The 54,611-nt window shown below is 70.1% G+C and carries 56 protein-coding genes and 1 pseudogene (1 of these 57 running past the window's edge); 27 read left to right on the top strand and 30 right to left on the bottom strand.

Going from position 1 to position 54,611, the window contains the following annotated elements:
- Positions 1-160 precede the first annotated feature (160 nt).
- The 3 genes from PKF00_RS41060 to PKF00_RS41070 form a co-directional block, all read right to left on the bottom strand.
- The gene (locus tag PKF00_RS41060) at positions 161-565 is read right to left on the bottom strand and encodes a hypothetical protein (RefSeq protein ID WP_271223183.1); all 405 of its coding nucleotides are present in this window, start codon (positions 563-565) and stop codon (positions 161-163) included.
- Between the two features lie 398 nt (positions 566-963).
- Entirely contained in the window at positions 964-1,122 is a 159-nt protein-coding gene (locus PKF00_RS41065) for a hypothetical protein (protein ID WP_271223184.1), read from the bottom strand.
- Between the two features lie 392 nt (positions 1,123-1,514).
- On the bottom strand, positions 1,515-1,661 hold the full coding sequence (locus tag PKF00_RS41070; RefSeq protein WP_271223185.1) for a hypothetical protein: 147 nt from the start codon (positions 1,659-1,661) through the stop codon (positions 1,515-1,517).
- A 46-nt stretch (positions 1,662-1,707) separates the two neighbouring features.
- Between PKF00_RS41070 and PKF00_RS41075 the strand changes: the two genes are divergently transcribed.
- Together PKF00_RS41075 and PKF00_RS41080 are read left to right on the top strand one after the other, a co-directional pair.
- Positions 1,708-2,877, top strand: coding sequence for a DUF418 domain-containing protein (locus PKF00_RS41075; RefSeq protein ID WP_271223186.1), 1,170 nt, complete (start codon positions 1,708-1,710; stop codon positions 2,875-2,877).
- Positions 2,878-3,102: 225 nt separating this feature from the next.
- Positions 3,103-3,876 carry a TIGR03084 family metal-binding protein gene (locus PKF00_RS41080; RefSeq protein WP_271223187.1) on the top strand — a complete coding sequence of 258 codons (774 nt, stop codon included), beginning with the start codon at positions 3,103-3,105 and terminating at the stop codon, positions 3,874-3,876.
- A 100-nt stretch (positions 3,877-3,976) separates the two neighbouring features.
- Here the strand turns inward: PKF00_RS41080 and PKF00_RS41085 are convergent, their stop codons facing one another.
- Positions 3,977-4,951, bottom strand: a complete 975-nt coding sequence (locus tag PKF00_RS41085; protein WP_271223188.1) for a helix-turn-helix transcriptional regulator — start codon at positions 4,949-4,951, stop codon at positions 3,977-3,979.
- A gap of 136 nt (positions 4,952-5,087) precedes the next feature.
- Between PKF00_RS41085 and PKF00_RS41090 the strand changes: the two genes are divergently transcribed.
- Entirely contained in the window at positions 5,088-5,483 is a 396-nt protein-coding gene (locus PKF00_RS41090) for a RidA family protein (protein ID WP_271223250.1), read from the top strand.
- 317 nt (positions 5,484-5,800) lie between these two features.
- On the opposite strand, the gene PKF00_RS41095 is transcribed toward PKF00_RS41090, so the two are convergent.
- Both PKF00_RS41095 and PKF00_RS41100 read right to left on the bottom strand, forming a co-directional pair.
- A complete protein-coding gene (locus tag PKF00_RS41095; RefSeq protein WP_271223189.1) occupies positions 5,801-6,916 on the bottom strand; it encodes a sensor histidine kinase in 1,116 nt (371 codons plus the stop codon).
- A complete protein-coding gene (locus PKF00_RS41100; RefSeq protein WP_271223190.1) occupies positions 6,913-7,575 on the bottom strand; it encodes a response regulator transcription factor in 663 nt (220 codons plus the stop codon). The genes PKF00_RS41095 and PKF00_RS41100 overlap by 4 nt, the downstream gene beginning before the upstream one ends.
- 139 nt (positions 7,576-7,714) lie before the next feature.
- On the opposite strand from PKF00_RS41100, the gene PKF00_RS41105 reads away from it, so the two are divergent.
- The gene (locus PKF00_RS41105; protein WP_271223191.1) at positions 7,715-9,262 is read left to right on the top strand and encodes a DUF1349 domain-containing protein; all 1,548 of its coding nucleotides are present in this window, start codon (positions 7,715-7,717) and stop codon (positions 9,260-9,262) included.
- A gap of 120 nt (positions 9,263-9,382) precedes the next feature.
- Here the strand turns inward: PKF00_RS41105 and PKF00_RS41110 are convergent, their stop codons facing one another.
- Positions 9,383-10,108: a dienelactone hydrolase family protein gene (locus PKF00_RS41110; protein ID WP_271223192.1), complete on the bottom strand. Its 726-nt coding sequence runs from the start codon at positions 10,106-10,108 to the stop codon at positions 9,383-9,385.
- Positions 10,109-10,382: 274 nt separating this feature from the next.
- On the opposite strand from PKF00_RS41110, the gene PKF00_RS41115 reads away from it, so the two are divergent.
- From PKF00_RS41115 to PKF00_RS41125, 3 genes and pseudogenes are all read left to right on the top strand, one after another.
- Positions 10,383-11,105 carry a poly-gamma-glutamate hydrolase family protein gene (locus PKF00_RS41115; protein WP_271223193.1) on the top strand — a complete coding sequence of 241 codons (723 nt, stop codon included), beginning with the start codon at positions 10,383-10,385 and terminating at the stop codon, positions 11,103-11,105.
- Positions 11,106-11,389: 284 nt separating this feature from the next.
- Positions 11,390-11,524: pseudogene (locus PKF00_RS41120) on the top strand (VOC family protein); the annotation flags it as partial.
- 66 nt (positions 11,525-11,590) lie between these two features.
- Positions 11,591-12,361: a hypothetical protein gene (locus tag PKF00_RS41125; protein ID WP_271223194.1), complete on the top strand. Its 771-nt coding sequence runs from the start codon at positions 11,591-11,593 to the stop codon at positions 12,359-12,361.
- A 309-nt stretch (positions 12,362-12,670) separates the two neighbouring features.
- Here PKF00_RS41125 and PKF00_RS41130 read toward each other — a convergent pair whose 3' ends face one another.
- On the bottom strand, positions 12,671-13,573 hold the full coding sequence (locus PKF00_RS41130; protein WP_271223195.1) for a hypothetical protein: 903 nt from the start codon (positions 13,571-13,573) through the stop codon (positions 12,671-12,673).
- A 188-nt stretch (positions 13,574-13,761) separates the two neighbouring features.
- Positions 13,762-13,980, bottom strand: coding sequence for a hypothetical protein (locus PKF00_RS41135; RefSeq protein ID WP_271223196.1), 219 nt, complete (start codon positions 13,978-13,980; stop codon positions 13,762-13,764).
- A gap of 42 nt (positions 13,981-14,022) precedes the next feature.
- On the opposite strand from PKF00_RS41135, the gene PKF00_RS44795 reads away from it, so the two are divergent.
- Positions 14,023-14,280: an SgcJ/EcaC family oxidoreductase gene (locus PKF00_RS44795; protein WP_369011199.1), complete on the top strand. Its 258-nt coding sequence runs from the start codon at positions 14,023-14,025 to the stop codon at positions 14,278-14,280.
- 216 nt (positions 14,281-14,496) lie between these two features.
- Here PKF00_RS44795 and PKF00_RS41140 read toward each other — a convergent pair whose 3' ends face one another.
- Positions 14,497-15,504: an amidohydrolase family protein gene (locus PKF00_RS41140; protein ID WP_271223197.1), complete on the bottom strand. Its 1,008-nt coding sequence runs from the start codon at positions 15,502-15,504 to the stop codon at positions 14,497-14,499.
- Between the two features lie 88 nt (positions 15,505-15,592).
- Here PKF00_RS41140 and PKF00_RS41145 point away from each other — a divergent pair, with 88 nt between their 5' ends.
- The 3 genes from PKF00_RS41145 to PKF00_RS41155 all read left to right on the top strand — a co-directional run bounded on the left by PKF00_RS41145 (position 15,593) and on the right by PKF00_RS41155 (position 17,899).
- Positions 15,593-16,333 carry a TetR/AcrR family transcriptional regulator gene (locus tag PKF00_RS41145; RefSeq protein WP_271223198.1) on the top strand — a complete coding sequence of 247 codons (741 nt, stop codon included), beginning with the start codon at positions 15,593-15,595 and terminating at the stop codon, positions 16,331-16,333.
- 59 nt (positions 16,334-16,392) lie between these two features.
- Positions 16,393-16,719 carry a DUF4158 domain-containing protein gene (locus PKF00_RS41150; RefSeq protein WP_271223199.1) on the top strand — a complete coding sequence of 109 codons (327 nt, stop codon included), beginning with the start codon at positions 16,393-16,395 and terminating at the stop codon, positions 16,717-16,719.
- 283 nt (positions 16,720-17,002) lie between these two features.
- On the top strand, positions 17,003-17,899 hold the full coding sequence (locus PKF00_RS41155; RefSeq protein WP_271223200.1) for an aminoglycoside phosphotransferase family protein: 897 nt from the start codon (positions 17,003-17,005) through the stop codon (positions 17,897-17,899).
- A 218-nt stretch (positions 17,900-18,117) separates the two neighbouring features.
- Here PKF00_RS41155 and PKF00_RS41160 read toward each other — a convergent pair whose 3' ends face one another.
- Positions 18,118-18,420: an SET domain-containing protein-lysine N-methyltransferase gene (locus PKF00_RS41160; protein WP_271223201.1), complete on the bottom strand. Its 303-nt coding sequence runs from the start codon at positions 18,418-18,420 to the stop codon at positions 18,118-18,120.
- Positions 18,421-18,680: 260 nt separating this feature from the next.
- Positions 18,681-19,271, bottom strand: coding sequence for a TetR/AcrR family transcriptional regulator (locus tag PKF00_RS41165; RefSeq protein WP_271223202.1), 591 nt, complete (start codon positions 19,269-19,271; stop codon positions 18,681-18,683).
- 78 nt (positions 19,272-19,349) lie between these two features.
- Between PKF00_RS41165 and PKF00_RS41170 the strand changes: the two genes are divergently transcribed.
- The 4 genes from PKF00_RS41170 (at position 19,350) to PKF00_RS41185 (ending at position 23,429) form a co-directional block, all read left to right on the top strand.
- On the top strand, positions 19,350-20,357 hold the full coding sequence (locus PKF00_RS41170; protein ID WP_271223203.1) for a saccharopine dehydrogenase family protein: 1,008 nt from the start codon (positions 19,350-19,352) through the stop codon (positions 20,355-20,357).
- 332 nt (positions 20,358-20,689) lie between these two features.
- On the top strand, positions 20,690-22,216 hold the full coding sequence (locus tag PKF00_RS41175; RefSeq protein ID WP_271223204.1) for an MFS transporter: 1,527 nt from the start codon (positions 20,690-20,692) through the stop codon (positions 22,214-22,216).
- A 42-nt stretch (positions 22,217-22,258) separates the two neighbouring features.
- On the top strand, positions 22,259-22,828 hold the full coding sequence (locus PKF00_RS41180) for a TetR/AcrR family transcriptional regulator (protein WP_271223205.1): 570 nt from the start codon (positions 22,259-22,261) through the stop codon (positions 22,826-22,828).
- Positions 22,829-22,928: 100 nt separating this feature from the next.
- Entirely contained in the window at positions 22,929-23,429 is a 501-nt protein-coding gene (locus tag PKF00_RS41185) for a cytochrome P450 family protein (protein WP_271223206.1), read from the top strand.
- Here PKF00_RS41185 and PKF00_RS41190 read toward each other — a convergent pair.
- The 3 genes from PKF00_RS41190 to PKF00_RS41200 form a co-directional block, all read right to left on the bottom strand.
- Positions 23,393-24,580, bottom strand: a complete 1,188-nt coding sequence (locus PKF00_RS41190; protein ID WP_271223207.1) for an MFS transporter — start codon at positions 24,578-24,580, stop codon at positions 23,393-23,395. The genes PKF00_RS41185 and PKF00_RS41190 overlap by 37 nt on opposite strands.
- Positions 24,558-25,697 carry a zinc-dependent alcohol dehydrogenase gene (locus PKF00_RS41195; protein WP_271223208.1) on the bottom strand — a complete coding sequence of 380 codons (1,140 nt, stop codon included), beginning with the start codon at positions 25,695-25,697 and terminating at the stop codon, positions 24,558-24,560. Before PKF00_RS41195 ends, PKF00_RS41190 begins: the two co-directional genes overlap by 23 nt.
- A 181-nt stretch (positions 25,698-25,878) precedes the next feature.
- Positions 25,879-26,676, bottom strand: a complete 798-nt coding sequence (locus tag PKF00_RS41200) for an NAD(P)H-binding protein (RefSeq protein ID WP_271223209.1) — start codon at positions 26,674-26,676, stop codon at positions 25,879-25,881.
- A 77-nt stretch (positions 26,677-26,753) separates the two neighbouring features.
- Here PKF00_RS41200 and PKF00_RS41205 point away from each other — a divergent pair, with 77 nt between their 5' ends.
- Positions 26,754-27,284, top strand: a complete 531-nt coding sequence (locus PKF00_RS41205) for a TetR/AcrR family transcriptional regulator (protein ID WP_271223210.1) — start codon at positions 26,754-26,756, stop codon at positions 27,282-27,284.
- Positions 27,285-27,395: 111 nt separating this feature from the next.
- Here PKF00_RS41205 and PKF00_RS41210 read toward each other — a convergent pair whose 3' ends face one another.
- Complete coding sequence (locus tag PKF00_RS41210; RefSeq protein WP_271223211.1) at positions 27,396-28,469, bottom strand: beta-propeller fold lactonase family protein; 1,074 nt, start codon at positions 28,467-28,469, stop codon at positions 27,396-27,398.
- Between the two features lie 173 nt (positions 28,470-28,642).
- Positions 28,643-29,548 (bottom strand): hypothetical protein, encoded by a 906-nt coding sequence (locus PKF00_RS41215; protein ID WP_271223212.1) that lies wholly within the window; start codon positions 29,546-29,548, stop codon positions 28,643-28,645.
- Positions 29,549-30,052: 504 nt separating this feature from the next.
- On the opposite strand from PKF00_RS41215, the gene PKF00_RS41220 reads away from it, so the two are divergent.
- Both PKF00_RS41220 and chrA read left to right on the top strand, forming a co-directional pair.
- On the top strand, positions 30,053-30,757 hold the full coding sequence (locus PKF00_RS41220) for an arsenate reductase/protein-tyrosine-phosphatase family protein (RefSeq protein WP_271223213.1): 705 nt from the start codon (positions 30,053-30,055) through the stop codon (positions 30,755-30,757).
- A 52-nt stretch (positions 30,758-30,809) separates the two neighbouring features.
- Positions 30,810-32,015, top strand: coding sequence for a chromate efflux transporter (chrA, locus tag PKF00_RS41225; RefSeq protein WP_271223214.1), 1,206 nt, complete (start codon positions 30,810-30,812; stop codon positions 32,013-32,015).
- Positions 32,016-32,182: 167 nt separating this feature from the next.
- Here chrA and PKF00_RS41230 read toward each other — a convergent pair whose 3' ends face one another.
- From PKF00_RS41230 to PKF00_RS41245, 4 genes are all read right to left on the bottom strand, one after another.
- Entirely contained in the window at positions 32,183-32,875 is a 693-nt protein-coding gene (locus PKF00_RS41230) for a DUF305 domain-containing protein (RefSeq protein ID WP_271223215.1), read from the bottom strand.
- Positions 32,876-33,018: 143 nt separating this feature from the next.
- Positions 33,019-33,885: a universal stress protein gene (locus tag PKF00_RS41235; protein ID WP_271223216.1), complete on the bottom strand. Its 867-nt coding sequence runs from the start codon at positions 33,883-33,885 to the stop codon at positions 33,019-33,021.
- Positions 33,886-34,090: 205 nt separating this feature from the next.
- Positions 34,091-35,080: an Acg family FMN-binding oxidoreductase gene (locus PKF00_RS41240; protein WP_271223217.1), complete on the bottom strand. Its 990-nt coding sequence runs from the start codon at positions 35,078-35,080 to the stop codon at positions 34,091-34,093.
- A gap of 206 nt (positions 35,081-35,286) precedes the next feature.
- A complete protein-coding gene (locus PKF00_RS41245) occupies positions 35,287-36,135 on the bottom strand; it encodes a universal stress protein (protein ID WP_271223218.1) in 849 nt (282 codons plus the stop codon).
- 225 nt (positions 36,136-36,360) lie between these two features.
- Between PKF00_RS41245 and PKF00_RS41250 the strand changes: the two genes are divergently transcribed.
- Positions 36,361-36,630, top strand: a complete 270-nt coding sequence (locus PKF00_RS41250; RefSeq protein WP_271223219.1) for a GNAT family N-acetyltransferase — start codon at positions 36,361-36,363, stop codon at positions 36,628-36,630.
- Between the two features lie 29 nt (positions 36,631-36,659).
- Here PKF00_RS41250 and PKF00_RS41255 read toward each other — a convergent pair whose 3' ends face one another.
- Positions 36,660-37,088 carry a GNAT family N-acetyltransferase gene (locus tag PKF00_RS41255; RefSeq protein WP_271223220.1) on the bottom strand — a complete coding sequence of 143 codons (429 nt, stop codon included), beginning with the start codon at positions 37,086-37,088 and terminating at the stop codon, positions 36,660-36,662.
- A 454-nt stretch (positions 37,089-37,542) separates the two neighbouring features.
- On the opposite strand from PKF00_RS41255, the gene PKF00_RS41260 reads away from it, so the two are divergent.
- From PKF00_RS41260 to PKF00_RS41270, 3 genes are read left to right on the top strand one after another with little or no spacing between them, the layout of a single operon-like run.
- The gene (locus PKF00_RS41260; protein WP_271223221.1) at positions 37,543-38,649 is read left to right on the top strand and encodes a TetR/AcrR family transcriptional regulator; all 1,107 of its coding nucleotides are present in this window, start codon (positions 37,543-37,545) and stop codon (positions 38,647-38,649) included.
- Positions 38,646-39,263: a transcriptional regulator gene (locus tag PKF00_RS41265; protein ID WP_271223222.1), complete on the top strand. Its 618-nt coding sequence runs from the start codon at positions 38,646-38,648 to the stop codon at positions 39,261-39,263. Before PKF00_RS41260 ends, PKF00_RS41265 begins: the two co-directional genes overlap by 4 nt.
- Entirely contained in the window at positions 39,257-40,897 is a 1,641-nt protein-coding gene (locus PKF00_RS41270; protein WP_271223223.1) for a pyruvate, phosphate dikinase, read from the top strand. The genes PKF00_RS41265 and PKF00_RS41270 overlap by 7 nt, the downstream gene beginning before the upstream one ends.
- A 109-nt stretch (positions 40,898-41,006) precedes the next feature.
- Here the strand turns inward: PKF00_RS41270 and PKF00_RS41275 are convergent, their stop codons facing one another.
- Positions 41,007-41,594, bottom strand: coding sequence for a histidine phosphatase family protein (locus PKF00_RS41275; RefSeq protein WP_271223224.1), 588 nt, complete (start codon positions 41,592-41,594; stop codon positions 41,007-41,009).
- 191 nt (positions 41,595-41,785) lie between these two features.
- Here PKF00_RS41275 and PKF00_RS41280 point away from each other — a divergent pair, with 191 nt between their 5' ends.
- Entirely contained in the window at positions 41,786-42,790 is a 1,005-nt protein-coding gene (locus tag PKF00_RS41280) for a hypothetical protein (protein ID WP_271223225.1), read from the top strand.
- 55 nt (positions 42,791-42,845) lie between these two features.
- Here the strand turns inward: PKF00_RS41280 and PKF00_RS41285 are convergent, their stop codons facing one another.
- Positions 42,846-43,502 (bottom strand): maleylpyruvate isomerase N-terminal domain-containing protein, encoded by a 657-nt coding sequence (locus PKF00_RS41285; protein ID WP_271223226.1) that lies wholly within the window; start codon positions 43,500-43,502, stop codon positions 42,846-42,848.
- 225 nt (positions 43,503-43,727) lie between these two features.
- Here PKF00_RS41285 and PKF00_RS41290 point away from each other — a divergent pair, with 225 nt between their 5' ends.
- Together PKF00_RS41290 and PKF00_RS41295 are read left to right on the top strand one after the other, a co-directional pair.
- Entirely contained in the window at positions 43,728-44,375 is a 648-nt protein-coding gene (locus tag PKF00_RS41290) for a class I SAM-dependent methyltransferase (RefSeq protein WP_271223227.1), read from the top strand.
- A 684-nt stretch (positions 44,376-45,059) separates the two neighbouring features.
- Positions 45,060-46,154: an alpha/beta hydrolase family protein gene (locus tag PKF00_RS41295; protein WP_271223228.1), complete on the top strand. Its 1,095-nt coding sequence runs from the start codon at positions 45,060-45,062 to the stop codon at positions 46,152-46,154.
- 134 nt (positions 46,155-46,288) lie between these two features.
- Here PKF00_RS41295 and PKF00_RS41300 read toward each other — a convergent pair whose 3' ends face one another.
- Together PKF00_RS41300 and PKF00_RS41305 are read right to left on the bottom strand one after the other, a co-directional pair.
- Entirely contained in the window at positions 46,289-47,020 is a 732-nt protein-coding gene (locus tag PKF00_RS41300) for an SRPBCC family protein (RefSeq protein WP_271223229.1), read from the bottom strand.
- A gap of 89 nt (positions 47,021-47,109) precedes the next feature.
- Positions 47,110-47,457 carry a hypothetical protein gene (locus tag PKF00_RS41305; RefSeq protein WP_271223230.1) on the bottom strand — a complete coding sequence of 116 codons (348 nt, stop codon included), beginning with the start codon at positions 47,455-47,457 and terminating at the stop codon, positions 47,110-47,112.
- A 187-nt stretch (positions 47,458-47,644) separates the two neighbouring features.
- Here PKF00_RS41305 and PKF00_RS41310 point away from each other — a divergent pair, with 187 nt between their 5' ends.
- Complete coding sequence (locus tag PKF00_RS41310; protein WP_271223231.1) at positions 47,645-48,292, top strand: TetR/AcrR family transcriptional regulator; 648 nt, start codon at positions 47,645-47,647, stop codon at positions 48,290-48,292.
- Positions 48,293-48,380: 88 nt separating this feature from the next.
- Here the strand turns inward: PKF00_RS41310 and PKF00_RS41315 are convergent, their stop codons facing one another.
- The 4 genes from PKF00_RS41315 to PKF00_RS41330 form a co-directional block, all read right to left on the bottom strand.
- Positions 48,381-49,784, bottom strand: coding sequence for a sensor histidine kinase (locus PKF00_RS41315; protein ID WP_271223232.1), 1,404 nt, complete (start codon positions 49,782-49,784; stop codon positions 48,381-48,383).
- Positions 49,781-50,470 carry a response regulator transcription factor gene (locus PKF00_RS41320; protein ID WP_271223233.1) on the bottom strand — a complete coding sequence of 230 codons (690 nt, stop codon included), beginning with the start codon at positions 50,468-50,470 and terminating at the stop codon, positions 49,781-49,783. The genes PKF00_RS41315 and PKF00_RS41320 overlap by 4 nt, the downstream gene beginning before the upstream one ends.
- A 174-nt stretch (positions 50,471-50,644) precedes the next feature.
- Complete coding sequence (locus tag PKF00_RS41325; RefSeq protein WP_271223234.1) at positions 50,645-52,681, bottom strand: ArnT family glycosyltransferase; 2,037 nt, start codon at positions 52,679-52,681, stop codon at positions 50,645-50,647.
- Between the two features lie 8 nt (positions 52,682-52,689).
- Positions 52,690-53,958, bottom strand: coding sequence for a bifunctional glycosyltransferase family 2/GtrA family protein (locus PKF00_RS41330; RefSeq protein WP_271223235.1), 1,269 nt, complete (start codon positions 53,956-53,958; stop codon positions 52,690-52,692).
- Positions 53,959-54,457: 499 nt separating this feature from the next.
- On the opposite strand from PKF00_RS41330, the gene PKF00_RS41335 reads away from it, so the two are divergent.
- On the top strand, positions 54,458-54,611 hold the 5' end (the start) of the coding sequence (locus PKF00_RS41335; RefSeq protein ID WP_271223236.1) for a hypothetical protein. Its footprint extends 287 nt past the window's final position; only the first 154 of its 441 coding nucleotides appear in the window; the start codon lies at positions 54,458-54,460; its stop codon lies beyond the right edge, outside the window.

The following is a 54,611-nucleotide window of genomic DNA, read 5'->3' on the forward strand; positions in this document are numbered from 1 at the left end:
GCAGTTGTTGTTGACGGTTTCTGCACCGCCTGGCGGTGGGTGTGACGTGGGCGCCCTCGGACGGCGGGACCTGCTGTCTCTGTCCTCACCGTGCGGGCGGCCGGTCATGACCGTGCCGCGGTCCGCCCGCACGAACGCCCGGGCGTTCGTGGTGGTTCCCTCAGGAACCGAAAAGCCGCCCCCGCCCGAAATACCGTGATCCGCTCGCCGCTTGATCCTGCGATCCGGGGTCGCGCCGAGGGTGAACCGCTGACCCGGGCTGCGCGATCGCGCCGCGCTGGTGCCGGGGTTCGCGCTGATGGGCCGCCTCTTGGAGCTGGCCGCGCTCGAAGGCTTGAGGTGGGCTCGAATTCCAAGCCTCAAGCCCGGAATCGCCTATATTTCCAGCGACAATCAACTCGCTGTTCAGAGGAGTCTTGACTGTCGTAAGTGCTTCACCTCTTGCCTCTGCTGCCTCAAGGCCGAACACGGCCGATGCCCGGTTAAGCAAATGTCCTAGAGTCACCCAGTCGTCAAGTCCCTCATCCAGAACTTCCGTCACCAGCACCAGGGTTTCCTCTTTCAATCGACATGCACCTTAAATGGGTTCCACTGGAAAGGCGAATGTCAATTTCAGCACCTCCGGACTCAGATGCTGTGCGCCATTGAACTTCGATGCCATCTGACAACTTAAATCGCTCAGGAATCTTTGGTCCGCAGCCAGGCAAGGATTCTGCTCCCTCGGTCCGTTTTCGGAAAGATCTCTCAAGTCACTTTCTGAATCCACCATGCGAACACGGCTCCGCCTTCCAGGGGTCAGATTGGCGAATTCGTCAGCGAAGCTTCCCCGTCCGCATGCGCTGGAATTATGAACCAGGGCGGCGGTGTCGCCAAGGACTACATGGTAAGTGTGCAGATTCGCCACTGTCAGGTTGTGGACGCGTTGGTCGGCGGCTTTCCATCACGCGACATCAACAGTCCCGGCTACTCCCCCATGGGCGGCGCCGTCTCGGCCGCCAGCAGGCCATCGCCGTTTTCCCGCACGTCGAGCGCGAGGACCGCGGCGCCGGTCCTGGTGTTGCCGTTCGCCCGGAAGGTCAGCGTCGAACGGTCGGCCCAGTGCATGCCGATCGGGCCCCGCACGACGCCTCCCCGTGAGCTGTGACTTCCGGGAGCCGACCATTCACGGGCCGGCCCAGGCACGCCGACCACGGTTCTGGCCACCTCAAGACCTCCCCGGCTCCGGGCAGGAGACGGGTGTAGGCGATCCGCTCATCCGGGGAGACGGCCAGGTCCCGCATGACGCCGTCGAGGTCGCCCCCGGGCACCGTGGCTCGCCGGTGGACCTTCGGCCGGCCGGAGCCACGTATGGCGACCGCCCAGACCAGCAAAGCCAGCAGCACCGGCACGGCGGTGGACAGCAGACTTCCGGCCTTCCATGACCACCGCTCCAGCTCCTGTCTCCACTCGGGAGTCTCCAGGTATGGACCGAAGGAGAAGCAGCTGACGGTCTCCACCTCGACCACGCCGGACGATTACACCTCCATCGGCTCCGGCGAAGGCAACTCGCTCCAGAAGTGCCCGAGAACGTCCCTGATGGCCTCGCGCAGGGCGTAGGCGGTCATGGGCTGCAGGTTGAGGGCTCCCAGGACGGCCGTCTCGGTGTGGCTCCGACGTGCCACCGATCCCTCCTTGTATCTGGCAGATATTTCTATTAGAAATTAGCTCATGGAAACGACCCGCATCCGGGAGATCGACGCCATCCGCGCCTTCGCGCTCTTAGGCATCCTGCTCGGCAGCATCGCCTATCTGTCCGACCCCGCCCACGTGGCGATCGGCGCCTTGCCCCCGACCGACGACCCGGTCGCCTTCGTGGTGAACGCCCTGGTCTTCAGCAAGTTCTACGTGATCTTCGCGTTCCTGTTCGGCTACTCCTTCACCCTGCAGATGCGCTCGTGGGGCGAAGGCCGGGTCCGGGGCCGGATGCTCCGCCGCTGCCTGGGCCTGTTCGCGCTCGGGGTGCTGCACGGGTTCTTCCTGTGGTTCGGCGACATCCTCACGCTGTACGCCGTACTCGGCGTGATCCTGTTGCTGACGCGCAGCGTCAAGCCGCGGACCGCCGTCATCGCCGGCTCCTGCCTCGTCGGCCTCGTCGGCCTGTTCTGGGCAGGCCTGGGGTGGCTCTCCACCCTCGCCCCGGCCAACCCGATCCCCGCCGCCGACCCCGCCGCCGGAGCGCGCGCCCTCCGGCTGGTGACCGACGGCCCCCTCGGCTTCCTCACCTTCCAGGCCGAGATCTACCCGCCGTCCGCCCTGTTCGTGTGGGGCTTCCAGGGACCGGTCGCACTGGCGATGTTCCTGTTCGGACTGGCGGCGGGCAAAACCGGGCTGCTGGAGCGGCCGGAACTCCGGCAGCTCCTGGTGGCGCGCGCCCAGGTGATCGGCTTCCTGGTGGGTCTGCCCGGCGTGCTCTTCTTGGCCTGGACCTCCGGCCGTTCCGACGAGGTCGCCCTGTACGGCCTGGCCGTCAACACGGTGACCTCGCCCTTCCTGGCGGCGGCCTTCGTCGCCACCCTGCTGCGGGTGCTGCGACGGTTCCCCGCGGTCACCGACGTCCTCAGCCCGGCGGGCCGGATGGCCGCCTCCAACTACATCGGCCAGTCCGTACTGATCGCCCTGCTCTTCACCGGCTACGGCCTCGGTCTGGCCGGTCAGCTCGCGCCCCCGGCGGTGATGGGCGCGGCTGTCGTGATCTACGTGGTCCTGCTCGGACTGAGTTCCTGGTGGATGCGGTCCCACCGTCACGGCCCGATCGAGTACGGCCTGCGGATGGTGACCCAGGGCACCAGGAGACCGGTCAGCCGACACTTCTCCGCAGAGCCCCTGCGACACCGCTGAGCCACGGCGGCATCGGCGGCGCCACCCACGGCCGCTGGGCCGACGGCTCCCCCACGGGGGCCGGCTACATCCGCCAGGCCGACAGACAGAACGACAGCCTCTGCACGCACGTGGTGCTCCAGGGGTCAGGTCGAAGTCAACCTCAAGTAGCCTGACCACACTAGATCAACTTTACCCATCCAAATGGGACAAGCCCGTTGCCGTCAATGTGTGAAGGTGACACCGATGTTGGACTACGGCCTTGACATGTCCGGTGTAGAGCGCGACCTTGCTCTGCCCGACCTGGTAGCCGAAGGAGATGAGCTTGACGCCCTGGTGTCAGCGCAGAGCGACTGGTCCAGACCCACGCCGGCAGCGGGGTGGACGATCGCCCACCAGATCGCTCATCTGGCTTCAGCAGATGCGAACGTTCTCATCGCCATACGAACCCCGGATGCGTTCGACGCTGTACTGAAGCAGGCCGAAGCCGCAGGCGGCCAATACGCTGATCTCGACGCCGCCGCGGGAGCGGCCAAACCGCGATCAGCACTGCTGGAGCAATGGCGCGCCAGCCGAACCGAGGTGGCAGCGGCGCTACGTGACGTTCCGCTGGACCATGGGTTTCCGTGGTACGGCTCGCAGTTGACCGCAGCGCTCATGGTGCCGCTTCGCCTGATGGAAACGTGGGCTCACGGGCAGGACGTTTTCGACGCACTGGGTGTCTCGCACCGTCCGACGGGCCGGCTTCGGCATGTGGCCTCGCTAGGGGTGGTAGGACGAGAACTGTCGTTCCATGCCGCCCAGTTGCCTGCTCCGGCAGAGCCGTTCCGTGTCGAGCTGACTGGTCCCGACGGCCGAACCTGGGCATGGGGGCCGGAAGATGCCGTGCAACGGGTTCAGGGCAGTGCCCTCGACTTCTGCCTTCGAGTCACCCGACGCAGGTCCCGAGCCGAGACCGACCTCACGGCGGTCGGCGAGGACGCGCAGAAGTGGCTCGACGTTGCTCGCGTCTTCCTCTGAAGAGGCAGGCAGTGATCTGCCGATCGGGTTCCTCGACAACGCCTTCTACGATTCCACCATGCCACCAGCCCTGTGTGTTCACCTCGGAAGGCGACGACTCTCAGGATGACGCTCCGTAGCGGGTGGCGATCGCGGTGGCGCGGTTGCGCAGGGAGTCGCGCAACCACTGCGGGGCCAGGGCTTCCGCGTTCGTGGTGAGCTGCCACAGCGCCCATTCGGCGTGCCTCGGATCCTGGAAGGTCACCTCCAGCCGCAGCCAGCCGTCTGATTCGGCTTCCTCGGCGCGGACGGTCAGCGCGGTGCTCACCAGGTCCTCCCGCCGCGCCGGGTCCACCCGTACCACCACGGTGACCTGGTCGCCGCCGGTCCGAAACCGCGTGCTGCGTTCCTGCCAGGCCCGGTCCAGATCGACCTGGTCTGGTCGCTGTGCGGGTTCGGCGAGTTCCTTGGCGGCCAGGAGCCGGGACAGCCGGTAGGTGCGGTCCGCGCCGGACCTCGTGGCCAGCAAGTAGCCCCGGTCGCGTACGGTGACCAGGCCGATCGGGTCCACCGTGCGCCACTTCGGGGCCTGGTCCACGGCCGCGTAGTGGATCTGCAGCTTGCGTCCGGCGAACACCGCGCGCAGGACCTCGGCCGCTATGGCGTCAGGCACCTCCTCATCGACCAGCCGACGTGAGAGGAGGTCGGTCTCCGGGTCGATGAGCAATCGCTCGGCCGCGCCGGCCGCGGTGTCCCGATAACTTTCGGGTAGCGCGTCAACCACCTTGAGCATCGCCGAAGCGAGCGCCGAACCGAGGCCGAATGCCTGCGCGCCGCGCCGCGATCCGGCGACCAGCAGGGCGAGGGCCTCGTCGGAGTTCAGTCCGGTGAGCTCGGTCCGGAAACCGGGCAACAACGCGAACCCGCCGTGCCTGCCGCGTTCGGCGTAGACCGGGACGCCGGCTGCGGACAGCGCCTCGATGTCGCGCAGCACGGTGCGGGTGGACACCTCCAGCTCGCGGGCCAGCGCAGCCGCGGACAGCCGGCCGTGCTGGCGCAGCAGCAGCACCAGCGAGACCAACCGGTCGGCGCGCATGCGAGAACTCTAACGAAATACACGACACAGGATGTCGTGATTCGTTGGGAGGCTCATCAACGCGACCGAAGAGGTGGCGGCTATCGAACCGGTCGACGTACGTGATGTCGACGAATCGAATGGAGCTGATGTGGCGATGGAGCGAACGGCGATCAACCCGTGGGCGTGGTCGACGGAGCTGGGGTACAACCAGGGTGAGATCGTCTCCGGGCACACCCGGACCCTGTACTGCGCCGGGCAGACCGCGATGAGCGGTGACGGCAAGCCCCAGCATGCCGGTGACATGGCGGCGCAGTTGGCGCTGAGCCTCGACAATCTGGAGGCCGTGCTCGGCGAGGCCGGCATGTCCCTCACGAGCCTCGTCCGGCTCAACGTCTACACCACCGACGTCGATCTGCTCTTCCAGCACTACGGCGTGCTGGCGTCGCGGTTGGGCGCCGCCGGGGTGGCGCCGTCCACCACGATGCTCGGGGTGACACGGCTGGCGATTCCCGACCTGATGGTCGAGCTTGAGGGGACCGCCGTCGCGTGATGCGACCCGTGCCGCCTCCGGCAGGGCTGCCGGAGGCGGCACGAGTGGTAGGCAGGTGGATGATTTCCGGTGCTCAGAACGGCGGCGATCGGCGTCTGCGGCTTCGGCGGCGAGTCCTTCCTGCACGACCGCGGCAGGCGGACGTTCGTCCGCTGCTCGACGTACGCCAGTGCCGCGGTGCTCGCGGGTCCGAGTACGCCTGGGCGAACTCACGCCGGCTGGTCGCCCAGGCCGGCGATACGCGGTGAGAACCGGTAGCCGCGGACGGCGAACAGGCCGACAGCGGGCGCCGCCCTCGCACAGTCGTCCCCCTGACGTCAGGGAAGGTCCTGATGAGGTCCATGCGCGAACCACACGGTGACGGACAAACCGCCTTCGGGGCGTGCGCTGGCGGTGAGGTTGGCATGGTGAGCTTGCGTGACGGCGTGGACGATGGCGAGGCCGAGGCCGTAGCCGTCGCGGTGGCCGTGACGATCAGGCGCCAGTTTCTGGAAGGGTTGAAAGAGGCGCTGGATCTGGTTGCCGGGGATGGCTGGCCCGCTGTTGGTGACCGTAAGGGCCACCTGCGTGCCGGAGGTCTGCGTGGTGACCTTTACGTGCCCGTCTGCATGGTTGTGGCGGATGGCGTTGTCGACGAGGTTGGCGACGAGGCTTTCGATCAGTCCCGGGTCCCCGGCCGTCACTGCGGGCGTCAGGTGTTCGGCGAGGTCAATGCCCGCCTCCGTCGCCTGGCCGCGGCGGGAGGCGAGCACTCCTTCGACGACGTGGGCGAGATCGAGGGCGTCCCAGCGGGTGACGCCGCGCTCGCTGGTGGCCAGGGCGAGCAGTGCTCGGACGAGCCGCTCCTGGTGTTCCCCCAGAGCGAGGGCGTCCTGGCAGACCGAGCGCAGGGTGTCGGTGTCGGCGTCGGGGTCGGCGAGAGCGACTTCAAGAAGGGTCCGCAGCCCGGCGAGAGGGGTGCGCAGCTCGTGGGAGGCATTGGCGACGAAGTGGCGTTGGGCGTCGAAGGAGGCTTGCAGGCGGGCGAACAGGTCGTCGAGGGTGTGGCCGAGCTCGGTCAGCTCGTCCGTGGGCTCGCCGAGGTCAAGGCGCCGGTGGAGGTTTCCGGCGGAGATGATTTTGGCGGTGGCGGTGATGGCGCGCAGCGGGTGCAGGAACCGGCCTGCGACGTACCAGCCGAGAGCCAGGGCGACGGGAATCAGAACGACCAGGGCGACGGCGGATCCCATGAGGAGTTGGGGCGGGCTGATCCCGGGCCCGGGTTCGGTGATCGCGCCCGATGAGGGGCGGCCTTTGGGAGTGGCCGCGTGGATGCTGACGAGCGGGACGGAGACGAAGACGACAACGAAGACCCCGGCGGCGTAGATGCCCGCCGCGTAGGCGAGCGCGAGTCGCGTCTGCAGGGACCTTCTGGCGGGCGTCTGGAGGGTCATGACGATCCGATGCGGTAGCCGCCTTCGCGGATGGTCTCGATCACGGGAGGGTCACCAAGCTTGGCCCGTAACCGGTACATGGTGTGCTTGACGGCGCTGCTGAACGGGTCTGCGGCCTCGTCCCAGACGCGTTCGAGCAGTTCCTCGGCGGAGATGACCAGACCGGGTACGGCGAGCAGGCATTCGAGCAGGGCGAACTCCCTGGGGCTCAGGTCGAGGCGCCGACCGGCCCGGGACGCGATACGGCGGGCCGGATCGAGGGTGATGTCCCCGTATGCCAGGGCGGGCGGTAGCGGCGGGGTGGCGCGGCGGGCCAGGGCACGGACGCGGGCGACCAGTTCGGCGAACGCGAACGGCTTGGGCAGGTAGTCGTCGGCGCCGAGGCTCAGCCCGTCGACGCGGTCCCTGATCGTGCCGGAGGCGGTGAGCATCAGTACGCGGGTCTCGCAGCGGCCTTGGGCGAGTCGCCGGCAGATCTCGTCCCCGTGGACGCCGGGCAGGTCGCGGTCGAGGATCACCACGTCGTAGCGGGTGACGGCCAGGCGCTCGAGGGCGGCGGTTCCGTCCAGGACGACGTCGACGGCCATGCCCTCGCGGCGCAGCCCGGTTCCGATGGAGCGGGCGAGGACCTCGAAGTCCTCGACGACGAGGACCCTCACCGCCGCTCACCGCCGGCCGTCGTGCGGGCGGGGCGGCCGGGTTCAGGTGCCATGTCCCCACGATGCCAGATCCCCGGTCGCAGCCCGGTCGCAGCGGCCGCGACCCGGCTGGAACCGGGCACCCCGTACAACCGTCGGCATGAATCCATTCACGCCGCACCGATCCAGCCAACGGGCCGGGCGGAACGGCTTCCCCCAGGTGCTGCACGCGGAGTGGACCACGTTCCGCACCGCGCGCGGCTGGGTGCTCGCCATGGCGGCTTCCGTGCTGGTCACCGTGTCGCTCGGACTGCTGATCGCCGGGGGCGTCCGCAGCACCTGCGTGACCGGGAAGGGCGAGGGCCCCTGCCCCGCGCCTTTGCTGGGACCCGAGGGCACAGCGGTCAGGGACAAGTACTACTTCGTGCACCAGCCGCTCAAGGGGAACGGCAGCATCACCGCCCGTGTGTCGGACATGACCGGGCAGATCCGGCTGCCGGACGCCGTACCCGGGGTGCGCAACGTCGCGGAGGGGGTCGTGCCGTGGGCGAAGGCCGGGCTCCTCGTCAGGCAGAGCCTCAAGCAGGGCACACCGTATGCCGCCGTCATGCTCACCGGCTATCACGGCGTGCGGATGCAGCACAACTACATCCACGACGTGGCCGGCGGTCCTCACGACGGCCCGCAGTGGCTGCGACTGACCAGGTCGGGCGACACCGTCAGCGGCCACGAGTCGGACGACGGCAGGACGTGGACCGAGGTCGGCACGGTCAGGCTGACCGGGCTGCCGGAGACGGTCGAGATCGGGCTGTTCGCCACCTCGCCAGGCGCGCTGTGGGATATGGCGAGAGCCTTCTCCCAGGTCACCGCCACCTTCGACCAGATCAACCTGCAGGGTGCGAACGGTTCGTGGCGCCGCGACGACGTCGGCGTCGGCATGAAGTCCGACGGTAAGACCCCGCATCACCCGGGCGGGGTCGTCGAGTCCGGCGACAAGCTCATCGTGACCGGGGGCGGCGACATCGGGCCCGCCACGATGGAGGGCGGTCTGCGCGCCGACCTCATGCTGACCGGCGGGGCCGTGGGGCTGATCCCGGTGCTCGTGGCGGCGGTCACGTTCTTCACAACGGAACACCGGCCCGGGCTGGTCAGGACCGGTCCGCCCGCCGGGCCGCACCCGGTGCGGCTGCTGGCGGCCAAGGCGGCGGTGGTCGGCGCGGTCGCGTTCGCGGCGGGGCTGACGGCCTCGGGGATCGTGGTCTCTGTCGGCCTGGCGATGGCGCGTGCCAATCAGAACCCGATCCAGCCGATCACCCTGGGGACCGAGCTCCGGGTGATCGTCGGCTACGCGGTGCTCGCCGCGGTCGCCGCCGTGCTGGCTCTGGGCCTCGCCGCGCTGGTCAGGCGGGGCATCGCCGCCATCGGGCTGGCCGTCGCGCTGGTCGTCGTGCCCTGTCTGCTGGCGACTGCGGGTCTGGCGACATGGCTGCTGATGATCACCCCTGCCGCCGGGTTCGCGATCACGCAGAGCGTCCCCGTGTTCGCGCATGTGGACGTCGGTCCGTCACTGCTTGAAGGCCATTATCCGCTCCCGCCATGGGCGGGTTTGGCCGTGACCTGCGGATATGCCGCCGTTGCCCTCGGGGCGGCGATAGCCGTACAGCGTGGAAAGGGGCGTCGGGCGGAGCCGCTTCCCGCCGCCGAGTGAGAACGCCCTCGCAGAGGAGCTCGTCACAGTTTCTCTGAGCTGCGGTGATGTCCCGCAAACCGGAGCCGGTGGCGGTCGACCGGCTGGGTCGGCGGTCCGGAATCGTGGTCGCCGACCAGCTCACTCCGTCACGGGCAGGCACTCGGCGAGCAGGTCGACGACGTCGCGCCAGGCTCGCTGCGCGTGCCGTGGGTGGTAGCCGACGCCAGGGAGCACGGTCTGGTCGACCGGCGGGTGGTGGAAGGCGTGCAGGGCGCCGCCGTAGACCACGAGGCGCCAGTCGACGCCCGCGGCCTGCATCTCGGCGGTGAACGCGTCCCGTTGCGCGGGCGGCATGATCGGGTCTTCCGACCCGACCCCAGCCCACACCGGGCAGCGAATGCGCGCCGCCTCGCCCGGTCGGCCCGTGGTCAGCGCGTTGACTGTCCCGATCGCGCGCAGGTCGACGCCGTCGCGCCCAAGCTCCAGCACGATCGCGCCCCCGGTGCCGTAGCCGACGGCGGCGATCCGGTCGGGGTCGGTCCGCGGTTCGGCGCGCAACACGTCGAGCGCCGCGTGGCCGATGCCCCGCATCCGGTCGGGGTCGGCGAGCAGGGGGGTCGTGTGGGCCAGCATCTCCTCGGGGTCGGTGAACCAGCGCCCGCCGTTGATGTCGAAGGCCAGTGCCACGTACCCCAGCTCAGCCAGGGTGTCGGCCCGGCGGCGCTGGAAGTCGTTCAGCCCCGGCCCCTCGGGCCCGATCAGGACCGCGGGCCGACGGCCGGCACCGGCCGGGAGCGCGAGGTGCCCGATCATCGTCAGGCCGTCGGCCGGGTACTCGACCGTGCGCGTTGTGACCGTCGTCATGAGACTGGACTGTAGTGATCGTCGAGCCCGGCCGGGCCGGTGTTCACCGCCGGCGGAACAGCGCGGGTGTGCCTCTGAAATGCGGCGACGGCTCATGGCGGCTTCGCACCTGGTGCTCGGCGGCGGCGTTGTCGCCGTTGTCGCGCGGAAGGCCCGGTCCCTCCGGCCTGTCCCCCGGAACGGCCAAGCCGTAGTCTGAACGATGATCTCCAGGGACCGGCCGGTGAGGCGTTCTCGTGGTCTCAGGCGGCCGGAAATCTCCGAAAGGCGTGTCGTGAAGAAAAGCGTAACCGTCGTTCTCACGAACATCCTGCTCGCGACTCTCTTCACCGCGGCACCCGCGGCACAGGCGACCACGGCCCGAGCCGTGCATGACTGCACCGTCCCGGAATACTCGAACTTCAGCGAGCTCGCCGGGTGTGAGACCGAGAACGTGGACTACCGCCGGATCAAGCGCACCCCGGCCGGCGCCACGGTGGCCCACATCGCGATCCACGGCGGATCCATCGAGGCGCCCACCACACAGCTGGCCGACTACGCCGCGGGCGCCACCAACGCCTTCTACTCCTTCGAAGGGATCAAGTCCTCGGGTAACAGCAAACTGCACATCACCTCCACCGCGTTCGATGAGCCCCGCGGGGTCGGGGTGGTGACGAACAGCGACCACACGGTCTCCTGGCACGGCACGTCCGGCACCACGGCGACGACCTATGTCGGGGGCCGGGACACCGCCGCGATCGCACGGGTCAGGGCGGAACTGATCGCCGAGGGATTCCACGTCACCGAGCCGGTGCCCCCGGACCTCAACGGCAACAGCACGGCCAACATCGTCAACAGGAACAGCCGCGGCATGGGCGTGCAGTTGGAGATCACCCGCGCTCAGCGGGAGGCGTTCTTCTCCGGCGGCACCCTGACCCGCTCCTGGATCGAGGACCCGGCCAACCGCACGCTCGACTTCTACCGTTACGTGACGGCCGTCAACCGCGCACTGCTCTGAGCCCCCCCGCCGTCTCCTGCCTCCTCCGACCTCGGCTGGGCGCTTTTCCAGGTCACGGCTCCCGCTACGCCCCGGCCGTCGCCACAGCCCCTCGCGCGCCCGCGCGTAGGGCCCCGCCGAAGACGACTTCACCGCCTGGGCGGACGCGCGGGCGTGGAACCTGATCGGTGACGGTTTCCGACGGAGGTGTTCTCAGCGGCAGCCGGCTGGTCCCGCTCAGCTGAACAGCGACAGGCCGATGCCCGATTCATCCCGGTTTATCCGTTGAGCACAGAGTGCGCGGCATGGCGCTGCGACTTGTTCAGGTGAATTTCAGAGCTCTGGACGACTCGGCGCTCGGCCGGTTCTGGGCGGAGGCGCTCGGCTGGGGTGTTTCCAGCCAGGGACCCGGTGTGACCAACGTCGAGCCCGTGGGCTTCGTGAGGGTGTCGTAGGGCTGCCGTATCCATATCCGGAATGACGGGCCTGGCCTATATGGTCCCGGCATGAACTCCACTTCTGTGAATATTTCGGGCCCGTGGCGAGAACAGCTGACCGGTGCCTTTGAGATCCTGCTCGGCCGTCCGCTGGCGAGTTTCGACGCCGACGCCGTCTATGCGACGTTCTTCGGCGGCAACCTCATCAACGAGCTCGGCTTCGCGCAGGACACCGCCTGGGTGAACCCGGCCGCCCTCCGCGGCGCCGAGCCGGTCGTCTGGGACTGCCCGATCTTCGACCTGGCCGAGCCACTGCTGGAGTTCGACGCGAGCCGGTCGGTCTTCGAGTTCGACAAGGCCGGGCTGCCGCCGGAGTTCGAGGCGGATCTCGCGGCGGTGTGCTTCACGGGCCGGCTCGTCCTGGGTGGCGACCTGGCTCCCCTGCTGGCGCGGCACGACCTCGCCGCGTCCGATCTGCGCGGCACCTGGACCGTCTGCTACCCGCGGCTGGTCTCGGACGGCACGCTCTTCGACGCGATGCGGGTCGCCACCGCGCTCGGCACGGGCCCCGAAAGCATCCTTCCCCTCGAGGCGGAGGCGGCCGAGGAGTGGCAGGAGGCGCTGGCCGATCTCACGCCGCCCGAGCTGTTCGCCCACCTGAGTTTCTTCTGCACCGAAGGCGAGGAGGGGCTGATGTACCTGCGGACCGAGCGGTCGGGCGGCGACCTGCTCGCCGCCGCGGGCTGCACGCTGATCGCCAACTGGGAGGAGGGCCAGAGCCAGGTCGAGTTCGCGGTCGTCCAGGTCGGCGAGCTCTTGGCAGGACCGCGCCCGTCCTGAAGAACACACGGCGAGCCGGGAGCGGCGGACCCGTCAGGGCCGGACGGCAGACGGCGCGAGGCCGTCTGCCGTCGACGCCGCGGCGGGCGTGACCGAGCCTGGCCGGCTGAGGACGGTGGCCGAGCGCTTCGGCCGCCCGGGTCGGCAGGTCGGTCAGTCCAAGGCCGGAGAGCGTTGACTCTGTCAGGTCAGCCTTCGGCGGCCCGTTTCCGCCGTATTCCGGTGGCGTCTCCCGTAGGTCGGCAGCGGGTTCGTTGGATTTTCCGCGATTGCTGCCGGCCTCCCGGAAGCGACCGTCGGAGGCGGCCGTCACGCCCCGGGAAGGGCCGGCGGTCCGGCGGGCACCGGGGCGGGGGAACCGTCGGGCGTCAGACGCCAGTAGCCGTACGGGTTGTAGAAGAAGCTCTCCTCGTCGTCGTCACACGGATGCCTCCTCAGCACCCATCGCGGGCCGTCGGCAGAGAGCCGGAACCCCTCGCCGTCGAAGATCATCAGTGCTCGGTCCTCGGTCAGCAGATAGAGCGCCAGGTTGTCCATCAGCTCCACGGCGTCGCCGATCTGCCGCCCGGACGGCCGTCGCGGGTCCGGCCAGTCGGCCTCGAGCTCCACGTCGGGCGCGCCCAGCAGGTGCATGCCGCAGCTGCGGAGCAGGTTCGCGGAGGAGATCGGCCGCTTGACCCAGGCGTCGAACAGGACGACGGCCAGCTCCATCCAGTCCGTCGCCTCGGCCGCCCGATCCGCCAGGAAGAGCCACCGGTCCCGGCCGTGCGTCAGGCCGCTGCTCTCGGTCTTCACGGCCGTGGCGCCGGAGCGCAGCAGCGCGCCCGCCACCGCCAGCGTCCGCCGCGAGATGTCGAGCACCTCGCTCCACGCCCCTCCGGGCAGCTTGTAGCCGTGCTCCTCCCCGATCATCACGTGCCGCCGCGGATTGAACCCGAGGTGCTGCGGCATCGGCGGCGAGAGCACGTACACCACCGAGTCGTGCCTGCGCACGGCCTCCTCGTCGGACTCGGCGAAGGAGCCGTCCGTCAGGCAGGCCGCGAACGCCCTGGACATCCGAGGATCGTGGACCGACAGAAAGGCGTCGCGGTCGACGACGAAGCCGGGCCCGCCTGCCCTGGCGACGACCTCCTCCACCGTGCGCAGGTCCAGGCCGGAGCCGAGCGCGCAGAGCGCGTGCCGCGGGAGTACGTCGTAATTCTGCTCGAACATGTGCAGGACCGTACAAGGAGCGCCTCACCTTGGGATCACCCGCGAGGATGACTGAGTCGCCCACCGCCGCGATCCGGCGGCGCGACCGTTCGCCGGGGCCTTGAGCTTCGCCGGAATCCAGGGCCGGCCGAGACGCCCGCGGAGGCGGCCAACGGTCGATCACAGGACGGACAGGGAAGACCGCCCGCTCAGGACAAGACTCTGAGGCGGGCGGCCTGCTCCTCCTGGACTCTTCGAGCGGTACGCAGGAAATCGAGGATGACGGCCAGTCCGTCCGGCCCGTACTCCTGCAGAGCCTGGGCGCCCGCCGGGCTGAGCTTCAGCGCGAGGCTGACCTGGCCTGCGGGCACCGGGCCGTCGGCCAGCACCACGTCGAGGCAGCGCAGGTCGGTGCGTGTTGAGGCCAAGCCGGATCCACCCCCGGCACGCGAACCGGCGACACCGCCCAGATCGAAAGGCTCTTCGCCGACTTCCCGGCGGCCTGGACGGCGGGCGACGCCCAGGCGTTCGGCGCGCTGTTCACCGACGACTCCGACTACGTCTCCTACGACGGCACCATCGCCCGCGGCCGCCGCACCCACCAGCACAACCACGACAAGCTCTTCCGCGGCGTCCTGGCCAGCGCTGATGGCGCGCGTCGCCCGCCGCCGCCGCACCCACCAGCACAACCACGACAAGCTCTTCCACGGCGTCCTGGCCAGCGCTGATGGCGCGCGTCGCCCGCCGAGCCGGCATCGGCCGGCGCTGACCCCGCGGCTCGGCGTCGCCGTCAGGGTGCGGGGCGGGCACCGTGTCCAGAGGCTTGGTCCATGGCCCGGGCTCGCCTTCGTGATCTCCCACGTGGTCTTCCTTCCTGGGCCAGGTCCGAGTGGACCGAGACCGTCACCAGCAGGCCGTCGCGGCGGTCCGGGCCCCACTCCAGATCAGGTACGGGCGGTCAGGCGCTCCCAGTTGCCCGACCCGATCGCGTTCTTCTCCTCCTGGGTGAACGGCGCCTTCTCCAGAAAGGAGCGGGCGACACCCTTGCCGGTGTCGAGGAAGGGGAATCCGCCGGGCCGGGTGCCGAAGGTGTAGGGGTAATCGGTGGAGTACAGCATGCGGTCGGTGCCGACGACCTCCGCCGTCCACCGCAGGTAGCGTTCGCTGACCGTACCGCTGCCCGCTATCCAGAAGTTCTGCCGGAAGTAGTCGGCAAGGGGACGCTCCAGCTTGGCGTTGTGCGCCATGATCCCGGTGTGATCCAGATAGAACAGGACCACTTCGCCCCAGTGTCCGGCGATCACCTGCAACCCGGGATGCCGATCGAACACACCGGAGAAAATCATCCGCAGGTACTGCACGCCAAGGTCGTAGTACCAGCCGAGCCCCGCGGTGGCCAGCCCCGTGCCGACGGCGCCGAGCCCTGAGTAGTACGCCTCCAGGACCGGCCGCAGCGGGGTCTGCGGATGGAAGTGCAGTGGGACCCGCAGTCGCTCGGCGGTTGCGTACAGGTCGTCGAACTCCGGCGCGTCGGCCAGCGTGGTCCCGGTGCGGCCATACAGCATCGCGCCGGGAAAGCCCAGCTGTGTGACTGCCCGCTCCAGCTCCGCGGCGGCTTGTTCGGGGACCGGCGTCGGGATGGCGGCGAATGCCTGAAACCGGTCCGGGCGAGCGGCGACGATCTCGGCGAGGGTGTCGTTGACCTCCCGGGCGACACTGACGGCGTCGGCGTCGGTGAGGTTCTGCACGCCCGGCGTGGCCAGGGACAGCACCGCGACGTCCACACCCTGCTCGTCCATGTCGGCCAGCCGTCCTTCGCCGGTGTCCCGCAGCCGGCGCGCGAACGGCTCGTCCCCGTAGCCGAGCTGCGGAACCTGCGGGATTCCCGCCTTCGCCCAGGCCTCGAGCACCACGGGCAGGACCAGGTGTTCTTCAAGAGCGACGATTCGCATGTTCCGCACCCCTCCTGTTATCAATGGAAGCTCATTTAGGTTAGCGCCGATATTATCGTTGGTACAGACATGGCGGTATCATCGATTCATGAGCGAAGCGCCGATACGGCAACGCGTGATCGAGGCGGCCGCCGACCTGCTGTCCCGCGAGGGGCGAGACGCGGTCACCACTCGCGCGGCCGCGGCCGCGGCCGGAGTGCAGGCTCCGACGATCTACCGTCTGTTCGGCGACAAGGACGGGCTGCTGGAAGCGGTGGCCGAGCACGGCTACGCCGCCTTCCTCGCGGCCAAACACACTGACCGCCATCCGCAGGACCCGGTCGAGGACCTGCGTGCGGGCTGGGACCTGGCCGTCGAGTTCGGGCTGGCCAACCCCGCGCTGTACACGCTCATGTACGGCGAACCGCGACGGGGCACCACGTCGGCCGCCTTCCGCGCCGGCATGGAGATCCTGCTGGGGCGCATCCGCCGCCTCGCCGCGGCCGGGCGGCTCCGCGTCGAGGAGGAGCTCGCGGCCACCCTCATCCACGCCACCGCGCGCGGCGCCGTCCTCACCTGGCTGTCACTGCCCGAACAACGCCGCGATCCGGCCCTGCTCACCGCCATGCGCGAGTCCATGATCGCAGCCGTCACCACCGAGAGGCCCGCCGTGACGGAGTCCGGGCCGGCGGGCGCCGCCCGCGCACTGCGGGCCACCCTGCCCGAGCAGACCACGCTGACCACCGCTGAACAGCATCTGCTCACCGAATGGCTGGACCGCCTGGCCGCCGGTCAGGCCGCCCCTGCCCGGGTGCCACCGGAATACGGCGGAAACGGGCCGCAAGCTTGATCACCGGTCATTAAGATCTGAGGGTTCGCGCTGATTGATGACGGTTTCCGGGACTTCGGATGGCGTCGATCGACCGGACCGCCTACCCGAGGTTCGCGCGGGCTGTGTCCGCTCGGGAGCCGGCGGAGGTGTTCACCCCATCGCCGGCTGAGGCGGAGTGGACGCGCGGCAAAACGCAGGACGATCAGCATCCGCCGGCGCTGCTGGTGCGGTTGAAGGCCTACCAGCGGCTTGGGTACTTCCCGAAGCTCGCGGACGTCCCGCCGGTGGTGGCCGAGCACACCCGTGGCGTGATCGGGTTGACAGAGCAGATCGTCCTGACCGACGTCGCGGAGCGGTCGGCCAAGCGGCATCGGAGCTTCCGCCCGCCTTCATCGCCGGCCTGACCGTCCTCGCCGCCGCGATCTCGATCGCGACAGGCGGGGCCGTCAAAGCTCGCCGAACGCGACGCAGGACCTGGCGGCGCTGCCGATGCCGGGGCAGGAATTCCGGGGTGGTGATGAACATCGGGCAGCTCAGGCAGGCTTCTCCGAACTAGGGGGCCGTTCCGTCCCAAAGCTTCTGATCTGGAGCTCTCTGAAACCGAATCCGTAATGCCAGAGGGATGACAGCGAGACGTTCCGGAGAGCGAGAGCCGCTCCGCCTGCCGCCTCAGTACTGTGACTTCGCATGACCGACACTGAGATCGAGATCACCGCAGACCTGGTCCGCGACCTGCTGCAGGAGCAACATCCAGACCTTGCAGGGCTGGCCATCCGCGAGGTGGTGGGCGGTTGGGGCAACCAAATGTGGCGCCTCGGGGACGAGTTGGCCGTGCGCATGCAGCGCATGGACCCCACCCCGGAGCTCCAGCTCAAGGAGCGGCGGTGGCTACCCGTGCTGGCCCCGCGCCTGCCGCTCCCGGTGCCGACCCCTGTGCGGTTCGGCGAACCGTCCGAGCGCTTCCCCAAGCACTGGACCGTGATGACGTGGGTTCCCGGCGAGCCGCTGGACCACGGCTCGATCAGCCGCGGCGCCCACGCGGCCGACACGCTCGCGGGCTTCCTCCAGGCGCTCCATGTGGAGGCGCCCGCCGAGGCGCCGATCACTACGGACCGCGGCGCCCATCCCAGGAACTGCACGGACGGCTTCGAGAACTTCTTCCGGGCCGTTGCCCCCGACGACATCGCCGCCGACGTCCGGGACGTATGGGACGACGCCGTTGCGGCCCCCGCGTGGGAGGGCCCGCCGGTGTGGGTGCACGGCGACCTCCATCCCGCGAACGTCGTCGTCTCGGACGGAACGCTCTCGGGCGTCATCGACTTCGGTGACATGTTCGCCGGCGATCCGGCGTGGGACCTCGCCGCCGCATGGGTGCTGCTACCCGCGGGCACGGCCTCACGGTTCTTCGACACGTACGGGCATGCGGACGAGGCGGCGATCCGGCGCGCCCGCGGGCTGGCCGCTGTGAAGAGCCTCTTCCTGATGCTCATGGGGCAGAACGGAGATCGGGGCCTTCCCGGCGGCAAGCCGAACTGGGGACCTGCAGGCCGGGCGGCACTTGATCGTGTTCTGAAGGGCGTTTGACGCACACTTCTCGAACTTGTTCTCAATTTGGTTGAGGGCCATGCGGCAGCCCACCTTCGTGGGCTTCATCGATCACCGCGCGTGGTGGGGATGCCAAGGTCCACGGCCGTATGCTGCCCGTGGCCCCGATCGAACCGGCGGAGCCTCTCCTCGGCGGCGGGCGGTGAACGCCCTGTGCGCCTCGATCGTCTCGGCCGGGTATACGGCCTCTGGCGACGTCAGGTGTTCCAACGGCCGGAATGCCTCTGTCTGGTGGCGGTCATGATGCGATCGAGCAGGGGCGGACTCCAGTGGGTTCCGTAGGCGGCCTGGAGTCGGGGCAGTTGCCAGTCGTTGCCGGTCACGGTGCGGCGGCAGAGGGGTTTGCCGCAGTGGCAGGTCATCGACCATGTATTAACGCCCGTGTGGGCGGCGTAGTCGACAGCCAGTTCTTCGCCGGGGTTGATGTCGCGGCGGGCGATCACGGTGGTCGCGTCCCGGTGCCAGAGGCTGGGGTCGCACGAATGGTTGCCGTAGCGCACCGGACGGGCGGGGTCGAGAAGCAGGTGCAGGCCTTCCTCGACGGTCAGGCTGTGTAGGGCGGTGCGAGAGAGGCCAAGGTCTCATCGTTGATCAGCTGTCCGCCGAGTCGCATGACAACCTCGTCTTGACGGATCCGTTCGATGGCAAACAGTCCGATCCCTTGAATAGACGAGGGCCTGGTCTCGGCGCTTGGTGTGAGCCGGCATTCAGTCGCGTAAACCGTGCTCATCGTGGCTGTTCTCCTTCCAGATGTGTGCGGTCAGCCCTGAGCTCCGGCGTCGATGCTGTCGACGGTCAGGTCCGTCAGCGCCGCGATGGCCGCGGCGACGGTGGCACGCCCCCGGTTCAGCTCCGCGGCGATCGCCTCGGCCGCGCCCAGCACGCCGACACAGCGGAGCCGGAGGGCTTCCTGTGTGAGCCCGGAGTACGGCCGCAGGGCGGTGGCCATCAGGTCCGTGTAACCGTCGAGCAGCTCGCGCTCGATCGCCTCCATCTCCTGGCTCCCCTTGAGCGCGGCCGAGATGGCGGTCCACTCCGGCATGTCGGTGGCGCAGGCGAAGTAGGCGGCGCTCAGGACGCGGGCGATCTCGCGGGGGACGGCCGGGGCGTCACGCAGGGCCTCCTCCGAGGCGGCCCGGTGCCGCTCGTCGAGCCGCCGGTAGAGCGCGATCAGCAGGCCGGGGCGGGTGCCGAAGTGGTCGTAGACGACTGGCCTGCTCACTCCGGCGGCCTCCGCCAGGCTGAGCAGCGTGAGGCTGTCGGTGCCGTGGGCGCGCACGATCGCCATGGCGGTGTCGAGCAACTGCTCCCGCCTGGCCGCCTTGGACAGGCGAGTCGATCCCGTGGCCATCGTCCTCCCTTGCGTCGCCTCCCAGCTTAAGCTACAAAATGTAAGTTACAGAATGTAGGTTAATGAGAGGACATCACCGTGGAGCACTCCGTACTGATCATGGGCGGATCCGGCCAGGCGGGCGCGGGGACCGCAACCCTCCTGCGCCGGTGGTACCCGGAGCTGCCGTTGACGATCGCGGGCCGCGACCTCGGCCGCGCCCGGCGGGTCGCCGACGAGCTCGGCGGCGCGACAGCCGTGACCATCGATCTACGGCGAGGCGACCTCGGCCTCCAGGAGACCGACGGCTACTCGGCGGTCGTGGCAACGGTGTGGGACAGCCACCTGAACGGACTGCGTTACGCACAGGACCGCGGCCTGCCGTACGTCAGCATCTCCAGCGGCCTGGTCGACATCGGACCCGAGGTTGTCGCCGCCGGCCTGCGAGCCGGCGCGACGCCGATCCTGCTGGCAAGCCACTGGTACGCGGGGCTCGTCGTCCTCGCGGTGCTCGGCCTCGCCAAGGAGTTCGACCGGCTCGACACCATCGAGGTCAGCGGCGTGCTGGACGAACAGGACAGCGGCGGGCCCGCGGCCATGGCGGACATGGAACGCCTGCTGGCCGCCAGCTCAGCGGGGCACGTCCGCCGCGACGGCGTCTTCCACTGGGTCAGCGGCCCCGACGCGGAGGTGGAGGTCACCGGCGTCGACGGCACCGTGCTGCCCGGCCAGATCGTTCCCATCCTCGACGTGCCGAGCCTGGCCCTCGCGACGGGCGCGCCCAACGTCCGCTTCGCGTTCGCGATCGGTGAATCGGCGGGCAGGCGACGCGGCGGGCCCGCGTCCACGGAGGTCAAGATCGACCTCGAAGGCGTGGACCGCGCGGGCGCACCACTCAGGACGAGCCGCCACCTCTTCCACCCGGAGGGGCAGCGCCCCCTGACGGCGCTCGGCGTCGCCCTCGGCGTCGAACGACTGCTCGGCCTGCGCGGCGCCCCCGTGCCGCCCGGCCTCCACACCCCCGAGGCGTTGATCGACCCCGGCTACGCGGCCGAGCGGATGGCGGAGATCGGCGCCGTCTTTACCGGCGCGCACGGCGATCGCTGACTCCGGCGATCGAGAATCGCGGGCGGCGCGCCCGTGACATCCGTTCCGCAGGGCCATCCGATCAGCCCACGACGCGAACGACTCGCCGTACGCCGGTGCCACGACCAACGCCGGCCGCCGGGGCTCCGGTGCCAGGCCGCAGGCGGAGCCTCTCGAAGGCCGGCACCCACCGCAGGCGGCGCTCACGGATCCAGCCGGTGACCCACCCGATCAAGAACGAGATGTACGTCCTGGACCCGACCGGTGACACCCGCTTCACGCCTGCTCTCATCATATTGAACGATGGTACTAGTTGTACTAACGTTCAACATGATGAGAGTGAAGGGGGCGTGATGACGCAGCAACAGTTCACACGGGCAGGGACGCGCCAGTGGGCGGGCCTGGGCCTGCTGGCCATGCCGACGGTGCTGCTGGGACTGGACGTGACCGTGCTGTACCTGGTGGCGCCGAGCATGGCGGCCGATCTGTCCCCGTCGGCCACCCAACTGCTATGGATCATGGACGCCTACGGGTTCCTCGTCGCCGGGTTCCTCGTCACCATGGGTACGCTGGGCGACCGGATCGGGCGGCGCCGGTTGCTGAAGACCGGGATGATCGCCTTCGCGGCGGCCTCGGTGTTCGCCGCGTTCGCCCCCACGGCCGAGCTGTTGATCCTCGCGCGAGCCCTGCTGGGGGTGGCCGGGGCGACGCTCATGCCCTCCACGCTGTCGCTGATCTCGAACATGTTCCCCGACGCGCGTCAGCGCGCGGTCGCGATCGGGGTCTGGGCCACGATGTTCGCGCTCGGGATGGCCGCCGGGCCGATCGTGGGCGGATCGCTGGTGGACTCCTTCTGGTGGGGAGCGCCGTTCCTGACGGCGGTGCCCATCGCCCTCGTCGTCCTGGCCGGGGCACGCGCCCTGCTCCCCGAGTACGCGGCCCCGTCCACCGGCCGGCTGGACCTGATCAGCGTGGGCCTGTCCCTGGCAGCGATCCTTCCGGTCATCTACGCCGTCAAGCGCATCGCCTCCGACGGTCCCGGCGGCCCAACCCTCGTCTGTGCCATGGCGGGCGTTCTGGCCGGAATCGTGTTCGTACGCCGCCAACGCCGCCTCCCCGACCCACTGCTGGACGTGACGCTGTTCGGCAACCGGGCCTTCACCGTGGCCTTGAGCGTGCTGCTCATCGGCCTGGTCGGAGTCGGGGGCTCGATGTACCTGGTCACGCAGTACCTCCAGCTCGTCGAAGGGCTCACGTCCTTCGACGCGGGGCTCTGGATGGGACCACCGGCGCTGGCGATGTTCACCGCCGCCATCGGTGCTCCCCTGGTCGCCCGGCGCTTCCGCCCCGGCTCGGTCATGGGCGCCGCCCTCGGGGCGTCCCTCGCCGGCTACGCGCTGCTCGCCACCGCGGGACTCGACGACGAGATCCCTGTGGCGGTCGGCTTCGCGTTCGTCTATCTCGGGCTGGGCGCCCTCGCCGCCCTGGGCACCGACATGGTGGTGGGCGCAGTGCCGGCAGCGCGATCCGGGTCGGCGGCGTCGATGTCCGAGACGGTCCAGGAACTCGGCATCGCCGTCGGCGTCGCCCTGCTCGGCAGTCTCACCACCGCCGTCTACCGTACTCAGGTGACGGTGCCCGAAGGTCTGACGCCGGAGACCTCCGGTCCCCTCACCGACAGCCTGAACGCGACCGTGGCGATCACCGAGAGCCTTCCGCCCGGGACCGTCAAGGCGGCCCAGCAGGCCTTCACCAGCGGACTCAACATCGCTTCCCTGGTCGCGGGGGTCGCCATCGCCGCTGCCACGGCGCTGTGCCTCGGGATGCTGCGTCACGTGCCCACACTCGGGGAGGCGCAGAACCGCGACACCGACGTTTGAACGATGGTCCGACTATCCTGGGGGGCCGGGCCGAGGAGCAGCATGGACGACACCACCGACGACAGCGAGCACATCGACGGACGCCGCGCGCGTGGCGAGAAACGACGCGCGGAGATCATCGAGGCCACCCTTGCCGTGGTCACTCGCGACGGCGCGGCAGGCGTCACCCATCGTACGGTCGCCAAACAGGCCGGCACCACGACGTCCCTGAGCACCTACTACTTCGCGACCCTCGACGACCTGCTCGTCGCCGCCCTCACGAGTGTCGCCGACGCCTACACCGCCCGCATCCGCGACATCATCGACACCCCCGGCGACAAGCTCACCGGCCTGGCCCACCTCATCGCCGAGTCCGCCGGCTCCGGACGTGAACGCGCCCTGGCCGAACGCGAGCTGGCAACCCTGGCCGCCCGCCGCCCCGCACTGCGACCTGTGGCACGACGCTGGCGGGAGAACATCGCCGAACTCGCCACCACGCTGACCGACGACCCTGCGGCCATCGCCGCCCTCGTCGCGGCCTCCGACGGACTGTGCACCGCGATCCTCCTCGACAACGCCCCCGCCGACCCTGATCACATCCAAGCCGTCCTGCAACGAGCCGTCCGCAACTGAGCCGATGGGGACCGTACGGCCCTCAGCCCGGAAACGGCCTGTCATAAACGAAGCCGTCACCTGGTGAACGCGATGGTGTTGGCCCTACAGCACCGCGTGGATGGTCACCCGCTACGCCGACGTGCGCGCGCTGCTCGCCGATCCGCGCGTCAGCGTCGACGTCGCCGAGCCGGGCGACGACGTCCTCAGCAGGCTGGCCGTCGAGCAGTACCGCACCGGGGCGATGACCAGGGGCGAGATCGCCACGATGGGCCAGCTCCTGCTGGTGGCCGGGCACGACACCACTGCGAACATGATCGCGCTGGGCACGAGCGTGCTGCTGGCGCACCCGGAGCAGTTGGCCGCGATCCGCGACGGTGGCGACCCCGCCCTGGTGGCAGGCGCGGTCGAGGAACTGCTGCGCTACCTGTCCATCACCCACACCGAAGCCCGTCGCGTCGCCCGCGAGGATCTGGTGGTCGGCGGGCAGGTGATCCGCCGGGGCCGCCGTTCACCACCCTTCAGGAGACCCTCGCCCACAGGGGAACGTCTCCGGTCGCCGCAGGAGGGGACACGGCCGATCCCCTACTGTTCCACCGGTTCGGCGTCGCGCAGGGCGTGACCGGAGAGCACGACGATGACGGCCGCGCATACCGCGACGAGCAGCAGCGCCCAGCGCAGGGACATCACCTCGGCGAGCCCGCCGATGGCGGGGGGCCCGACGAGGAAACCGAAGTAGCCGACCGTCGACACCGCGGCGATCGCCACGTCGGGCACCATGCCCGGGGTCCGGCCGGCCGCGCTGACCATCTGGGGGTACACCACGGAGAGACCGGCGCCCATCAGGCCAAAGCCGAGCACCACCGTGTACGGCACCGGCACCAGCACGGCGACGGTGATGCCGGCGGCGCCGAGGAGGCCGCCCACGGTGACCAGACGGTGCGCGCCCAGGGCGGAGGCCAGCCGGTCTCCCGCCATCCGGCCGACCGCCATGGCGCCGGCGAACGCGGCGTACCCGATCCCGGCCAGAGCGGCCGCGTCCAGGTCGTTCTTCAGATAGACCGCGCTCCAGTCGCTGACGGCGCCCTCACCGAACAGCACGCAGAAGGCGACCAGTCCGGCGGCCACCACGGGCTTGCCGGGCAGCGCGAAGCTGTGGCCCTGGCGGCCGGGGTCGGGGGGCGTCGGCAGCAGCCGCAGCCCGGCCACCGCCGTAAGCAGGAGCAGCAGGACGGCCACGCCGGTCAGGTGGGCGCGAGGACTCACCCCGGCGTCGGCCAGCGCGCCACCGGCCAGGGAGCCGATCAGCCCGCCGATGCTGAACACCCCGTGGAACGAGGACATGATCGCCTGCTGCCGATTCCGCTCCAACAGGGCTCCCTGCACGTTCATCGCCACCCCTTCGGCCCCGTTGCCCAGGCCGAGGACGACCAGTACGGCGCACAGCCCCCACCAGCTGCCGGCGTAGGCGGGCAGGGCGACGCCGACGGCGAGCACGACGGCCGAGGCGCGCAGCACGCGCGCGCTGCCGATGCGCCCGGTCAGCCAACCGGCGAGCGGCATCCCGATCAGTGAGCCGACCGTGACGGCGAGCAGCGCGCCGCCCAGGGCGCCCTTGCTCAGGTGAAGCTGGTTCTGGACGTCGGGGATACGCACCACCCACGAACCGAAGCCCAGCCCCAGGATCAGGAAGAAGGTCGAGATCGCCGCGCGGGTCACCCCGCCGGTGGCGGGAGGCGCCTGTAGACGCTCAGAGGTCACTTGCCGGTTCACCGGTCACCTCCGCCATCCTCCGGCTCCCGTGCTCGCCCCGCGCCGGGAACGCGATCGACGTCTTCAAGGACAGACCCTCGCCGTAGTGGTCGAACACCGCGTAAACCGACTCCGGACGGTCGAAGTCCGCGCTGCCGGTGAGCAGGGCGTCGACGTCGATCACGCCGTGCCGGACGAGGCCCAGGGCGGTCTGGGCGACGTGCGCGGTCCGGCTCATCGGGAAGGCGCGCACGTCGAACGGCGCGGCCTGGACCTTCAGGCCCTTGGCGAGAATGAGCCAGGTGCGGATGCTCTGCAGCATCGAGGTGGCCCCGTACACGACGTAGGTCGAGCCCGGCCACAGGAGCATCATCGCCATCTCCCGCACGTCGGTGCCGTACGCGTCGACTTCGACGTGGGGAAGGGCGTCGAAGACGTATTCCGCGTAGTGGTCCTTGTTGTCGCGGACGAACGCCTCCAGTTCGTCCGCCTCGCTCTGGGTGTTGAACGTCTGTGTGGCGCCCAGACGACGGGCGATCTCCAGCCGGTCCTGGTTGCGGTCGATCACGACGGTCGGGCCGACGCCCATGCACCGGGTCAGCACCTGCAGGGCGAGCAGCGCGCTGGGCCCGGCGCCGAGCATGATCACTTTGCTGCCCGGACGCGGCGGGTTGACCAGGATCGAGCGCATCACCGAGATCAGCGGCTCGGTCAGCGTGACGCTGGACGACGACATCTCCGGCGGCACCACCACCGCGGCCGCCTGCTCGGCGTCGTAGAAGTTTCGCTCGGTGTGCCAGACCTTCTCGCGGCCCGGGTTCTGGCCCGGGAACAGGGGCCTCAGGCTGCGGTATTCCGCCAGCCCTCCGAAGTCGGTCTGTCCCCAGTACGTGAGGCGGTCGCCGACCGCCACCGCCGAGCCCAGCTCGGGCCCGACCTCGAGGACCCGTCCGACGTACTCGTGGCCGGGGATGATCGGCCACGCCTCGGGAATCAGGTGGTCACGGTAGTAGGAGATGTCCGTGGAACAGACGGACACCGCCTCGGTCTGCAGGATCACCTCGTCCGCTCCGCAGACCGGGTCCGGCACGTGGTCCCTGACCAGCTCTCCGGGCTGATTCATAAGATATGCAAGCACGTTTTCTCCCCGTCGTTGGCTTGCCGACCCGGCAGTGGTTACCCCTGCGATCGCTGTAAAACCAGAAATTCATTGATATTCCGCTTTTCTTGTCCACACTGTTTCGGGTGGCCAGTGATTCCTTTTTATGGTGCGTCCAATTAAGGAATGCCTGCGCTGAGCTGTGGTTTCAACCACACGTCTACCCGAGGAACTCCCGCAGCGAAATCGGTTCGCGGCCCAGGATGTCGGCCACGGTCGTGGTCGTGCTCGCCCAGCGTCCGTCCCCGATCTGCGACATGAGTTCGGCCAGGTCCCGGGCCGCCTGGGCGGGCATGCCGCGCCTCTCCAGGTGAACGGCGGCTTCCTCGACCCGCAGGTCCACGTAGCGCACGGTCCGGCCGAGCGCGCGGGTGAGCTCGGCGGCGACCTCGTCATGCGTAGGCGCCACCGGCCCGGTGAGCTCGTAAGTGGCGTCGGCCCCGACGGGACGCGTGAGCAGCACGGCCGCGACCGCCGCGATGTCACGCGCGTCGATGTAGCCGACGCCGCCCCTGCCGTACGAACCGAAGATCCGCCCCTCCTCGTCGACGTCTCCCGCGAGATTTTGCATGAAGCCGACGGGCGCCAGGATCGACCACGGCACCCCTGACGCCTTGAGATGCTCGTCGACCTGCCCGTGCATGCCGAACCCGAGCAGGCTGCTCGACGTCACGCCACGCACGGAGACGGTCACCACCTGCGCCACACCGGCGGCCGCCGCGTGATCGACGACCGCCTGGTGCGCTCGTACGAAACCCGGCCACAGGGCGCTGTTGAGAAAGAGCCTGTCACCCGGCTCGAGCGGGATGCTCTCCGGCCGCTCCAGATCGCCGACCACGTAGTCGCATCCCAGCTCCTCGCCCTGTTCCGCGCGCCGCACCACGGCTCGCACCGCACCGCCGAGTTCCTCGACCAGTGCGCGCCCGATCGTGCCTGTCGCACCCGTCACCACAATCATCGCAATCCCCTTAAGCGGAAGGTTGGCTTCCGGTTCTATACTAAGCGGAAGCCTGTCGTCCACTTCAAGGGAGTCCAATGCGCGCCGATGCCCGCCGTAACCGGGACAGGATCCTCGAGGCGGCACGCGACGCGGTGGCCGAGCGCGGCGCGGACGCGCCGATGGAGTTGATCGCCCGCCGGGCCGGAGTCGGCGTCGGCACGCTCTACCGCCGCTTTCCCGACCGCGGCACGCTGCTCGCCGCCCTGGCGGAGCAGTACGTTCACGAGCTCATGGACGCCCTCGACCGCGCCGTGGCGGCCGAGCCTGACGCGTGGGCGGCCGTTCGCGCCTTCGTCGTCTACAGCGTGGAGAAGGGCCGTGGCGCCATCGCGGCCGCGCTGGCCGGGACCTCCGCGCCGCAGGCGAGGCAGACGCTGGTGCAGCGACTCGACGAGCTGGTACGGCAGGCGCAGGCGGACGGCGCGATGCGTTCAGACGTCGGCACCGGTGACCTCATGGAGCTGCTCAACGTGTTCGCCTGCCACCCGGGCGTCATCCCGGAGCGCTTCCTCCCCCTCGTGCTCGACGGCCTCGACCGACGTCAGCCCCGCCGCCGTAACAAGTGACCGGGGCAGCACCGTGCTCCTCCTGTCCACGAGCCAGCCCACTGCGGGCGATCAGCGTGTCCGGGTGGAGATCGCGGGCACTGTCACCTGGGGTGTCTCTGGGGGCGGGGGTCACCGGGCGAGGGTGAGCACCGAGACGCTGTGGGAGCCGGTGTTGGTGACGTACAGGAAGGCGCCGCCAGGGCCGGAGGCGGTCCAGCGGGGGTCGTCGCCGACGGCGACCTCGCCCAGGACGGTGTTGGTGCGGGTGTCGAAGGTCCAGACGCTGTCGGAGCCGGAGTTGGCGACGTAGGCGATGCGGTCGCCTACGTGCAGGGCCAGGCCGCGCGGGCTGGCGCCGACGGCGATGGTCGCGGTTACGGCGTTACGGCGGGCGTCGATGACCGAGACGGTGCCGCCGATGGTGTTGCTGACGTAGACGGTGCGGCCGTCCGGGGTGACCAGGACGCCGCGGGGTTCGTCGCCGACGGCGATGGTGGCGGTGACGGTGCGGCTGGCGGCGTCGACGACCGAGACGGTGTCGGAGTCGGAGTTGGCGACGTAGGCGGTGCGGCCGTCGGGGGTGAAGGCGATACCCCGAGGGGACAGACCGACGGCGATGGTGGCGGTGACGGTGTGGGTGGCGGTGTCGATGACGGTGACCGCTCCGGAACCGGTGCTGCTGACATAGGCGAAGCGGCCGTCGGGGGCGACCGCCACCCAGCGGGGGGCGTCGCCGACGGGAATGGTCTTGACGACCGTACGGTGCGCGGTGTCGATCACCGAGACGGTGTCGGAGTCGCGGTTGGCGATGTAGGCGAAGGCGCCGCGGCGGACGAAGGCGACGCCGTAGGGGAACGTGCCGACCGGGATGGTGTCGATCACGGCGCGGCGGCGTACGTCGATGACCGAGACGGTGTTGGATCCGGCGTTGGCGACGTAGGCCAGGCGCCAGCCGGGGGTGAAGGCGACCGCGCGGGGGTTGAGACCGACGTCGATGGTGGCCAGCACCACGGGGCGCCCTGAGCCGGGGTGGATTTCGGCATGGCCGCCGGCCGCCACACCGGACAGCAGGCCTGCCGGTGCGGCGGGCGCGGCGACCGCCGCGGCCGGTGCGCCGACGGTGATCAGTGCGGCGCAGGCCAGAACGGAGGGCAGGAGGCGACGGGCGATGCCCTGGCGGGGAGCGGGACGGTCAGGCGACATGGGTGAGGTGACCTTTCAACAGGAGGGAAGGTTGCCGGGCCGGTCGTGGAGGACGAGGCGGCCGGCCCGGCGGTTCGCCGTGCCGGAGGAAGCGCGCATTCCTGGGGATCGGGGAGTCGGCGTCGACGGCTTCCGTGAGCGGGCCGGCGGACCGGGGCGGTCAGGGGCGCAGGTCAGGCGGGGGCGCCGGGTGCCGCCGCGGTCGGCGGGGACAGCGGTTCCGCGCGGGTGCGGCTGCGCGCCAGGGCGTAGGCGGCGGCGCTGACGTACAGTGCGATCGGCAGCACGTAGTCGCCGTCACGCTCGACGAACTGGAACCACTCCTGGCCGACCAGCGGGCGCAGCAGTTCGGTACCGAGTTTCCAGACCAGGACGAACAACAGCAGCGGCCGCCACGGTTTTACCAGGATCGCCAGGCCGAGCAGGATCTCGAAACCGCCGACCAGCACCATCAGGCCGGCCGAGTCCACGCTGGAGCGGCCGATGCCGAAGAGGGCGAAGAAGTCATACCAGTAGCGCTTGTGCTCGAAGGCGCCGAAGCCGCCGTGGCCGATCAGTAGCAGGGCCAGGCCGCCGCGCATGGCCCAGTGGATGGCGATGAGGGCGCGGTCGGAGATGGCGGCGGGCTCATCGACGCGCTGCAGCCAGCGGCGCAGTGACCAGCCGCCCCAGCCCGCCATGATCAGCAGCGCGAGCGGCATGCCGTAGTTGCCGCCGCGCTCGAGGAACTCCCACCAGCCCTCGCCGACGGTGGGGCGCAGCAGGGCGGTGAAGACGCCCCACACGGTGGTGTGCAGCAGCAGGATGCGGGCGGGCCAGAACAGGATGAGCAGGCCGACGGTGATGTCGACGGCGCCGGTGACGTACATCAGGTAGTCGAGGGCGACGTCGGGAGAGATGCCGAACAGGTCGTAATAGGGCAGCCAGGCCCGTGAGCGGCTCAGGCCTGCCCAGCCGTGCCCGATGAACTCGATGGCCACCCCGATGCGCAGCAGCCAGTAGAGCCTGGTGGTGACCGAGGCCTCGGCGATGGTTTCGCGCAGGGATTTCCGACCTCGAGAAGTGATGGTTTGGCTCATCACGGACGCCCCAATCTTGGGCAGTGGGGTTGATATCCGAAAAATAGACTTAAGTGATGAACATGGAAAGAGGAAAAGAGTGCATATTTGTGCGACAGCGCGCCATGCATTCCAAATAAGGGCACACCAAAAGCGCCGCCGAGCTGCGACTTCCGTCGGCGCGTCAATATGTCGCCCGGCGGGGCCGAACGCGCGACGAATCGCCTGAGCCGACGGCTCTGCGGCGCCACAAAAGAAGCGGAGACCTTGTTTTCGGTCTTATTTTTCACGGGTAAGGGAAATAAGAATCCTTTCTGTCGTCCATGTCGCCGGGGGTGTGGGGCTGCCGGCGGTCGTCGGTGGCCGAGACGTCCGTGTCGCGAACGCCGTAGGGGGTTTTCGGGCTTGGACGCCCTGATGAGGGGTGGCGGCGAACGAAGCGAGGGGCGCGGGGGTGAAGGGTGCGGGTCGCGGTGCTCACCTGCGGCGTTGACTCATGGAAACACCTCAGCCAGCATTGACTCAATGGACATTGAGGGAAATGTGTCGTCGGAGCGCGTCGCCCTGCACCAGGCCCTCGCCGACCCGGCCAGGCTGGCGATCGTCGACGCCCTGGCCGTCGGCGACCTGTCTCCAGGGGAGCTGGGCCACGCTCTGGACCTGCCGTCCAACCTGCTGGCCCACCACCTGCGTGTGCTGGCGCAGGTGGGCCTCATCACCCGCGGCCGCTCCCACGCCGACCGCCGCCGCGTATACATCCGGCTGATCCCCTCGGCGCTGGAGGCTCTGAGCCGGCGCCAGGTCGTCATGGCGTCGCGGGTGGTGTTCGTGTGCACCCGTAACGCCGCCCGCTCCCCCCTGGCCGCCGCGCTGTGGACATCGCGCAGCGCCGTCCCGGTCACCTCCGCGGGCACCCGCCCCGGCCCCGGCCTCAACCCCCGTGCCATCAGCGCCGCCCGCCGTCACGGGCTGAACCTGGAACGGCACGGCACCGCCGACGTCCGCGACGTGCTCACCCCCCACGACCTCGTCGTCGCCGTCTGCGACAACGCCTACGAACACCTCTCCCCCGGCCTGCGGCACGTGCACTGGTCGGTCCCCGACCCCGGCCCCGTCGACACCGACGAGATCTTCGAGGACGTCCTGTCCCTGCTCGCCGAGCGCGTCGACCGGCTGGCCGCCCTGACCGGCCCGCCCGCGACGGCCGGGCACACGTCGCCGACCTCCTGACCCGGACAGCGAACACCGATATCGGCCCGCGTAAGAAGGACACCGGTTTCCCTTGAGCCAGAAGCGGCCCAGACGAAACGCCTCTCCGAACGACCCGAGCGGCCAGGACCGGAAAGCGGCCCGGCGCCGCCTGTGGGAGGTGACGCTGGTGTTCCTCAAGCTGGGCACGATCGCCTTCGGCGGCCCGGCCGCGCACACCGCGATGATGCGCGACGAGCTGGTGCGCCGCCGCGGCTGGGTCAGCGATCAGCGGTTCGTGGACCTGATGGGCGCCACCAACCTCATCCCCGGCCCCAACTCCACCGAACTGGCCATCCACCTGGGCTACGACCGGGCCCGCGGGCGCGGCCTGCTGGTCGCCGGCGTGTGCTTCATCCTCCCGGCCGCGCTCATGGTCACCGCACTGGCCTGGGCATATGTCACCTACGGCCACACCCCCGCCGTCGAGGGCATCTTGTACGGCGTCATCCCGGCGGTGATCGCGATCATCGCGCACGCCCTGTTCGGCCTGCTCCGCACCGTCATCAAGAACGTCTGGCTCGGCGCACTGGCGATCGCCGCCCTGGCCGCCTACCTGCTGGGCGTCAACGAGCTGCTGATCCTGGCCACCGGCGCCGTGCTGGCCGCGGCCGTCCGGCTGGCACGCCGGCAGCGCCACGGCTCACCCCAGGGGATGCTGGCCGTGTCGCTGCTCGGCCTCGGCGGCTCCCCGGTCTTTCCCGACCCCACCGGCGGGCAGCTGGCACAGTTGTTCCTCACCCTGCTGAAGATCGGCTCGGTGCTGTACGGCAGCGGGTACGTGCTGCTGGCCTTCCTGCGCGGCGACTTCGTCGACCGGCTCGGCTGGGTCACCAACCAGCAGCTCATCGACGCCGTCTCCGTCGGCCAGGTCACCCCAGGCCCGGTCTTCACCACCGCCACCTTCCTGGGCTACCTCGTCGCCGGCCCCGTCGGCGCGTTCCTGGCCACCGTCGCGATCTTCCTGCCCTCGTTCCTCTTCGTCGGCCTGCTCACCAAACTCACCGACAGGCTCCGCTCCAGCGACTGGACCTCCGCCCTGCTGGACGGCCTCAACGCCGTCGCGCTCGCCCTGATGGCCGGAGTGTCCTACCAGCTCGGCCGAACCGCGATCGTCGACGGGCTGACCGCGGCCATCACCCTGGCCACGCTGGTGCTGCTGTGGAAGACCCGCCTCAACAACGCCTGGTACATCGCCGCGGGCGCCCTGATCGGCCTCGCCCACACCCTGCTCGGCTGAAAAAGCCCCTGCGGGGTGCGCCGAGTCGTTCCAGGTCCGCAGCCAGGAAGGCGAGGTCGTCGAGGCCGTCGACGAGCCGTGGCGCGACCGGGCGTGCATGCTCGCGACCAGGCGTGTCGGCCTGGAAAGTCCTGGCCGGCACGGTCCGCCGGCGTTCGAGCGCTCGTTCAGGACCGTGCGCGCAGAGCCCGTATCTCGGTGATCTCGGCGGTCTGCCCGGTGATGACCGAGGCGGCCAGTGCCCTGGCCGGTGGGTACAGGCCGTCCTGCCGCTCAACAGTGGCCATGTCGATCGCGTCGGTGTGGTGGCTGATCATCATGTCCAGGAACATCCGGTCGAAGGCGCCTTCGGACGCTCCGTCCAGGGACTCCGGTTCGGAGCGGTCCGTCATGTGCGGCCCCCGGGGCATGCCGGGGCCCATGTCGTCCGGCCCGCGGTAGCAGTGTTCCCCGTCGTCGTCTCTCGTGTCCGGCGGACCCATCATGCAGGGGCCGCGGGTCGGCGCTCTCTCTCCCCAGCTTTCCAACCAGCCGGACATCTGAGCGATCTCCGGCGCCTGGGTTTCCCGGATCCGTTCGGCCAGTGCCCTGATCCGGGCGTTCGAGGTGTGCGTCTCGGCCATCCAGCTCATGATCATTGCTAGCCGGTGATGAGAAATCATCCTCTGGGCGAAGAGCACGTCCCGGGCGTTGTGCTCATCGGCCGGGGCCTCGACGAGGGCGGCGGCCGACGCGTTGACGTGGGCCTGCGGCCCTGTGACGTGGACGCCGCCGGGAGCACAGGCGACCAGGGCGGCCCCGGTTCCCAGAGCGGCCGCCAGGAGAGCCGCCCGGCGGACAGGAGAATTGTGGGTGTCCATGACATCCCCCCAGCAGATTTCTTATATCTCGTATGGAGGTGAACAGCGAGGGCCGGTGGCGCGGACACGCCCGCCGTGCGCCCGCCGTACCTGCCGCCGTGTCCTCCTGGCTCGACGGAGTGCCGGTACGGTGGTCTGCGTTGTCAGGGCCGCCGGGACGTCGCCGAGGTGGGAGTCACGACCGTCGGGCAGGCGGCGTGGTGCAGCAGCGAGTGGCTCACCGAGCCCAGCAGCAGTCCGGCCAGGTCGCCGCGCCCGCGTGATCCGACGACCAGCAGGTCGGCCCGCGTCGAGGCGTCCCGCAGGACGTCCACCGGGTGCCCGTACTCCAGCTGCTCGGTGACCTTCACATCCGGGTAGCGCTCACTCCAGCCCGTCAGCGCCTCGGCCAGCGTCCGCCGTTCTTCCTGAGCCGTCTCCTCCGCGTCCGCCAGGGCGAAAGGCCCACCACCGGCGATGGGCCGGCTCCAGGCGTGAACCGCCCGCAGGGCCGCGCCTCGGAAGGAGGCTTCGGCGAAGGCGAACCCGACGGCCTCGGCGCCGGCCGGGGAGCCGTCGACGCCGACGACGACCTCGCCGCGCGGCTGCGCGGGCGGACGCCGTACGACGGCGACCGGGCAGGCGGTGTGCCCGGCCACGCCCAACGCGACCGATCCCAGCAGCATGCCCTGGAAGCCGCCCAGACCGTGGCTGCCGACCACCAGCAGCTGCGCGTCGCCTGAGGCCTCGACCAGGACCGACCGTGGGTCACCGGGCAGCAGCAACGACTCCACCTTGACGTGGCCGTCCTCCTGGCGCACCCGCTCCAGCCCGTCGGCCAGCATGGACTCGGCGCCGTCGCGCATCCACCGCCCCACCTCCGCGTGCGGGCTGTCCTCGGTCATCTCCAGCGGCCAGGCCGGCATGACGTGCACGATGCGCAGCTCGTCACCGCGCAGCGCCGCCTCCCGTACGGCCCAGCCCACGGCCTCGAGCCCGGCCCGCGAACCGTCGACTCCCACCACGATCATGACGCTCTCCCTTCCTCGGCTTCATCCCACCGCCACGAGCCGGGCGGGAACACCGGCGAAGGTCCTCTTCTCCCAGGACCTCCGACCGTCACGGGAGGCGGACGACGGTCATGGAGGTCGGCGGTGACAGAGCCGTGCCGGCAGGCGGGCAGGGGAACCGAGGCTCCACGGGACGGCGCCCGGCCGCTGTCCCCGGACCTTCCGGTCAGGTCGCCCGGCGTTCTTCCAGTACCTCGGTGATCGGACGCCGGACGGCCGCGCTGTCGTCGCCGGTGAAGCCCAAACGCATGATCATCTGGGGATACTCTCTCGACAGCAGCTCCTGGCGGAGGAATTCCCGCAGGTGGACCATCTCCAGCGCCTGGGTGTGGAAGGCGGCGCGGACGCCGTGGGCGCAGGCGTGCAGCAGCAGGCGCTCCAGCGCCTGACCCGCCGCGATCCAGTCCTCGCGGGTGTCGCCCGGTGTGGTCAGCACCGCCACCAGCCCGGTCGAGGCGGCGGTGAACCGCTCGGTGTCGCTGCCCCACGGATGGCCGTGAGCGTAGTCGCGCTGAGCGAAATGCGGGCGGGTGCGCTGCGGCTCGCGGGGGTAGCTCTCGGCCGGCCCCCCTTCCGGGCGGGCGCTTCCCGGCGGCTGAGCCCAGCGGATCATCTCCAGGCTGAACAGCCGATCCTGGGACTGCACCTCCTGGGCGGCCTCGGTGAGCGCGGCGAGCACCCGGACGGCGGCCTCGGACCGGACCGGCGCCAGGCGTGCCCCCTCGGCGCTCGCCTGGCGGACGAGCTCCTCCACGAGACCGTCCGGCACGGGTACGTCGGTGAACCCGGCACGATGGGTGCGGCGCCGCTCGATCTGGTCGTACAGCAGGCGGGTGTGCTCGTCGGCCTCGGTGGGGCCGCCCAGCCGTACGGTCGCCAGCAGGGCGGTCCGGTCGGGGTCGGGCAGCACCCGCACCGACGCCTGGCGGCCGAGCGCGCACAGTGCGAGCCGTACGTTCATCAGGGCGGCGCCGCAGCTGATCAGCATCTCCCTGCCCTCGGCGTCGCCGACGCGCAGCCTCCTGTCGCTGTCGGCCCGCAGGGCGATCTCCTCATTCTCGACGACGAACGACCAAGGCTGGGTGTTGTGCACCGACGGCGCCCACACAGCGGCCTGGACCGCCGCGGTGATCTCCTCGGTTGTACGCGTGTTCATAGGACACCTCCTCATGACGACCATTTCTCAGCGCTCTCGAAGGCGTCAGCGGCGAAAGTCCTCGCTGCGGGGGACTTACGGTCCGCTTCGCGCGAGCCACACGTTGCGACACCCGGGCACTTTCAGCGCGGCGTGAGCGGGACGGAGCCGATCAGAGGTGGGATCACTCCTTCAGGCCCTGTGGGCTCCGGGGGGTCGCCCGGCGTTCACGATCGGACCACCGCCACCGGGCAGTGAGCGTGGTGCAGCACCCCGCGACTGACCGAGCCCAGCATCATCGAGCCGAGCGTTCCCCTGCCGTGCGAGCCCACGACGACCAGGGCGGCCCTGGCGGAGGCGTCGACGAGGGCGTCGACGGGATGGGCGCTCTGGACATCCTCCAGTACGGTCACCTCGGGGAACTTCTCCTGCCACGCGCCGATCCTGTCCCTGACCACCTTCAGTTGCGAGAGGCGGATCTCGTCCATGTCGTAGATGATCTCGGGGGCGAAGGCGTGCACCGGCAGCTGCCAGGCGTGGAGGGCACGCAGCGCGCCGCCACGTAATCTGGCCTGTTCGAAGGCGTAGGCGAGCGCGGGCTCGCAGTACGGGTCGTCGTCGACGCCGACGACGACCTCGCGGTCTGTCTCGCCTCCGGGGCGGACGACGACCACCGGGCCGTGGGCGTGTCCGGCCACATGGGTGCTCACCGACCCGAGCAGTGCTCCGGCGAAGCCGCCCCGCCCCCTGCTGCCGAGCACGATCTCGGTGGCGGCGTTCGCCTGGTCGCACAGGAGCCTGACCAGGGCTCCCTCCAGCAGTTCGGTGCTCACCTCGACCGAGGGCTGACGCCTGCGCGCCGTCCTCTCGGCCTCGGCCAGCACCTCGCGCCCGTGTGCGGCCACGATGCTCGGCCACTCCGGATTGGTGAAGCGGGGGATGTCGTAGGGGCCGCGTTCCACGACGTACACGATTCGCAGCGGCAACCGCCGGCGGAAGGCGTCGTCGGCGGCCCACTCGACCGCGGCCTGCGAGGAAGGCGAGCCGTCCGCTCCCGCCACCACATGCGCTGTCATGTCATCCTCCTCGGTTCCCGCCTTCCATCCGACCGCCTCCGCCGGGGTCTCCGCAGCGGCCGAAGGACCCGACCGTCAAGGACTTCCGACCCTCGTCGTCTCCTCCTTCCGCTGGTGGGATGGGGAAGACGGGCTCGGCGAGATCCTGACCGGTCTCGGCTACGCCTGGGACTCCGCGGCGGCACGCACCGTGGACCACTCGCCCGTTCCCGCCACGGATCCACATTGCGCGCGGTCGTGCACGCCGGGTACATGGACCGCGTCACCGAACCCGGTCACCCGGGCCGCACCCTGGTCGCCGTGGTGGACGACAGCCTGGTGGCGGTCGCGGAGTACATCCCCGCGGACGCGGGTGACGCCGAGATCGCCGTCCTGATCGACGACGCGATGCACCACCGTGGCCTGGGCACCCTGCTGGTCGAGCACCTGGCGCTGAACGCCGCCGACGAGGGCGTGCGCGAGCTGGTCGCCGACGTGCTGCGGTGTGCACCCTGACCGCCGAGCGCCTTGGACGGCGCCGCTGATCAGAGCCGCTTGCGCATCAGCACGGCCAAGCGGCCTTCGATGCCCTCACGGCCGGTCTCAATGAAGCCGAGGGACTCGTACATGGCGATGTTGGCGGCCATCTTGACGTTCGTGTAGAGGCGCAGCGCGGGCAGCTCCAGCCTGCGCGCCTCCTCCTCGGCGTAGGCCATCAGCGCGCGCCCGATGCCCTTGCCGTGCAGCTCGGGCCGGACCGCGACGTTCTCCACGAGCAGGACCCCGTCCTCGGGGACGAGCACGACGAGCCCTTCGAGCCCGTCGGTCACGTGCACGAGTCCGGCGGCGATGAGCGCGGCGTAGTCGGCCTCCATCGGCAGCGGCCGCATGCCGACGACCTCGATCCACGGCGTGTAGGCGTCGCGAACGAGCCGTTCCACGGCGGCCCGGTCGCCTTCTCCGGCCAGTCTCATGCGCTCAATGTTGCCAGCACCCGTCGGGTGCGGTTCGTTCCCCATGACTGTCTGGATTCGGGCTTCATGGCCGTGACCGGTTGGCTCGGGTAACGGGGCGGGCAGGTCGGCGCGCCCGGTGTCGTGCGTGCGTTCGGCGAGCTTCGCCCAGTGTTCGCGTGACAAGGAGAGCATCCTTCTTGGGCCGAGTTCGGCGCGGTCCGGTGCCGTGCCTCCCGCTGAGTGTCGCGAGCACGAGCGCGACGGTTGCCGGCGCGGAGACCGTGCCGGGTCCGGACGCGGAAACCCATGAGGTATCCGATGCCGGGCAGGGGCGCGATGACGACGACGCGGCGGACCACGTCCGCAACGCCCGCCGCCACTTCGGTTCCAGGTCTCACCCGTCATCATTCAGATGTCAATAACATCTGGATGTTATGAGTATCCTTGTTGTGTCATGAGGGAGGGAGCGGCGATGGCTCGGCTGACGCGGGTCCAACAGCAGGCGCGCACGCGTGCGTCGGTGCTGGCGGCGGCGAGAGAGGAGTTCGTCGAGCACGGCTACGCCCTGGCGAAGGTCGACCGGATCGCCGAACGGGCGGAGCTGACCCGGGGCGCGGTGTACTCGAACTTCCCGAGCAAGCGCGCGTTGTATCTGGCGGTGCTCGCCGAGATGGTCGAGAGCGCCGACACGGTCGCGCCCACGGGGTCGCCGGCGTCGCTGGTCGACGCGTTGGGCGCGTTCGCTCGGACGTGGCTGGAGCGGCTGCCTCTGGTCGACGACACCGCGTCGGGAGGTCGGCTGCAACTGCGCTCGCTGGTGGGCGTCGTCGATGACGAGCACGGACGCACTGTGCTGGCGCAGCTCGCCCGGCTGGAGGCGTTGCTGCTCGCCATCGGGCTGGAGTCCTGCGAGCCGGGTGGCGAGTCGACGCGGCGGGTGCGGCTGGCCGAGCTGGTGCTGACGTTGCTGGGCGGTTCGGGCTTTCTGGCCGAGATGGCGCCGGGCTTCGGTGACCTCTTCGACCGGACGCGCGCCTGCCAGCACCTGGCGGAGCTCGACCTCGCTGACGCCTGGGCTCCGCCGTACCTGCCCTACGTCCGGCCCGCCGAGCCGTGTCGGGAGGCCTGGATCCCGCCTGCGGGGTTGGTGGACCAGATCACCGGCGACTCGGTCGATCTCGGCGCCGACGGCCTGGTCTCGGTGCTGGGCGCGTGTCGTCTGGCCGCCGCGGAGGAGGCCGTACGGTCCGCTCGATCCGGTGACCAGGTCACCGTGGTCGTCGTCACCGGCGACCCCGCCGAGACCGGTGGTCTCGTGCGGCTCAAGATCAGTGACCTCACCGCCTGCCTGCGAGGTGTGTTCCCTTCCGAGGTCTGGCGGCGCCTCCGGCTGGTCGTCGACGACGGAGCGCCGGCGGCGTCGGCCATCGGTCTTGCCGACGGTGACGATCAGACGGAAGCCGCCGTGCGCGTCCAGGACGGCGTGATCGTCGCCCGAGGCCACGGGCGAGGCGCCGCCTACGCGGTGTCGACCGTCGACGCCGTGGACGGCCCGCAGTCGCGGAGGGGCGAAGCATGATCGAGCTTCCCGGGACCGACCTGCTGGTGCTCCATGCCCTGCGCTGTGGCGGCCACGCCGGCGTCGCCCGCGTGGCCGCGGCCGTCGGCCTGGATGAGTCCACGGTCGAGTCCGAGCTGATCGATCTCGCGGTCGCCGGTCTCGTCACGTACACGGCCGGCGGCTTCAACGTGTGGGGTCTGACGGATGCCGGCCGCACCGCAGATGCCGAGCGCATCACCGACGAGCTGGAGTCATCCGGCGCCCGTCCCGCGGTGACCGCGGCGTATGAGCGCTTTCTCGTGCTCAACCCCGAACTGCTCGACCTCTGCGCCGCCTGGCAACTGAGGCCCGTCGACGGTGTCGCGACCGCCAACGACCACGGCGACCCGTCGTACGACGCTCGCGTCCTCGGCCGATTCTCCGCCTTGGACCGGCGAGCCGCGGTCGTCTGCGCTGAGCTGTCCGCGGCACTGCCGCGCTTCGACCGCTATCGGACCCGCCTGACCGAAGCCCTCGGTCGTGCCGCCTCGGGCGAGTTGGGATACGTGACCGACAGCACCGCCTCGTACCACGCCGTCTGGGCCGAGCTTCACGAAGACCTGCTCGCGACACTCGGGATTCCCCGGTGGTGAGGTGGATTCGCCCGCTCCTCGCGGAGGTCGAGGAGAGCGCGGAGATTCTGGGCGCCAAAGCGCACGGCCTCGTGGTGCTTCGCCGTCTGGGGCTGCCGGTGCCCGCCGGGTTCGTCGTCACCACCGAGGCATGTCGAGCGTTCCTGCGTGAGGGTCGTCTTCCCGACGGACTCGACGAGGAGCTCGCGGCCGCCCTGGGCGACCTGGAGGCCGCGACGGGGCGCCGGTTCGGCGGAGCACGGACACCGCTGGCCGTGTCAGTCCGCTCCGGGGCGAGCGTGTCGATGCCCGGCATGATGAACACCATCCTCAACCTCGGCCTCACGGCCGAAGCGGCAGCCGGATTGGCGGTCGAGACCGGCGACGCGCGGTTCGCACTGAACTCGCGACTGCGCTTCTTGTCGACCTTCGCCTCTGCGATCGCCGACACGGACGTCGACGGCGTGGCCGCCGCCCCCGACCGAGCCGCTGGGCGATCGGCCGAGGACGAGGACGAGGAGGCACGCCTCGCCGATGCGATCGAGGCGGTCCAACGGCTCGTCCGGCAACGATGTGGCCGAGCGATTCCCGACAACGCCGCCCGGCAGTTGGCGCTGGCGGTCGCGACCGTCTTCTCGTCGTGGGACACATCGCGCGCGCGAACCTACCGCGAACTCCATGACATCCCGCACGATCTCGGCACGGCCGCGATCGTGCAGACGATGGTGTTCGGGAACCGCGACGACCACAGCGGCACCGGAGTCGCCTTCAGCCGCGACCCCAACACCGGGGAGAACATCCCGTTCGGCGAAGTCCTGTTCGGGCACCAAGGCGAGGACGTTGTCTCCGGCCGATCGCTGACCCGGCCCCTGCACGAACTCGCCGACCGGGAACCTGCCGTGTGGACCGCCCTGGTCGACGCCCTGAGCCGAGTCGAGGGGCATTACCTCGACGCGTGCTACGTCGAGTTCACCTTCCAGGCCGGCGAGCTGTGGATGTTGCAGGTCCGGCCCGGCCGGTTCGTCGGAGGCGCCGCCGTCCGCGTCGCGACCGACCTCGCCGACGAGCGCGTGATCACACGGCACGAAGCGCTGCTCAGGGTCTCGCCGCAGCATCTCCAGCACGTCCGCACGCCCCGCATCGCCGCATCCGCGGAGGCCGACATCGTGGCCCGAGGAGTGGGGGCCTGTCCGGGTGTCGCTGTCGGCAAGGTCGCGACCACGACCGACGCGGCGGTGCGCATGTCCGCCGACGGCCCGGTCATCCTCGTGCGTCCGGAGACGTCCCCGCACGACATGCGCGGCCTGGCCGCCGCCACGGGAATCGTCACCGCCCGCGGCGGGCCGGCCAGCCACGCCGCGGTCGTCGCACGGGCGATGGGAAAGCCCGCCGTCGTCGGCGTCGCCGACCTCATCGTCGAGGTCGCCGACGCCCTGGTGAGAACCGGTGGGCGCGCCATCGCCGAAGGCGCTCTCGTCACCATCGACGGGACCAGTGGCGAGGTCGCCCTCGGCAGCCCTCGTGTCACCACGAACGCCGCTGACGCCCACCTGCGCCGACTGCTCGCATGGGCGGACGACGTGTCAGGCGACCGCTCCGAACGCGATGAGGCCCAGCGCCTCAGCGCCGCCCATGCCGCACTCCGTCACGCCTAGCCTGCCCGGTTCCTGACCCGGCCCCGTACCGGTGAACGTGTTCGGCGACGCCTCTCATCGCATCGCGGGAGGCAGCCAGGTCGATCTGCGGCTTCTGCCGTATCGCCTCTCATGGCCGGACGCCGACTCTGAACCCCGTCCAGCGCAGGTCAGGCGGGAGGTGACCCATGTCGTTGTACAGCAGCACTGTCGGCGCCACGCCGTCGTGATAATCGATCGCCGTCAGCGCCGTGTTTCCGCAGCCCAACCCCAGCCACCGCACCGGCGGCGCGTCGAGGGCGTGCCGCACCAGCCAGGCCACCTGGTAGGCATGCGTGACCAGGACCTCATGGATCTCGGTCTCGGCAGGACGCGCGAACCGACCGGTCAGTGCGTCCGCGAGTCTCGCGCCCGCAGCCGCCTCGGCGGCGTCGTACCCATCGAAGAACCCCGCCCATTCCGGGGGTGTCTCATCCGGCACGTGCGGGACGTGGTCCACCAGCTCGGCCGCTTCCCGCACGGGAACGCCCCGCAGGTGCTCGCCGATGATCTGAGCGGAGCGCACCGCCCGCGGTAGAGGTGAATGCCACACCGCATCGATCGGCAGGGAGGCGAGGCGGTCCGCCAGCAGCTCCGACTGCCGATGCCCCACATCGGTCAACTCCCCGAACGGGTCCGCCGAGCCGTGCCTCACCACGTACAGATGCCGGGTCGCCATCACAGTCCCTTCCCACGAGTCATCAACAGGATGCGCATGACATTCAGATGTTGGCATCATTCTAATGTGGGCATCATTCTAATTGTTCGTGCGATCGGCCTTTGCTCCTGCCGAACGATGGAGGCGTTCCGATCACAGACTTCCTGCTACGCGTCAACGGCGGGAAAGCCCGCTTCCGTCAGGGTCGAACCGTGAAGATCGGAGAAGCGCGGGCGGTGGCGGTGCGGTGGCTGGCAGGCCACAGGGTTCCCGGTTTCACAGGCGCCTATGTCAGCGGCTCGGTCGCCTGGCTCCCGGTCGAGACAGAGCTTCCGATCACCTCCGACGTGGATCTGATGATCATGGTGAACGGCGAGGTCCCGCCCAAGCTGGGCAAGTTCCGGCATGAGGGCGTGCTGCTGGAGGTCGGCTACGCGCCGTTGCAGCCGGCGGAGAACGTGTTGGCTTCGCCCGCCCTGGCGCCGGGGTTGAGCAGAGGCGTCCTCCTGGCCGATCCGCACGGATCGCTCGCCGCACTGCATGCCGCCGTAGCAAGAGAGTTCGCTCACCCATACTGGGTCCGCACCCGATGCGCGGCGCTGGAGGGCCGCATCGCCGCCCTGGCCCAGCTTGATGTCAGCCGGCCACTCGCCGAGCGGGTGCTCTCCTGGGTGTTCCCGGCCAGCCTGCCGACGCTGGTGGTCCTGACCGCCGCCGGCGCCAACCCCACCGTTCGCCGCCGCTACGTGGCGGCCCGAGAGGTTCTCACGAGGTACGGCGAAGCCGAGTTCCACGAGGAGGCACTCGACTGGCTCGGGTGTGCCCATCTGTCCAGGTCCCGGGTCGCCGCGCACCTGGAGCGGCTGACCGACGTCTACGATCGCGTGCCGTACGACCTGGCGAGGCCGTACGGGAGCGACCTCACTCCCGAGGCCCGGCAGATCTCCATCGGCGGCACCCGCGACCTCGTCGAGCAGGGTCTGCACCGGGAGGCGGTCTGGTGGATCGTCGTCACTTTCGCACGGTGTCTGACGTTCGCCCCTTACGGCACCGCTGCCTTTCAAGAGCTGCTCGACGACCTGGGCGTCGGCACGCCGGCGGCGATGCGGCAGAGGGCCGGGGCGATCGTGGGCGGATTACCGAGGCTCAGGCAGGTGCGCGAGGCGCTCATGGGCCGACACGGGATGGCTCCACCGCCATGGACGAACACGCCGTGACGCTGAGCCTGCACGGTCGGAGGCGACGGCCACGCCGCCCTTGGCCGCCGTACGATCATCCGAGGACGAACGGGAGGGCGGTGGCCAGCTCGCCCAGTTCGGTTTTCTCCGCATCGGTCGGGGCGCGCCGTCCGGTGCCGACCAGCAGCGCGTCCTTGTCGGAGAACGACGCGGGGAACACGGTTCCGGCGATCTTCTCCAGCATCTCGCGGGACCGGGCAAGCCCCTCCACGGGTGGTTCCGCCATGTCCGGGAGGTGCGCGATCAGGTCGAGGTGGTGCAGCGTCCACTCCAGGACGTACGCGGAGAGGTAGTCGCCCGTGGTGAGGACCTCGTCGCGGGTGCCGACCCGCAGACTCGGGTCGGCGAGTTCGGCGGCACGGCCGGCGGCGGAGCCGACGTCGTCGAGGTGGAACTTGAGCAGCCGAGGCTCCTCGTACGCGGCAGCCAGCCGGACGACCAGCGCGTCGAGCGGGTCGTCGCCGGTCGGCGGCGTTCCGGCGACGTCCCAGTAGGTCACCGCGTCGCGCGTCGGTTCCGTTTCAGCGGGGGTCACGAGGGTGATCAGGACGTCCTGAGCGTCGATGACCAGATGGCACACCAGGTCTCGCACGAGCCAGCCGGTACAGCCGGACGGCCGCGCGAAGTCCTCGTCCGGGAGCTCGGCGACCGCCGTGCGCAACGCCGTCCAAGAGCGCGAGAAGAGATCCACATCGGCAAGGTAGAACGGTGCCGCGATGGAGGACAAGCGCATTTGAACGGCCGCCTCGGAACCCGGCGAGCGCAGAGGCGGACCCGGCGACTGCGCACGCCCTTACGGCACGCCACTGCCGGCACGAACGCGCCTGCTTCTCTGAACTGACGACAGCCGAACGGGCGGGAGTGAAGATCGTGATTCTCGCGGCTCGTCTCAGCGCCAGGAACTACTGTCGTGAGCATGGTCGAACACGATGCCCTCAGTGCCACCCGCGAGGCCTACGACGCTGCTGCCTCCGTGTATGCGCAGCTGTTCCGCGGTGAGCTGCGTGACAGGCCCCTGGACCGCGCGATCTTGAATGCCTTCGCCGAGGTTGTAAGCGCGGGGGGCGACGGTCAGGTCGCGGACCTGGGGTGTGGACCTGGCCATATCACTGCTTATCTGGATGAGTTGGGGCTGGCGGTGTTCGGCGTCGACGCCTCTCCTGCAATGATCGAGTTGGCTCGACAGGCCTATCCGGCTCTGCGGTTCGACGTGGGCTCGATGACCGCGACGGACATCGCTGACGGCGTGCTGGGCGGCGTGCTCTCACGTTGGTCCATCATCCACACTCCACCGCGAGAACTCCCCGTCATCTTGGCGGAGTTCCACCGCGTGCTGGCACCTGGCGGCCACCTTCTCATCGGTTTTTCGGCCACCGATGATCCGTTTCACCCGACACAGGTCTTCGATCACGCGGTCGCGCCGGCCTATCGGTGGTCGCCGGACCACCTCGCCGCGATGCTGGGCGAGTCCGGGTTCGCCGAGGTAGCCCGGATGGTGCGCCAGCCTCAGCCCACCGACCGACGGCAGTTCGAGGAGATTCACCTGCTCGCCCGCAAAGCCTAGGTAGGAGCTGTTCGGCCAATGACATGACCGCGTCCGAACGGGGGCCGTCAGGCTGCGGGCGTCGACTCGTGGTCAGGGCTCGCCGCCCGTTCGACCTCCGCTCTGGTCGAACGAGGGGATTTTTGAGGAACACCTTCGATGACCTGCGCTCCTGGCGGGCATCGAGCCGGGCGGTCTTCTCTTCCGCTGCGGCAGGCCGACCTGTAGTCCTTCGACTTCTCCGAGCCGGCCTTCCCGCTCGGCCTCGGCGATGCGGGTGATTTCGCGCGAGCCTGTCCGGCGCGGGCCTGACCCGCGCGGGCCTGACGGGTGCGGGCCTGACGGTCGCGGACTTGCGGGGAGTCACCGGCCTGTCAGAGGCGGCAATGCATGAGGTCGCCAAGACAGACGGGACTCTCTTCGGCCCGCTGCCGAAGGAGTAGGGATCTCACCTGGGATCCGATACTCCATGTGTCGTGGAGGTCGATGCCACTGACGAAAGTCAGGGGCACAGCCTGACGGAAGACCGACGCCCGGGCACAGTCCGCTCTCTTAGCGTCGACGCCGTGATCGCAGGCGAGGCACCCACAAACGCTACGGCGAAAAGTCCGGTGAGGTCCTCGCAGCCCTTCGTCACGATCATCCTGGCCGTCGCCCGGATGCTGTTCGCCCGACGCCATGCCTCACCCGACAGGGAGGTACGAGATGTTACGCAGGTTCATGGCAGTGATCGCCGCTTTGGTGGCGGTCACCGCGCTCGTCACGCCGGCCGGCGCCGCACCGCACGAGTTGGTGCTGCCCGCGCCGACCGGCCGGCACCCGATCGGCTGGACCCGACTGCACCTGGTCGACGAGGACCGGACGGACCCCTGGGTGCCGACCGGACCACGGGAGTTGATGGTCTCGGTGTGGTACCCGGCCGTCGCGGCGCACGGTGACCGCGTACCGTACGCCACCGCCGAGGAGTCCCGGCTGCTGTTGGACCTGTACGGGGTCACCGGCGTGCCCTCGGACGCTCTGACCAGGGTCCGCACCCACGCGCGCACCAGGGCGACGCCGCTGCGCACACCTCACCGGCTGCCGCTGGTCGTCTTGTCGCCAGGGCTGGCGTTCCCGCGCTGGACCCTGACGACGCTGGCCGAGGATCTGGCCAGCCGCGGGTACGTCGTGGTCGGCATCGACCACACCTACGAGGCGGCGGCGGTCACGTTCCCCGACGGCCGTGTGGCCAAGTGCGTGGTGTGCGCCGGAGGGACCAGCGGCGCGGCGATCATCGCCAGCCGGGCCCTGGACACCTCGTTCGTGCTGGACCGTGTGCTCGCCCGGTACCGGCATCTGATCGACCCGCGCCGGATCGCCGCCGTCGGTCACTCGACAGGCGGGGCGGCCGCCGCCGCGACGATGTTCGGGGACGCGCGCGTGGACGCCGGGATCAACCTGGACGGGTCCTTCCAGCCGGCACTCACCCGGGACCTGTCGCGCCCGTTCCTCATGGTGAGCGCGGAGGACCGGAGCCCTGGGCGACGTCCGGACTGGGACCAGACGTGGCCGCACCTGACCGGCTGGCGACGCTGGCTGTATGTGCCGGACATGCAACACGCCTCGTTCAGCGACGCCGCGGTCGTCGTCGAGTGGCTGGGCCTGCCGCCCCAGTCGCTGCCCGGCACACGGGTCGTCGACATCATCCGCGCCTACGTGGCCGCGTTCGCCGACCTGCACCTGCGGCACCGCCCCCAGCCGCTGCTGAACGCGCCGACGCCGCAGTTCCCCGAGGTCCACTTCGTGGATCCGTCCCGCTGAGAACGCGCGCCGCCCCGAGTTCGGTGCCATCACAACTCCACGAAACTCGGGGCACGCCAGCCGCTTGCGTGAGGCCGGCCGCCGACCTGCCGACAGGATGAGCGACCGGCCGCGTCCGGATTCACGACCGTTGCTCAGGAGCGGGGGTCGCCCGGTTGGTCGCCGGTGCGGGCTTCGGCGGTGGTCTTCAGGTCGCGCAGCCAGGCTTCCAGGCCCGCGCCGAGGATCTCGGTGGCTCTGGGAACGTCCGCTTCGACCTGGGCGCCGGTCCAGGTTTCCTCGGTGTGCACGCGGACGCCTCCCTTGACCTTGGTGAAGGTCCACAGGTGGACGCCTTCGTCGATGCGCACGCCCTTACCGATCGCGGGTCCGCTCCACAGGATGCAGGTGTCGCGCTGGAGTTGCCGGACGGTGGAGGTGATGTGCATGGTGGTGGCGGGGGTCGTGGGGGTGGGGGGCGCCGGGGTGGTCCACCGGAACCGTGAGCCCTTGCGGAGGGGGCCGGGGTCGAGGCGTCTCATGGTGAGGACGGGAGGCTGCCAGGCCGGCCAGCGTTCCACGTCGGTCTGCAGCTTGAAGACGGTGCTCAGCGGCGCCTTGATCACGATGTCGGCCTGGTAACGGATGAGAGCGGCGGTGTCGACGCCCTCTCCACGGCACTGGGGCCTGCCGTCGTGATGGGCGGCCCGGGACTGCGCGGGGGCGGCCTGCGCGGCCGGGACGTTGCCTGCGAGCACGCCGGCGACGGCGAACGAGATCGTGAGCGCGGTGACGCGTATGCGGGTCCGGGGGCGGACGGTTCGCGCGTGCGGGGGGCGGGGCCGGGACCGCTGAGCGGGTGAGTTCGACGGGCCGTTGCTGAACATGGTGTTCCTCTCATTGTGGGGGTCGGCGTCGGATGCTCGGATGCCTGGGATGAGGTGCTGGTGGGGACGGCGCACGACAGTGCGCCCCCTCAGCGTCGACGGGCTCGATGGATGGTCACGATGAGTGCGGCGGACGCGGCGACGATCAGACCGACGAAGGCGGGGTGAATGTCCTTGGACAGGCTCGGCGCGCCGGCGGGCCGCGTCAGCCACACGACGAGCGGGATCGCGTAGGTGACGGCGAGAAGCGTGGCCGCCCGGCGAACCGTCTGGTCGCGGGCGTGACGGAGAGCGCCGACCAGCGCGATCACGACCGGGACGATCGCCAGCAGGGCGAACTGGCCGACGACCATGACGGGGACCGCCCAGGAGGCGACGGTCACCGCCGGCGGAGTGCGCCGGCCCACGCGGGTGAGCGGCTTGGATGTGGTGGTCATGACGTTCCCCTCGCCTGATGACTGGGCGCACGACTGCGAACCCGCGCCGCGCAACCACGATGAGCTAGAGGCTCACGTGTTCGTTAGAAGTTATAACCAAGCAGTGGGAGGAGTGTCAATAAGATTCGTGATAGCCTCTAACTAACTTTTCAAGATGTAGCTTCGTAGGCGGGGAAGGTGGCAGGCCTTGGCGGAGACGGACACGGAGACCCCGCGCGAGCGCTACCGCACTCAGGTGCGCGCGGAGATCAAGGAACGCGCGTGGGAGCAGATCGCCACGGCGGGGGCGTCCGCGCTCTCCCTCAACGCGGTCGCCAAGCAGATAGGCATGAGCGGCCCCGCGCTCTACCGCTACTACGCCAGCCGCGACGAACTGATCACCGAGCTCATCAGGGACGCGTACCGAAGCCTCGCCGACACCCTCCGCTCAGCCTCCGCCGCAGGCGCCGACCTGGCCGCACTGGCGCACACCATACGCGGCTGGGCCCTGGAGGACCCCCAGCGCTACCTCCTCATCTACGGCACCCCCGTCCCCGGCTACCACGCGCCCGGCGACATCACGCTCATCTCATCCGAGATCATGGCGATCCTGCTCGACGCCTGCGCGGCGCTGGCCCAGGACAGCCCCGCGACGCCGTTCGACGCGCACCTGGCAGACCACCGCGAATGGGCGAACGGCCACCCCGCCCCGCCTGCGGTCCTGCACCGGGCTCTGATCTTCTGGACCCGGATCCACGGTGTCCTGTCCCTGGAGCTCGCGGGCCACTTCACCGGAATGGGATTCGACCCCGCCCTGCTCTTCACCGCCGAACTGGACCGCCTGCTGGCGCACTGACCCGCAGCGGGGCCCTGTACACCAGGTCCAGCGGTGTGTCGTTCAGCGTCTGTCGGAGCCGGGGCATCTCCACGAGACGGACAGCGATTCAGTCGTCCTGCGGGCGGCGCAGCGGAAGCCGGACGCGGAAGGCCGCCCCTTGGCCGGGGACGCTTTCCACATCGATTCGGCCCGCGTGCGCCTCCACGAGCGCGGCGGCGATGGCCAGGCCCAGTCCGGTGCCGCCGTGGGCGCGTGAACGGCTGGGGTCGGCCCGATAGAAACGGTCGAACACCTGGGGAAGGTGCTCGGGATCGATGCCCTGGCCCTCGTCGCGTACCTCGATGAGCGCCGTCTCCGCGACACGCGCCACGGTGACGCGTACGGCGCTGCCGGGTGGGGTGTGGGTCATCGCGTTGCCGACAAGATTGGCGATCACCTGGTGCAGACGGTGCTCGTCGCCGCGGACGATCACCGGATCGTCGGAGACGGCCAGGTGGATCGGACGTTCGCGATCACGCGCCCGAGCCGCCTGCACCACGTCGCCCGCCACCACGTGCATGTCGACCGTGGTCGCCTCCAGGCCGGGCTCCTGGTCGAGGCGGGCCAGCAGCAGCATGTCCTCCACCAGCACGCCCATGCGTTCCGCCTCGCCCTCGATGCGGCTGAGCAGCCGCTCGGCGACGGGGTCGCGGGCCACCTGGCCGTGGTGGTACAGCTCGGCGAAGCCCCGGATCGAGGTGAGGGGCGTGCGCAGCTCATGGGAGGCGTCGGCGACGAAACGGCGCAGCCGTTGTTCCGACTGCTGGCGTGCGCGCAAGGCGGCGGCAAGGCGTTCCAGCATCGTGTTGAGCGTCTGGCCGAGTCGCCCGATCTCGGTGCCGGGGTCGGCCTCCGCCACTCTTCTGTCGATGTCGCCGGCGGCGATCGCCTCCGCCGTACGCTCGACACGCGTGAGAGGGCGCAGGCCCAGCCGTACCACGGCCCAGGCCACGGCGCCGAGGAGCACCAGCACCAGCGCCCCCGCGGCGATCTCGATGACGAGCAACTGCTGCACGGTGGCGCGGTTCGCCTCCAGGGACATCGACACCGCGACGCGTTCGCCGCCCGGCAGTTCCTTGAGCAGGACGCGCCAGTTCTCCTCCCCGGTCTTGCCCGGCACGGTGAAGGGCTGGTCCGGCACGGAGGAGATCGCCTCGGCCGGCACTTCCGGCCCACCCGCCGCGTCCGTGGGGATCACGCGGATCAGGCGCGCGGAGGAGGCGTAGACGGCGATCTGGAACTGGGATGGCAGCCGGACACTCCCAGGTGGCGGCGGGGCCATGGGAGGCGGGCGCCGGGCAGAGGTGGCGGCGGAGAAGTCGGCCAGCTGTGAGTCGACGCGGGAGAGCAACGACTGCTCCAACATCACCGTGCCGGCGACCGCGAAGACGGTCAGCCCCGCCGCGGACAGCCCCAGCAACGCCGCCAGGAGCCGCAGCCGCAGCGGCCACTGGCGGCGTGCTCCGCTCACGACGTGCTCAGCAACCGGTAGCCCACGCCACGCAAGGTATGGATCAGCGGCGGGCCGTCGGCGTCGATCTTCCGGCGCAGGTAGCTGATGTAGGACTCCACGATCCTGGCGTTCCCGTCGAAGTCGAAGTCCCAGACGCGTTGCAGGATCTGCGCCTTGCTGACCACCCGTTCGGCGTTGATCATCAGGTAACGCAGCAGGGCGAACTCCGTCGGCGACAGGTGGATGGGACGGCCGCTCCGCCGCACCGTGTGGGCCTCCTCGTCCAGCTCCAGGTCCGCGTACCGCAGTACCCCGTCGTCCCCCTCGTCCTGGGGAGGGCGGATGCGGCGCAGGATCGCGCGCAGCCGCAGTACCACCTCCTCCAGGCTGAAGGGCTTGGTGACGTAGTCGTCGCCTCCGGCCGTCAAGCCTGCGATCCGGTCGGAGAGCGCGTCCTTGGCCGTGAGGAAGAGCACCAGCGGGCTGTGCCCGGCCTCGTGCAGCCGGCGTGCCACCGAGTATCCGTCAAGGTCGGGCAGCATCACGTCCAGCACGACGATGTCAGGCCGATCGCGTGCGACACCGTCCAGAGCGGCCCTGCCGTTGGAGGCGGTGCTCACGGTGAAACCGCTGAGAGTGAGCGCCTCCGACAGCAACTCGCGGATGCTCGGCTCATCATCGACGATGAGGACCCTGGCGTTCATGACGCTGTTCTACAGGACGTGTACGAGACCGTCCGCGGGATCCGCGGCGGCGGGCGCAGGTCGTCGAGCGGTACGCCGCCGCGGCATGACGACTCGTCGTGCCGCGGGGCTCGGCCTGCCTCACCGTGACCGCCCCGCGTCCGAGGACCGCCGCTCATGCCCCGCACCTGCCGCTCATGCCCCGCACTCGTAGAGCACGTTCGCGCCTCCGAACGGAGGCGGACCGGAATCACCTGGTTGTTCCGTGCCGCCGTACTCCGCGGCGGGCACGAGCGTGCAGTTGCCGTCGATCCACTCGCTGCGCCGGGCCGCGCCCTCGCCGCCCATCCTGGGCGCACCCGACGACGCCCCGAGGACATACCGCAGATCTCCCGCCTTGACCCACCGATCGAGCTGTGCGACGGACGGCGCCGGATCACCCCCGCTGAAACCGCCCATCCCGATCACCGTCTGCCCGCTGTGCAAGATGTACACGGCCGACCCCATCGCGCCGTTGTCGACCGCGAGCTTGATGCGAGCCGTACCGGAACGCGCCACCGCGTAGTCGAGGATCTTCCGTTGTTCGGTGGTGAGCCCACCGGCGTTGTCCGTCGGCCCGCGTCCGGGGCCCGGCATCCGGCCGGGGCCGGTCATCGGCGGGCCCATCGGCGGCCCGGCGGCGGGGATGACGGCGTTGGCCTGCACGGGCCCGAAGGTGTACGCGAACGACCAGACGGCGGGTGCCAGCAGGCAGGGAAGCAGGACGGCCGCGACGACGCCGGGGCCGCGGGCCGCGGCACGTCGACCGCGGACGACCAGGAAGGCGATTCCCGCGACGGCCACGGCCAGGACGGCGTGACGCGCCCAGCCGTTCCATGAGACGTCCCGCGAGATCAGGACCCACGCCCAGGCCGTGGTGACCACGATCGCGGCCGCGGCCGCGACGACGCTCCAGCGGTGCCCGGCTGAGGCCGCCATGCCCGCGCCGACCAGGGCGGCGATGGCGGGAGAGAGCATCGTGGTGTAGTAGGGATGGAAGATCCCCGCGGCCAGGCTGAAGACGACGCCGTTGGTCAGCAGCCAGCCGCCCCACAGCAGCCAGCCGCCACGCGCCTCGGGCCTTACGGCCTCGCCGCGGCGCGCGCGCCACACGGCGAGCACGGAGGCGGCCACGAGGATCAGCAGGGCGAGCGGCAGCAGCCAGCTCACCTGACCGCCCACCGCGTCGTCGAACATGCGCAGCGGGCCTGGATCGCCGCCGAAGGCGCCCATGGCTTCGCGGGGGAACCCCTGCCCCGGCGGCTCCGCCGGGAGGCCGCCCGGCGGGGTGGGGAAAGCGGAGGGCATCCGGGGCATGCCGGGGCCGCCGCCCGGCATCTGCGGCATGCCGGGGCCGCCGCCGAAGATCCGGCCCAGGCCGTTGTAGCCGATGACCAGATCGCGGGCGGTGCCGTCGGTGCTGCCCCCGACATAGGGCTTGTCGCCGGGCCACAGGTCCACCAGCGCCACCCACCACAGCGAGCTGAACAGCAGGACCACGGTCGACGCGGCCAGATCCCCCAGTCTGCGGCGCCACGGGGCGGTGGCGCCCGCCAGGTAGGCGAGCAGGAAGGCGGGCAGGCACACCCAGGCGGCCAGCATCTTGGTGGTGAAGCCACAGCCGATCAGGAAGGCGGCCAGCAACAACCAGCCCGTGGCCCGCCGTGGCGCGCAGGACGGTTCCATGGCCCGGGTGAGGGCGTAGGCGGCCGCCACCGTCAACAGGACCAGCAGCGTGTCGGGGTTGTTGTCGCGGTTGATCACGACGGTGACCGGGGTGAGGGTGAGCACCAGCGCGGCGATCAGGGCGGCCTCGTCGCCTGCCCAGCGGCGTACGGCGCGGTGTAGCAGGAACACCGTGGCGACGCCCTCGACCACCTGCGGGAGCAGCAACGCCCAGCCGTGATGGCCGAACATCCAAACGGACAGGACCTGCGGCCACAGCGCCATCGGCGGTTTGTCGACGGTGACGACGCCGACCGGGTCAAAGGAGCCGAAGAGGAAGCCGGTGAGGCTCCCCGACATGGAGGTGACGGCGGCGCTGTAGTAGCCGTTGCCCCAGCCCCAGCCCCACGACGCCCACCCGTACAGAACGGCGGCCAGCAGGCAGATCACGCCCAGCGCGTACCGGTGCCGTCTCCCCGGGGCGAGGCGGGCAGGTACGACGGCGTTGGGCGAGGTGATGACTCTCATGTCGGCGGTCACTTTCGGGGGGCGGTGGCGTGGCCGAAGACCCAGCCGCGCAGCAGGAGGAAGCGGCTCGCTGTGCCCAGCAGGCACGCGCACACCAGTACGGTCAGCTCCAGCACCCGTGTGTGGCCGGGGACGAGAGCGGTCAGCGTCAGCAGCGCACCGGAGGTCAGCGCGTAGTACAGGCCGAACACGATCAGCCCGAGCAGGTGTGTGCGGGCGGTGGACCGCTCGCGGGAGGCGACGAAGGTGAAGCGGCGGTTGGCCTCGGTGTTGAGCACGGTGGTCAGTGTCAGCGCCGCCAGATTGGCGGCCAGCAGGGGCAGCCAGGTCCGCAGCAGCGCGTACAGGCCCAGGTGGGCCGCCGTGGACAGCACGCCGATGACGCCGAACGACAACAACTGCCACAGCAGGCCGCCGCCGTTCTCGGCCAGCACCGCGTCCGGGTGCGCGGCGCGCGGGTCGGGCCGCGCGGGCAGGTCCGGCACCCGCGCCGCGCCTGTGGCCTTGGCGCGAGCCACTCTGATCAGGCCCTTGACGTCGTCGACGGCGGTGCGTACGACCTGCACCCGGCTGTCGACGTCCTCCACCCAGTCCACCGGGATCTCGTGCACCCGCAGGCCGTTGTGGTCGGCGAGCAGGAGCAGCTCGGTGTCGAAGAACCACGAGTCGTCCTCGACCGTTGCCAGCAGCGGCCGGACCACCGCCGTACGGGCGGCTTTGAACCCGCATTGCGTGTCGGTGAACCCCACCCCGTGCGTCAGGCGTACGAGAGCGTTGTAGCAGCGCGAGATGATCTCTCTGCGGGGACCGCGCAACGTGCGCGCCCCCCGCGCCAGCCGGGAGCCGACGGCCAGGTCTGAGTGCCCGTTGAGCAGCGGGGCGACCAGGGGCAGCAGCGCGTCGAGCCCGGTGGACAGGTCGACGTCCATGTAGACCACGACGTCGGCGCGGCTGCGCGCCCACGCGGTACGCAGGGCCAGCCCGCGTCCCTTGCGCTCCAGCCGCAGCAGCCGGATCTCGGACCGGTGACGCCTGGTCAGCTCGGCGGCGATCTCCGGAGTCCGGTCGGTGCTGGCGTTGTCGACGACGGTGATGATCCACTCAAAGGGGAAACACCGTTTCAGATAGTCGCGCAGCACCTCGACGCACCCCGACAGGGCGCGCTCTTCGTTGTGGACCGGGACGACGATCTCCACTGTCGTGGTCAGCTCGCAGGCCGCGCAGGCCTCCCCCTCCCGCGCCCGCCGCACCTCCTGCCCCGCGGTCAAATCTGTCATGAGGCCAGTAAGCCTCCCGATTGTGGGAGAAAGCTGAAAGTCGCCACGGTCGTGATCGTGGATTCCATCTGTGGCGACATGCCGGGAGCAGGCGGTGACCTGGGATGATGACCGCCGGATGTGGCACGCGGTTGGAGCGGTGCGGCCACGGACGATACGCAGGCCGGCGCCGATCGGTCCACGTCTGGCGCTGAATGCGGGCATTTTGCGCGCGGGAGCACCGCTCTCCTACTGGCGGGCGACCGCCGCGGCGGCCCGCGCCCGCCCTCGCCTTCGACCCGCAGAGACCAAGCTCTCCGACGGTGCGCTCGACTCTCCGCGCTCACGACGCGGCGCTCGCCGAAGACCCGCGGTCACCGCGTCCGGGCTGGGATCTCGTCGCGCGTCGCAGCGCCCCGCGTCGTTCGACGACATCGCGCGACCGGAGGAACGCGAAATGCTGTCAGAACTCGGCAATATCCGCCGCCGCCCCTGACCGCCACAGCCACCATGGGGAGATATGACGAAGCGTTCGCACCTCATCACCGCGGCGGCCGTACTGGGGCTGTCGCTCACCTCCGCCCCGGCGGCCGACGCGTCCGTTCGCGCGGCTTCCCCGCTGGCAATGTGCACCAGCGGCGTCAAGCCCTACATGAGCTCCTTCCCCCGCTGGT

This window comes from Streptosporangium carneum (genome assembly GCF_027922005.1).
Lineage (GTDB): Bacteria > Actinomycetota > Actinomycetes > Streptosporangiales > Streptosporangiaceae > Streptosporangium > Streptosporangium carneum.

What these genes read in the sequence shown, in the direction of transcription:
- PKF00_RS41075 (WP_271223186.1), top strand. Translation starts at nt 1,708, where the DNA reads ATGGAAACGACCCGCATCCGGGAGATCGACGCCATCCGCGCCTTCGCG.
- PKF00_RS41080 (WP_271223187.1), top strand. Translation starts at nt 3,103, where the DNA reads ATGTTGGACTACGGCCTTGACATGTCCGGTGTAGAGCGCGACCTTGCT.
- PKF00_RS41085 (WP_271223188.1), bottom strand. Translation starts at nt 4,951, where the DNA reads ATGCGCGCCGACCGGTTGGTCTCGCTGGTGCTGCTGCTGCGCCAGCAC.
- PKF00_RS41090 (WP_271223250.1), top strand. Translation starts at nt 5,088, where the DNA reads ATGGAGCGAACGGCGATCAACCCGTGGGCGTGGTCGACGGAGCTGGGG.
- PKF00_RS41095 (WP_271223189.1), bottom strand. Translation starts at nt 6,916, where the DNA reads ATGACCCTCCAGACGCCCGCCAGAAGGTCCCTGCAGACGCGACTCGCG.
- PKF00_RS41105 (WP_271223191.1), top strand. Translation starts at nt 7,715, where the DNA reads ATGAATCCATTCACGCCGCACCGATCCAGCCAACGGGCCGGGCGGAAC.
- PKF00_RS41110 (WP_271223192.1), bottom strand. Translation starts at nt 10,108, where the DNA reads ATGACGACGGTCACAACGCGCACGGTCGAGTACCCGGCCGACGGCCTG.
- PKF00_RS41125 (WP_271223194.1), top strand. Translation starts at nt 11,591, where the DNA reads ATGAACTCCACTTCTGTGAATATTTCGGGCCCGTGGCGAGAACAGCTG.
- PKF00_RS41130 (WP_271223195.1), bottom strand. Translation starts at nt 13,573, where the DNA reads ATGTTCGAGCAGAATTACGACGTACTCCCGCGGCACGCGCTCTGCGCG.
- PKF00_RS41140 (WP_271223197.1), bottom strand. Translation starts at nt 15,504, where the DNA reads ATGCGAATCGTCGCTCTTGAAGAACACCTGGTCCTGCCCGTGGTGCTC.
- PKF00_RS41145 (WP_271223198.1), top strand. Translation starts at nt 15,593, where the DNA reads ATGAGCGAAGCGCCGATACGGCAACGCGTGATCGAGGCGGCCGCCGAC.
- PKF00_RS41150 (WP_271223199.1), top strand. Translation starts at nt 16,393, where the DNA reads ATGGCGTCGATCGACCGGACCGCCTACCCGAGGTTCGCGCGGGCTGTG.
- PKF00_RS41155 (WP_271223200.1), top strand. Translation starts at nt 17,003, where the DNA reads ATGACCGACACTGAGATCGAGATCACCGCAGACCTGGTCCGCGACCTG.
- PKF00_RS41165 (WP_271223202.1), bottom strand. Translation starts at nt 19,271, where the DNA reads ATGGCCACGGGATCGACTCGCCTGTCCAAGGCGGCCAGGCGGGAGCAG.
- PKF00_RS41175 (WP_271223204.1), top strand. Translation starts at nt 20,690, where the DNA reads ATGACGCAGCAACAGTTCACACGGGCAGGGACGCGCCAGTGGGCGGGC.
- PKF00_RS41180 (WP_271223205.1), top strand. Translation starts at nt 22,259, where the DNA reads ATGGACGACACCACCGACGACAGCGAGCACATCGACGGACGCCGCGCG.
- PKF00_RS41185 (WP_271223206.1), top strand. Translation starts at nt 22,929, where the DNA reads ATGGTCACCCGCTACGCCGACGTGCGCGCGCTGCTCGCCGATCCGCGC.
- PKF00_RS41200 (WP_271223209.1), bottom strand. Translation starts at nt 26,676, where the DNA reads ATGATTGTGGTGACGGGTGCGACAGGCACGATCGGGCGCGCACTGGTC.
- PKF00_RS41205 (WP_271223210.1), top strand. Translation starts at nt 26,754, where the DNA reads ATGCGCGCCGATGCCCGCCGTAACCGGGACAGGATCCTCGAGGCGGCA.
- PKF00_RS41210 (WP_271223211.1), bottom strand. Translation starts at nt 28,469, where the DNA reads ATGTCGCCTGACCGTCCCGCTCCCCGCCAGGGCATCGCCCGTCGCCTC.
- PKF00_RS41215 (WP_271223212.1), bottom strand. Translation starts at nt 29,548, where the DNA reads ATGAGCCAAACCATCACTTCTCGAGGTCGGAAATCCCTGCGCGAAACC.
- PKF00_RS41220 (WP_271223213.1), top strand. Translation starts at nt 30,053, where the DNA reads ATGGACATTGAGGGAAATGTGTCGTCGGAGCGCGTCGCCCTGCACCAG.
- PKF00_RS41230 (WP_271223215.1), bottom strand. Translation starts at nt 32,875, where the DNA reads ATGGACACCCACAATTCTCCTGTCCGCCGGGCGGCTCTCCTGGCGGCC.
- PKF00_RS41235 (WP_271223216.1), bottom strand. Translation starts at nt 33,885, where the DNA reads ATGATCGTGGTGGGAGTCGACGGTTCGCGGGCCGGGCTCGAGGCCGTG.
- PKF00_RS41240 (WP_271223217.1), bottom strand. Translation starts at nt 35,080, where the DNA reads ATGAACACGCGTACAACCGAGGAGATCACCGCGGCGGTCCAGGCCGCT.
- PKF00_RS41245 (WP_271223218.1), bottom strand. Translation starts at nt 36,135, where the DNA reads ATGACAGCGCATGTGGTGGCGGGAGCGGACGGCTCGCCTTCCTCGCAG.
- PKF00_RS41255 (WP_271223220.1), bottom strand. Translation starts at nt 37,088, where the DNA reads ATGAGACTGGCCGGAGAAGGCGACCGGGCCGCCGTGGAACGGCTCGTT.
- PKF00_RS41260 (WP_271223221.1), top strand. Translation starts at nt 37,543, where the DNA reads ATGGCTCGGCTGACGCGGGTCCAACAGCAGGCGCGCACGCGTGCGTCG.
- PKF00_RS41265 (WP_271223222.1), top strand. Translation starts at nt 38,646, where the DNA reads ATGATCGAGCTTCCCGGGACCGACCTGCTGGTGCTCCATGCCCTGCGC.
- PKF00_RS41275 (WP_271223224.1), bottom strand. Translation starts at nt 41,594, where the DNA reads ATGGCGACCCGGCATCTGTACGTGGTGAGGCACGGCTCGGCGGACCCG.
- PKF00_RS41290 (WP_271223227.1), top strand. Translation starts at nt 43,728, where the DNA reads ATGGTCGAACACGATGCCCTCAGTGCCACCCGCGAGGCCTACGACGCT.
- PKF00_RS41295 (WP_271223228.1), top strand. Translation starts at nt 45,060, where the DNA reads ATGTTACGCAGGTTCATGGCAGTGATCGCCGCTTTGGTGGCGGTCACC.
- PKF00_RS41300 (WP_271223229.1), bottom strand. Translation starts at nt 47,020, where the DNA reads ATGTTCAGCAACGGCCCGTCGAACTCACCCGCTCAGCGGTCCCGGCCC.
- PKF00_RS41305 (WP_271223230.1), bottom strand. Translation starts at nt 47,457, where the DNA reads ATGACCACCACATCCAAGCCGCTCACCCGCGTGGGCCGGCGCACTCCG.
- PKF00_RS41320 (WP_271223233.1), bottom strand. Translation starts at nt 50,470, where the DNA reads ATGAACGCCAGGGTCCTCATCGTCGATGATGAGCCGAGCATCCGCGAG.
- PKF00_RS41325 (WP_271223234.1), bottom strand. Translation starts at nt 52,681, where the DNA reads ATGAGAGTCATCACCTCGCCCAACGCCGTCGTACCTGCCCGCCTCGCC.
- PKF00_RS41330 (WP_271223235.1), bottom strand. Translation starts at nt 53,958, where the DNA reads ATGACAGATTTGACCGCGGGGCAGGAGGTGCGGCGGGCGCGGGAGGGG.